The 57671-nt window shown below is 72.0% G+C and carries 50 protein-coding genes (1 of these 50 running past the window's edge); 19 read left to right on the top strand and 31 right to left on the bottom strand.

The window, feature by feature from the left end:
- From AB0F40_RS13770 to AB0F40_RS13740, 7 genes are all read right to left on the bottom strand, one after another.
- Positions 1 to 1009, bottom strand: partial view of an AMP-binding protein gene (locus AB0F40_RS13770; protein WP_357468039.1) — the 5' portion only. It extends 518 nt beyond the left edge of the window; only the first 1009 of its 1527 coding nucleotides appear in the window; its start codon is at positions 1007 to 1009; its stop codon lies off the left edge, out of view.
- Between the two features lie 111 nt (positions 1010 to 1120).
- Positions 1121 to 2389 (bottom strand): cytochrome P450, encoded by a 1269-nt coding sequence (locus AB0F40_RS13765; protein WP_357468036.1) that lies wholly within the window; start codon positions 2387 to 2389, stop codon positions 1121 to 1123.
- Between the two features lie 93 nt (positions 2390 to 2482).
- Positions 2483 to 3451: a GTPase Era gene (gene era / locus AB0F40_RS13760; protein ID WP_357468034.1), complete on the bottom strand. Its 969-nt coding sequence runs from the start codon at positions 3449 to 3451 to the stop codon at positions 2483 to 2485.
- Complete coding sequence (locus AB0F40_RS13755; protein WP_357468031.1) at positions 3448 to 4845, bottom strand: hemolysin family protein; 1398 nt, start codon at positions 4843 to 4845, stop codon at positions 3448 to 3450. The genes era and AB0F40_RS13755 overlap by 4 nt, the downstream gene beginning before the upstream one ends.
- A gap of 5 nt (positions 4846 to 4850) precedes the next feature.
- The gene (gene ybeY, locus AB0F40_RS13750) at positions 4851 to 5303 is read right to left on the bottom strand and encodes an rRNA maturation RNase YbeY (RefSeq protein WP_357468029.1); all 453 of its coding nucleotides are present in this window, start codon (positions 5301 to 5303) and stop codon (positions 4851 to 4853) included.
- Positions 5300 to 6364 carry a PhoH family protein gene (locus AB0F40_RS13745; RefSeq protein ID WP_357468025.1) on the bottom strand — a complete coding sequence of 355 codons (1065 nt, stop codon included), beginning with the start codon at positions 6362 to 6364 and terminating at the stop codon, positions 5300 to 5302. Before AB0F40_RS13745 ends, ybeY begins: the two co-directional genes overlap by 4 nt.
- Before the next feature lie 113 nt (positions 6365 to 6477).
- Positions 6478 to 6828, bottom strand: coding sequence for a histidine triad nucleotide-binding protein (locus AB0F40_RS13740; RefSeq protein ID WP_357468023.1), 351 nt, complete (start codon positions 6826 to 6828; stop codon positions 6478 to 6480).
- 243 nt (positions 6829 to 7071) lie between these two features.
- Between AB0F40_RS13740 and AB0F40_RS13735 the strand changes: the two genes are divergently transcribed.
- Entirely contained in the window at positions 7072 to 8466 is a 1395-nt protein-coding gene (locus tag AB0F40_RS13735; protein ID WP_357468020.1) for a helix-hairpin-helix domain-containing protein, read from the top strand.
- A gap of 114 nt (positions 8467 to 8580) precedes the next feature.
- Here AB0F40_RS13735 and AB0F40_RS13730 read toward each other — a convergent pair whose 3' ends face one another.
- Genes AB0F40_RS13730 through hrcA form a run of 3 tightly spaced genes read right to left on the bottom strand, consistent with a single transcriptional unit; the run spans position 8581 to position 11540 of the window.
- Positions 8581 to 9348 carry a 16S rRNA (uracil(1498)-N(3))-methyltransferase gene (locus AB0F40_RS13730; protein ID WP_357468017.1) on the bottom strand — a complete coding sequence of 256 codons (768 nt, stop codon included), beginning with the start codon at positions 9346 to 9348 and terminating at the stop codon, positions 8581 to 8583.
- A 10-nt stretch (positions 9349 to 9358) separates the two neighbouring features.
- Positions 9359 to 10480, bottom strand: a complete 1122-nt coding sequence (gene dnaJ, locus AB0F40_RS13725; RefSeq protein ID WP_357468014.1) for a molecular chaperone DnaJ — start codon at positions 10478 to 10480, stop codon at positions 9359 to 9361.
- A gap of 40 nt (positions 10481 to 10520) precedes the next feature.
- Positions 10521 to 11540, bottom strand: coding sequence for a heat-inducible transcriptional repressor HrcA (gene hrcA / locus AB0F40_RS13720; RefSeq protein ID WP_357468011.1), 1020 nt, complete (start codon positions 11538 to 11540; stop codon positions 10521 to 10523).
- Between the two features lie 348 nt (positions 11541 to 11888).
- Here hrcA and AB0F40_RS13715 point away from each other — a divergent pair, with 348 nt between their 5' ends.
- The 4 genes from AB0F40_RS13715 to AB0F40_RS13700 all read left to right on the top strand — a co-directional run bounded on the left by AB0F40_RS13715 (position 11889) and on the right by AB0F40_RS13700 (position 16544).
- Positions 11889 to 12068 (top strand): hypothetical protein, encoded by a 180-nt coding sequence (locus tag AB0F40_RS13715; RefSeq protein ID WP_357468008.1) that lies wholly within the window; start codon positions 11889 to 11891, stop codon positions 12066 to 12068.
- Positions 12069 to 12167: 99 nt separating this feature from the next.
- On the top strand, positions 12168 to 15053 hold the full coding sequence (locus tag AB0F40_RS13710; RefSeq protein WP_357468005.1) for an AAA family ATPase: 2886 nt from the start codon (positions 12168 to 12170) through the stop codon (positions 15051 to 15053).
- Positions 15054 to 15134: 81 nt separating this feature from the next.
- The gene (locus AB0F40_RS13705; RefSeq protein ID WP_357468002.1) at positions 15135 to 15998 is read left to right on the top strand and encodes a DUF3097 domain-containing protein; all 864 of its coding nucleotides are present in this window, start codon (positions 15135 to 15137) and stop codon (positions 15996 to 15998) included.
- Positions 15999 to 16022: 24 nt separating this feature from the next.
- Positions 16023 to 16544 carry a DUF4870 domain-containing protein gene (locus AB0F40_RS13700; RefSeq protein ID WP_357467999.1) on the top strand — a complete coding sequence of 174 codons (522 nt, stop codon included), beginning with the start codon at positions 16023 to 16025 and terminating at the stop codon, positions 16542 to 16544.
- A gap of 108 nt (positions 16545 to 16652) precedes the next feature.
- Here AB0F40_RS13700 and AB0F40_RS13695 read toward each other — a convergent pair whose 3' ends face one another.
- The 4 genes from AB0F40_RS13695 to lepA form a co-directional block, all read right to left on the bottom strand.
- Positions 16653 to 17525 carry a hypothetical protein gene (locus AB0F40_RS13695; protein WP_357467996.1) on the bottom strand — a complete coding sequence of 291 codons (873 nt, stop codon included), beginning with the start codon at positions 17523 to 17525 and terminating at the stop codon, positions 16653 to 16655.
- A gap of 93 nt (positions 17526 to 17618) precedes the next feature.
- A complete protein-coding gene (locus AB0F40_RS13690) occupies positions 17619 to 18713 on the bottom strand; it encodes a hypothetical protein (protein ID WP_357467993.1) in 1095 nt (364 codons plus the stop codon).
- 129 nt (positions 18714 to 18842) lie between these two features.
- Positions 18843 to 20171 (bottom strand): radical SAM family heme chaperone HemW, encoded by a 1329-nt coding sequence (gene hemW, locus AB0F40_RS13685; protein WP_357467990.1) that lies wholly within the window; start codon positions 20169 to 20171, stop codon positions 18843 to 18845.
- Positions 20172 to 22052 (bottom strand): translation elongation factor 4, encoded by a 1881-nt coding sequence (gene lepA / locus AB0F40_RS13680; RefSeq protein ID WP_357467987.1) that lies wholly within the window; start codon positions 22050 to 22052, stop codon positions 20172 to 20174. It lies immediately after the preceding gene.
- A 121-nt stretch (positions 22053 to 22173) separates the two neighbouring features.
- Between lepA and AB0F40_RS13675 the strand changes: the two genes are divergently transcribed.
- Positions 22174 to 22731, top strand: a complete 558-nt coding sequence (locus AB0F40_RS13675; RefSeq protein WP_357467984.1) for a DJ-1/PfpI/YhbO family deglycase/protease — start codon at positions 22174 to 22176, stop codon at positions 22729 to 22731.
- Positions 22732 to 22793: 62 nt separating this feature from the next.
- Here AB0F40_RS13675 and AB0F40_RS13670 read toward each other — a convergent pair whose 3' ends face one another.
- Positions 22794 to 23819, bottom strand: a complete 1026-nt coding sequence (locus AB0F40_RS13670; protein WP_357467980.1) for a hemolysin family protein — start codon at positions 23817 to 23819, stop codon at positions 22794 to 22796.
- The gene (locus AB0F40_RS13665; RefSeq protein ID WP_357467977.1) at positions 23816 to 25195 is read right to left on the bottom strand and encodes a hemolysin family protein; all 1380 of its coding nucleotides are present in this window, start codon (positions 25193 to 25195) and stop codon (positions 23816 to 23818) included. The genes AB0F40_RS13670 and AB0F40_RS13665 overlap by 4 nt, the downstream gene beginning before the upstream one ends.
- Before the next feature lie 237 nt (positions 25196 to 25432).
- Here AB0F40_RS13665 and AB0F40_RS13660 point away from each other — a divergent pair, with 237 nt between their 5' ends.
- The 4 genes from AB0F40_RS13660 (at position 25433) to AB0F40_RS13645 (ending at position 28258) form a co-directional block, all read left to right on the top strand.
- Complete coding sequence (locus AB0F40_RS13660) at positions 25433 to 26173, top strand: maleylpyruvate isomerase N-terminal domain-containing protein (RefSeq protein ID WP_357467974.1); 741 nt, start codon at positions 25433 to 25435, stop codon at positions 26171 to 26173.
- Positions 26174 to 26321: 148 nt separating this feature from the next.
- Positions 26322 to 27110, top strand: coding sequence for an alpha/beta hydrolase (locus tag AB0F40_RS13655; RefSeq protein WP_357467971.1), 789 nt, complete (start codon positions 26322 to 26324; stop codon positions 27108 to 27110).
- A 99-nt stretch (positions 27111 to 27209) separates the two neighbouring features.
- Positions 27210 to 27641 (top strand): type II toxin-antitoxin system PemK/MazF family toxin, encoded by a 432-nt coding sequence (locus AB0F40_RS13650; protein ID WP_357467968.1) that lies wholly within the window; start codon positions 27210 to 27212, stop codon positions 27639 to 27641.
- Positions 27642 to 27703: 62 nt separating this feature from the next.
- Entirely contained in the window at positions 27704 to 28258 is a 555-nt protein-coding gene (locus AB0F40_RS13645) for a type II toxin-antitoxin system PemK/MazF family toxin (protein ID WP_357467965.1), read from the top strand.
- Between the two features lie 21 nt (positions 28259 to 28279).
- Here the strand turns inward: AB0F40_RS13645 and AB0F40_RS13640 are convergent, their stop codons facing one another.
- Positions 28280 to 29404, bottom strand: coding sequence for an ionic transporter y4hA (locus tag AB0F40_RS13640; protein WP_357467962.1), 1125 nt, complete (start codon positions 29402 to 29404; stop codon positions 28280 to 28282).
- A gap of 234 nt (positions 29405 to 29638) precedes the next feature.
- On the opposite strand from AB0F40_RS13640, the gene rpsT reads away from it, so the two are divergent.
- Complete coding sequence (gene rpsT, locus AB0F40_RS13635; RefSeq protein ID WP_357467959.1) at positions 29639 to 29899, top strand: 30S ribosomal protein S20; 261 nt, start codon at positions 29639 to 29641, stop codon at positions 29897 to 29899.
- A gap of 94 nt (positions 29900 to 29993) precedes the next feature.
- Here rpsT and holA read toward each other — a convergent pair whose 3' ends face one another.
- From holA to AB0F40_RS13605, 6 genes are all read right to left on the bottom strand, one after another.
- Entirely contained in the window at positions 29994 to 31001 is a 1008-nt protein-coding gene (gene holA / locus AB0F40_RS13630) for a DNA polymerase III subunit delta (protein WP_357467955.1), read from the bottom strand.
- Between the two features lie 36 nt (positions 31002 to 31037).
- On the bottom strand, positions 31038 to 31871 hold the full coding sequence (locus AB0F40_RS13625) for a neocarzinostatin apoprotein domain-containing protein (RefSeq protein ID WP_357467952.1): 834 nt from the start codon (positions 31869 to 31871) through the stop codon (positions 31038 to 31040).
- A complete protein-coding gene (locus tag AB0F40_RS13620) occupies positions 31871 to 32560 on the bottom strand; it encodes a hypothetical protein (RefSeq protein ID WP_357467949.1) in 690 nt (229 codons plus the stop codon). The genes AB0F40_RS13625 and AB0F40_RS13620 overlap by 1 nt, the downstream gene beginning before the upstream one ends.
- Positions 32561 to 32574: 14 nt before the next feature.
- Positions 32575 to 33366, bottom strand: coding sequence for a hypothetical protein (locus AB0F40_RS13615; protein WP_357467946.1), 792 nt, complete (start codon positions 33364 to 33366; stop codon positions 32575 to 32577).
- A 165-nt stretch (positions 33367 to 33531) separates the two neighbouring features.
- Positions 33532 to 35928 carry a ComEC/Rec2 family competence protein gene (locus AB0F40_RS13610; RefSeq protein ID WP_357467943.1) on the bottom strand — a complete coding sequence of 799 codons (2397 nt, stop codon included), beginning with the start codon at positions 35926 to 35928 and terminating at the stop codon, positions 33532 to 33534.
- Positions 35925 to 36905, bottom strand: coding sequence for a ComEA family DNA-binding protein (locus AB0F40_RS13605; RefSeq protein WP_357467940.1), 981 nt, complete (start codon positions 36903 to 36905; stop codon positions 35925 to 35927). The genes AB0F40_RS13610 and AB0F40_RS13605 overlap by 4 nt, the downstream gene beginning before the upstream one ends.
- 247 nt (positions 36906 to 37152) lie before the next feature.
- On the opposite strand from AB0F40_RS13605, the gene AB0F40_RS13600 reads away from it, so the two are divergent.
- Entirely contained in the window at positions 37153 to 38031 is an 879-nt protein-coding gene (locus AB0F40_RS13600; protein ID WP_357467937.1) for an alpha/beta fold hydrolase, read from the top strand.
- A gap of 113 nt (positions 38032 to 38144) precedes the next feature.
- Here AB0F40_RS13600 and AB0F40_RS13595 read toward each other — a convergent pair whose 3' ends face one another.
- Entirely contained in the window at positions 38145 to 39026 is an 882-nt protein-coding gene (locus tag AB0F40_RS13595) for a DegV family protein (protein ID WP_357467934.1), read from the bottom strand.
- Between the two features lie 93 nt (positions 39027 to 39119).
- Between AB0F40_RS13595 and AB0F40_RS13590 the strand changes: the two genes are divergently transcribed.
- Both AB0F40_RS13590 and AB0F40_RS13585 read left to right on the top strand, forming a co-directional pair.
- Entirely contained in the window at positions 39120 to 40868 is a 1749-nt protein-coding gene (locus AB0F40_RS13590) for a helicase HerA-like domain-containing protein (protein WP_357467931.1), read from the top strand.
- Between the two features lie 53 nt (positions 40869 to 40921).
- Positions 40922 to 41623, top strand: coding sequence for a DUF3800 domain-containing protein (locus tag AB0F40_RS13585; RefSeq protein WP_357467928.1), 702 nt, complete (start codon positions 40922 to 40924; stop codon positions 41621 to 41623).
- Between the two features lie 134 nt (positions 41624 to 41757).
- On the opposite strand, the gene leuS is transcribed toward AB0F40_RS13585, so the two are convergent.
- The gene (gene leuS / locus AB0F40_RS13580) at positions 41758 to 44697 is read right to left on the bottom strand and encodes a leucine--tRNA ligase (RefSeq protein ID WP_357468060.1); all 2940 of its coding nucleotides are present in this window, start codon (positions 44695 to 44697) and stop codon (positions 41758 to 41760) included.
- Between the two features lie 138 nt (positions 44698 to 44835).
- Between leuS and AB0F40_RS13575 the strand changes: the two genes are divergently transcribed.
- Positions 44836 to 46134, top strand: a complete 1299-nt coding sequence (locus AB0F40_RS13575; RefSeq protein WP_357467925.1) for an alkaline phosphatase family protein — start codon at positions 44836 to 44838, stop codon at positions 46132 to 46134.
- 99 nt (positions 46135 to 46233) lie between these two features.
- Here the strand turns inward: AB0F40_RS13575 and AB0F40_RS13570 are convergent, their stop codons facing one another.
- From AB0F40_RS13570 to AB0F40_RS13555, 4 genes are all read right to left on the bottom strand, one after another.
- Entirely contained in the window at positions 46234 to 46851 is a 618-nt protein-coding gene (locus tag AB0F40_RS13570) for a vitamin K epoxide reductase family protein (protein WP_357467923.1), read from the bottom strand.
- 88 nt (positions 46852 to 46939) lie between these two features.
- Entirely contained in the window at positions 46940 to 48169 is a 1230-nt protein-coding gene (locus tag AB0F40_RS13565) for an MFS transporter (protein ID WP_357467920.1), read from the bottom strand.
- A 5-nt stretch (positions 48170 to 48174) separates the two neighbouring features.
- On the bottom strand, positions 48175 to 48921 hold the full coding sequence (locus AB0F40_RS13560) for a metal-dependent transcriptional regulator (protein WP_357467918.1): 747 nt from the start codon (positions 48919 to 48921) through the stop codon (positions 48175 to 48177).
- A gap of 9 nt (positions 48922 to 48930) precedes the next feature.
- Positions 48931 to 50601, bottom strand: coding sequence for a metallophosphoesterase (locus tag AB0F40_RS13555; protein ID WP_357467915.1), 1671 nt, complete (start codon positions 50599 to 50601; stop codon positions 48931 to 48933).
- Between the two features lie 418 nt (positions 50602 to 51019).
- Between AB0F40_RS13555 and AB0F40_RS13550 the strand changes: the two genes are divergently transcribed.
- Entirely contained in the window at positions 51020 to 51502 is a 483-nt protein-coding gene (locus tag AB0F40_RS13550; protein WP_357467912.1) for an SRPBCC family protein, read from the top strand.
- Between the two features lie 75 nt (positions 51503 to 51577).
- Here the strand turns inward: AB0F40_RS13550 and AB0F40_RS13545 are convergent, their stop codons facing one another.
- The gene (locus AB0F40_RS13545) at positions 51578 to 52441 is read right to left on the bottom strand and encodes a Ku protein (RefSeq protein ID WP_357467909.1); all 864 of its coding nucleotides are present in this window, start codon (positions 52439 to 52441) and stop codon (positions 51578 to 51580) included.
- Positions 52442 to 52510: 69 nt separating this feature from the next.
- Positions 52511 to 52834, bottom strand: a complete 324-nt coding sequence (locus AB0F40_RS13540) for a glutaredoxin family protein (RefSeq protein ID WP_357467906.1) — start codon at positions 52832 to 52834, stop codon at positions 52511 to 52513.
- Positions 52835 to 52935: 101 nt separating this feature from the next.
- On the opposite strand from AB0F40_RS13540, the gene AB0F40_RS13535 reads away from it, so the two are divergent.
- The 3 genes from AB0F40_RS13535 to AB0F40_RS13525 all read left to right on the top strand — a co-directional run bounded on the left by AB0F40_RS13535 (position 52936) and on the right by AB0F40_RS13525 (position 57550).
- On the top strand, positions 52936 to 55428 hold the full coding sequence (locus AB0F40_RS13535; protein WP_357467903.1) for an ATP-dependent DNA ligase: 2493 nt from the start codon (positions 52936 to 52938) through the stop codon (positions 55426 to 55428).
- 134 nt (positions 55429 to 55562) lie between these two features.
- Positions 55563 to 56552, top strand: a complete 990-nt coding sequence (locus AB0F40_RS13530; protein ID WP_357467900.1) for a hypothetical protein — start codon at positions 55563 to 55565, stop codon at positions 56550 to 56552.
- A 74-nt stretch (positions 56553 to 56626) separates the two neighbouring features.
- Positions 56627 to 57550 carry an NADP-dependent oxidoreductase gene (locus AB0F40_RS13525; RefSeq protein WP_357467898.1) on the top strand — a complete coding sequence of 308 codons (924 nt, stop codon included), beginning with the start codon at positions 56627 to 56629 and terminating at the stop codon, positions 57548 to 57550.
- The last annotated feature ends 121 nt before the right edge of the window (positions 57551 to 57671 follow it).

The following is a 57671-nucleotide window of genomic DNA, read 5'->3' as shown; positions in this document are numbered from 1 at the left end:
TCTGGGCGTCCAGCGCGGGCTGGCCGCACGAGCCGAGCAGGGAGGCGTCGCCGTGGTCCGCCGCGTCCAGGACGGTCAGGCACAGCGGCGCCTCGGTCTGGCCGTAGTACTGCGCGAACCGGCGGCCCCACACGTCCATGGCCTGCTCGATCACCGGGCGGGGCATGGGGCTGGCCCCGTAGATCGCGGTGCGCAGCGAGGACACGTCGGCGTTCTGCGCGACACCGGTGCTGAGCAGCATGCCGAGCATCGTGGGCACGAGGTTGATCTCGGTGGCCCGGTAGCGGGCGATCGCGTCGACGTAGCCCTGCGGCTCGAACCCGGGCAGCACCACCGACTCGCCGCCGCGCAGCCAGTACGGCAGCACGAACGTGCCGCTCGCGTGGATCAGGCTGGCCGCGTGCAGCATCACCGAGTCGCGGTCCGGGGTGACGAGGTTCGTCAGGATGTTGGCGACGATCGCGGCGTAGCTGGCCTGGGTGTGCTCGACGGCCTTGAGGGTGCCCGTGGTGCCAGAGGTGTACAGCAGCAGGATCGGGTCCTCTGGCCGGGCGGGCAGGTTCGGGTCCGCCGCGGAGACCTCCTGCATGGCCGCCAGCAGGTCGGTCCCGCCGACGGCGCCCGGCGTGCCCAGGCCGAGCGCCCCGATGCCGTGCGCCGCGGCGAGCTCGCCCGCCCGGTCGGCCAGTGCGGCGTCGTGCACGAGGAGCCGCACGCCGGTCTCGTCGAGCATGCGGCCCTGCTCCGTGGCGGACAGCCGGGCGTTCAGCGGCACCCGGGTCACGCCTGCCTTGAGGCAAGCGAAGTCCATGGCGATGGACCACAGGCCGTTGCCCAGCAGCAGCGCCACGCGGGAGCCGGGCTCCGCACCGTGGGCGTGCAGAACCCGTGCCATGGCGTTCGACGCCTCGTTCACCTGCGCGTACGTCAGCGTGTCGTCGCCGGAGCGGACTGCGGTGCGCGGCCCGAACCGGGCTGCACCGCGGCGGACCAGGTCAACAGTGAGCATGCTTTCCTCCACGGCAGATTATCCGATTCGTACGGTTCGTGACCGTACTAGCGGGCTGCACGAGGGGGAAGGGTGACGACCTGCGCCACACCTCGTCAGCGGCCGCGCGCTCTAGTAGACCTCCGTGCCCGACGACCGTGCGCGCTCGTAGCGGACCGGCAGGGCCTGCGGGTGCCGCACCCAGGGTGACGGGACCCAGGCCAGGTCGTGGTCATCGACCGCGAGCTCCAGGTCCAGCTCGGTCAGCAGCCGGTTGATGGCGACGCGCGCGATGATCCGGGCCTGACGCGACGCCGGGCAGCGGTGCGGCCCGACGCCCCAGGCGAGGTGCGCCCGGTTGCCGACCTCGTCCCACATGTCGCCGGTGTGCACGAGGGGGTCCTGGTTCGCCGCGGCCACTGCCATGATCAGGGCGTCGCCCTTGCGGATCAGCTTCCCGTCGAGCTCCAGGTCCTGCATGGCGTACCGGGGCAGCGGAGGGTTCGCGGCGGGCGCCTCACGCCACAGGACCTCGTCCAGGGCGTCGTCGAGCGCGATCCGGCCGCCGGCCCAGCGCGCCGCGAACCGCTTGTCCGTGAGCAGGAGCCGCAGGGTCAGCGCGATCCACGCGGTGAGGAACTCGCTCGCCGCGATGAGGGGCACGGACATGGAGTCGGCGACCTCGCGGTCGTCGTGAAAGCTCTTGTGCCGCACGAAGCTGGAGGTCAGGTCGGCGCCGCCGTCGGCACGCCGGGCCTGCACGTGGGCCATGAGGTTGCGCCCCATCCGGTTGCGCGCCTCGGCGGCCTCACCCGTGTGGTCCATGATGTGCGCCGAGTCGACCATCATCTGGTCGGCGGTCCGGTAGTCGAAACCGAAGAGCGCGGTGACGGCGAGGAAGCCGACCTTCTTGGACCAGTCGGCGACGAGATCCGCCTCGCCGCTGGGGCCGAAGTCCTCGACCAGCCGCCTGCTGACCTCCTCGACCTGGGCCACGACCGTCTTCTCGGACAGTGCGGCCAGCCCGTCGTCCAGCGGCTCGCGGAGCCGGCGCCGCTTCTCCCCGTCATGGTGGTAGGAGGAGCTGCGCGGCTCCCGCGGCGAGATGCCGAGCAGCGCCGAGCGCTCGGACAGCAGGCCGTCGTAGTGCCAGCGCCAGTTGCGTGGATCCCGGGAGAAGGCCGACTCGTTCCGCGCGATCTCGCAGATCTCGGCGTGCCCCATCACCAGCCACGCCGGCACGCCCGGCTCCATGTCGACGGGCGCGACGACGCCCCATCTCCCCCGCAGGACGTTGTAGATCTCTTGCGAATCCGCACCACCGGTCGTCGCCGACAGGGGGGTGAGCCCACTCAGACGGGTGAGCTCGACGGGCGCCGTCCGGGCAGCCACTCTCTCCATGGCACCATCTCAGCACAGTGTCCGGATTGCCCGTAATCGTGGCTGAGATATGCGGGACGGCCGGGTGTTCCTGTCGCGCAGGTTGCGGTTCGGCTAGAAGCCCAGCCGGCGTAGCTGCTTCGGGTCCCGCTGCCAGTCCTTGGCGACCTTGACGTGCAGGTCGAGGTAGATCCGCTGGCCCAGGAGCTTCTCGATGCCCTGGCGCGCCTCGGTGCCCACGGACCGCAGGCGGGAGCCGCCCCGCCCGATGATGATCGCCTTCTGGGAGTCGCGCTCCACGAACAGGTTGACGCGCACGTCCAGCAACGCCGGCTTCCCCTTCTCCGGGTTGGCAGACCCCTCGCGTTCGACGATCTCCTCGACGACCACCGCGAGGGAGTGCGGCAGCTCGTCGCGCACGCCCTCCAGGGCTGCCTCGCGCACGAGCTCGGCCACCATGACGGCCTCCGGCTCGTCGGTCAGCTCACCGTCCGGGTACAGGTCCGGACCCTCGGGCAGGTGCGAGATGAGCACGGCCTCGAGCTCCTCGACCTGGTAGCCGTCCTTGGCGGACACGGGGACGATGTCGTCCCACTCCCGGTCCACGGACCGCGCCAGCTGGTCGACGGCGACGAGGTGCTCCATGAGGTCGGCGCGCGGCACGAGGTCGGCCTTGGTGACCACGGCGACCACGGGCCTGCCCCGGCGCCCCGTCATGAGCTCGGCCAGCTGGGCCGCGATGTACCGGTCCCCCGGGCCGACCTTCTGGTCGGCCGGCAGGCAGAACGCGATGACGTCGACCTCGGACAGCGTGTCGCGCACCAGGTCGTTGAGCCGCTCGCCCAGCAGGGTCCGCGGGCGGTGCAGGCCCGGCGTGTCGACGAGCACGAGCTGGGCGTCCTCGCGGTGCACGATCCCGCGGATCGTGTGGCGGGTGGTCTGCGGCCGTGCCGACATGATCGCGACCTTCTGCCCCACCAGCGCGTTCGTCAGGGTGGACTTGCCGGCATTGGGACGGCCCACCAGGCAGGCGAAGCCGCTCCGGTGCTCGGCGGTCTGATGCACTGCGGGCTGGTCGCTCACGAGGTCACTTCCTTCTGGTCACGCTTCTGATCACGGTGGTCACGCTGCTCGGGACCGCCGTTGCTGTCATCCGGCTCGGCCGCCGGTTCCGTGCGGTGCACGAGGATCGTCGAGATCTGCTTGCGGCGACCCTCCACCCGCTCCGCCTCCAGGTGCATCCCGGCCACCTCGGCGGAGGAGCCGGCGAGGGGCACCTTGCCCAGCGCCTTGGCGAGCAGACCACCGGCGGTGTCCACGTCGTCGTCGTCCAGGCGCAGGTCGAACAGGTCGCCGAGCTCGTCCACCGGGAGGCGGGCCGGCACGCGGAGCACGCCGTCGCCGAGGTCCTCCACCTCCTGGACGGGCACGGTGTCGTGCTCGTCGGTGAGCTCTCCGACCACCTCCTCGAGGAGGTCCTCGATGGTCACCAGTCCTGCCACGCCACCGTACTCGTCCACGACGAGCGCGATGTGGCTGGCGGAGGCCTGCATCTCGCGCAGGAGGTCGTCGATCGGCTTGGACTCGGGCACGAAGACGGCGTCGCGCGCCACGTCCGACGCGGGACGCTGCGAGGGTTCCCGCACCCGGGACTCGCCGTCGCCCACCGGCCAGTGCACCGCGGCCACCACGTCCTTGAGGTAGGCGACGCCGACGACGTCGTCCACCGACTCCCCGATGACCGGCACGCGCGAGAACCCGGAACGCAGCAACAGCCGCAGCACCCGGTCGAGCGAGGTGTCGGCGGCCACCGACACCATGTCGGTGCGGGGCACCATGACCTCACGCGTGATGGTGCCGCCCAGCTCGATCACCGAGCGGATCAGCTCCCGGTCGGACTCCTCGAACGCGCTGCTCTCCGAGAGGCTCTCCCCCACCCGGTCGGCGATGTCGCGCAGCTCGGCCTCCGTGGGCGGCGACGGGTCGTACCGCGGCACCGAGAACCGGGTCAGCCACGCGACCGCGCGCGAGACCCCGGTCAGCGGGCCCACTAGCGCGAGGAGCACGGCCACCGGCTTGCGGAAGCCGAGCGCGCGCGGCGACACCCGCACGAAGATGACGCCGATGACGACGCCCACCACGAGCGCGATGAGCATGACCGGGAGCTCGTTGGGGACCCCCTCGCCCGGGATCGCCTGCTGGACCAGCAGGGTCCCGGCCGCGATGGCGACCACCTCCGACATGACGCGCACGAGAGCGAAGGACGCCACGATCGCCGTCGGGTCCACGACGAGCGCCTGGGCGCGCCGGATCCGGGCGGCACGCTCGGGCTCGGGCGACTGCCCCAGCTCCGCCTCCGCGAGCGCCTCCGTGAGGGAGGCGCGGGTGACCCGCAGGAGCGCGGCCTCGCCGGCGGAGAGCATGCCCGCCAGCGAGAGGCCGACCAGCATCACCAGGGTCAGGAGCAGGACGATCACGCCGGTCACCGAGTCGCGAGGAAGGTCAGGAGGAGCTTGCGCTGGAGCGTGAACATCTCCTTCTCCTCCTCCGGCTCGGCATGGTCGTAGCCGAGCAGGTGCAGAATCCCGTGCGTCGTCAGGAGCAGGAGCTCCTCGGTCGTGGAGTGGCCTGCGGCCTTGGCCTGCGTGACCGCCACCTCCGGGCACAGCACGATGTCGCCGAGCGTGCCGGCCGGGGTGACGTCACCGTCGCGCCCCGGACGCAGCTCGTCCATCGGGAAGGAGAGGACGTCGGTGGGTCCTGGCTCGTCCATCCACTGCACGTGCAGGTCGGACATGACGGTGGTGTCGACGAAGATGATCGACAGCTCCGACTGCGGGTGCACCCGCATGGCGTCCAGGACGAACCGGCCGAGCGCGGCGAACTCCGCCTCGTCGACCTCGAACCCGGACTCGTTGTTGACCTCGATGCTCACCGGCGCTGCCTCTTGCTCCCCTGGTTGCCGCCCTGACGGTGGTCCTGCGGCTGACGGCCCGGCCGGCGGTCGTCGGTCAGGACGTCCCACCGCGCGTACGCGTCGATGATGTCGCTCACGAGCCGGTGCCGCACGACGTCGGAGGACGTGAGGCGGCAGAACTCCACGTCGTCGACGCCCAGCAGGATGTCCTCGACCACGCGCAGGCCGGAGGTGGTGCCACCGGGCAGGTCGACCTGGGTGGCGTCGCCGGTGATCACCATCTTGGAGCCGAACCCCAGGCGGGTCAGGAACATCTTCATCTGCTCGGTCGAGGTGTTCTGCGCCTCGTCCAGGACGACAAATGCGTCATTTAGGGACCTACCCCTCATATATGCCAGGGGTGCCACCTCGATGGTGCCCGCCTCGATCAGCTTGGGCACCTGCTCGGGGTCGACCATGTCGTGCAGCGCGTCGTACAGGGGGCGCAGGTACGGGTCGATCTTCTCGGACAGCGTGCCGGGCAGGAACCCGAGGCGCTCTCCCGCCTCGACGGCGGGGCGCGTCAGGATGATCCGGTTGACCTGCTTGGCCTGCAGCGCCTGCACGGCCTTGGCCATGGCGAGATAGGTCTTGCCGGTGCCGGCCGGGCCGATGCCGAACGTGACGGTATTGGTGTCGATGGCGTCGACGTAGGCCTTCTGCCCTACCGTCTTGGGCCGGATTGTGCGGCCCCGGCTGGACAGGATGTTGAACGTCAGGACCTCGGCGGGACGCGACGCCGACGCGTCGCTCAGCATCGCCACCGAGCGCTGCACGACCTCGGGGGTGAGCTGGGTGCCCGCCTCGACCACCTCGATCAGCTCGTCGAGCAGCTGGGTGACCAGGGCCACGTCGCCCGCCGGTCCGTGCACAGCGATCTCGTTGCCACGGGCATGGATTTTGACGCCGGGGAAGCCCTCTTCGACGGCCCGCAGCACCGAGTCCCGGCTCCCGAGGAGCGCGACCGTCGGGATGTGGGCCGGAACGACGATCTTGTGCTCGATCCGCGTCTGGGACTGTGTGCTGGGCGAAGTTGTCATGAGCCGGTCCCGCGGGACCGATCCGCTCCTTTGTGCGGTAGGGATGACGACCCCCTCATCCTATCGACCCGCCGGGGTGCCGCCACGGTCTTTCCTGCGTCCCGGTCCAGCCGTCAGGCGAAGCCCGGCAGCTCGCCGCCCGCGAGCAGGTGCGCGTGCACGTGGAACACGGTCTGGCCGGCCTTGGGGCCCGTGTTGAAGATCAGGCGGTGCTGGCCGTCGCCGAGGTCGCTCGCGACGCCGTCGGCGAGCCCGATGACGCCCGCCAGGCCCTCGGGGTCCGACGCGGCGAACGCCGGCAGGTCCGGATAGTGCTCCTTCGGCACCACGAGGACGTGCACAGGCGCCTTGGGCGCGATGTCCCGGAACGCGATCGCGGTGTCCGACGACGCCACGACATCCGCGGGGATGTCCCCCGCCACGATCTTGCAGAAGAGGCAGTCAGGGCTGTCGGTACTCGTCATGTTCCGCAGGTTACCGGGGGTGCCCGACGAGCCGCCCCCGGAGCGGCTGGGCGGCCCGAGCGGGAAGCCGAAAGGTTTTCTGTACCGTGACGTAGTTCGTCATGCCCGGGTGAATGGGATGTGGGAGAGTTTGCGGCGTTCGATGGAGATTGGCGTACTGCGACACCATTCGTCGGTGTCAGCCCCAGCGGATCTCGTCGTCACCCGCACACCACACGCTGCAGTAGTCACCTGGAGGTTCGCGTGGGTTGGTTCATCACCCAATCGCTCGCATTCATCATCATCGCGGCCCTGATCGGCCTCGCCATCGGCATCTGGATCGGCTGGCTCGTCTGGGGCCGCCGCGCCAAGGGCAAGCACATGGCGGAGAAGGCCGAGGCCGCCGCGCGCGCTGACGCCGCCGGCAGGTCGGCGTCGAGCGTCGACACGGAGGCCGACGCCCAGCCCGTGCCCGCTCTCGCTGTCGCCGCCTCGGACACCGGTACCCCGGCCGAGGCCGGGTCCGCCGGGTCCGACGTCACCGAGGCTGAGCCCGCCCGGTCCGACGCCGCCGCCGAGCCCGCGCCCGGACCCGCAGAGTCCGACGTCGCCGCCGAGCCCGCCCGGTCCGAGGCCGCCGCCGAGCCCGCGACCGCAGGGTCCGACGTCGTCGCCGAGGCCGAGGCCGTCGCACGCCGCGCCGCCGAGGCGGACGTCTCCGCCACGGCCGGCTCCGCCGAGGACGCGGAGACGCCGGAGACCGCCGCCGCGAAGGAGACCGCAGCGGCACCCGACGACCTGCGGCGTATCGAGGGCATCGGCCCCAAGATCGCCGCCGCGCTGGTCGCCGCCGGCTACCCGACCTACGCCAGGATCGCCGCCGCGACCGAGGACGAGCTGCGCGCGGCTGTCGCGGGGCAGGGCATCAGGTTCGCACCGTCGGCCGCCAGCTGGGCCGGCCAGGCCCAGTACCTCGTGGACAGCGACGCGAAGGGCCTCGACGAGTACCAGGACTACCTCGTCGGGGGCCAGGAGCGACTCGGGAAGTTCACGGAGAACGTCGACTACGCCGACGTCGACGAGATCGAGGGCGCCGCGGCCAAGGCCGCCGCGATCGCCGCGGACGAGGCGGAGGCGGCGGCCGCCGCGGCCGAACCCGAGGCCGCCGCCGAACCCGAGGCCGCCGCCGAACCCGAGGCCGCCGCCGAACCCGAGCCCGAGCCCGAACCCGAGCCCGAGCCCCAGGACCTGCGCCGCATCGAGGGCATCGGCCCGAAGATCGACGCCACGCTCAAGGCCGCTGGCTACACAACGTACGCGCAGGTGGCGGGAGCGTCCGAGACCGAGCTGCGCGAGGCGCTCGCCGCGGGCGGCATCAAGTTCGCACCCGCAGCCGCGAGCTGGGCCGACCAGGCGCGGTACCTCGCGGACGGCGACGAGGACGGCCTGCAGGAGTACCAGGACTACCTGGTCGGCGGGCAGGACCGCGCCGCGAAGTTCAAGAAGGACGTCGACTACACCGACGTCGACGAGATCGACGGCACCGCCGCCAAGGCGGCCGCCCTCAGCGCGGACGAGGCAAAGACGGCGGCCGACGGCGACACCAAGGCCGCGGGGTCCGAAGCGAAGGCCGGCGCCGAGTTCACGGTGAAGGACTGACCCCGGCAGCCGCACGGGAGTCCGCCTCCAGAATGACCCTGGGTACCGAGTCCGGCCGGATTCGGTACCCAAGGTCATTCTGGAGGCGGACCTGTCCCGGGGCCGTCAGGTCGCTCAGGACCAGCGGTTCAAGCGCTCGCTCAGGAGGGCTATCGCCACCGGGCCCGCCGTGGAGGTGCGCAGGACGTGCGGGCCCAGGCGGGCGGTGACCGCACCCGCCTCGGTCAGCAGCGCCACCTCGCCCTCGGAGATCCCGCCCTCCGGTCCGACGACGACGAGCACCTCGCCGGCGTCGGGCAGCGGCACGGTCGCGAGAGCCGAGGTCGCCTCCTCGTGCAGCACCGCCACGGTCCCGCCCGCCGCGACCACGGAACGGGTCCGGGCGGCGAGCTGCTTGGTGCTCAGCGGCGCCTCGACGTCGGGAATCCGGCACCGGCGGGCCTGCTTGGTCGCGGCCCGCACGGTACTGACCCAGCGCGCCCGCGACTTCGCGGCTCGGTCGCCGCGCCAGACGACGACGGACCGCTCCGCCTGCCAGGGGATGATCGCGTCCGTACCGACCTCGGTGGCCGCCTCGATGGCCATCTCGTCGCGGTCGCCCTTGGCGAGGGCCTGGACGAGCGTCACGACGACGGCGGGCGCCGGCTCGACGTCCACCTGCTCGACCCGCAGGTGCACCTCGGCCCCGGCCACCGACTCGACGACGGTCTGCAGGCGTACCCCGGCGCCGTCGACCACGTCGATCCGTTCCCCGGGGCCACGACGCTGGACCACGCCGGCGTGCCGGCCCTCCGCGCCGTCGAGCACATAGACCGAGCCCGCGGCGTACTCCGACAGCGGATGGGCGGTGGACGCCTCCGCGAGAAAGACTGGCGCGCTCATGGGTGGGCGGTCAGCGCCCGCTGAGCTTGTCACGCAGGCGCGAGAACACGCCGCCGTGGACCGACGCGAGCCGCGACTCGGGACGCTCCTCGCCACGCAGGACCGCGAGCTGCTGCAGGAGCGCCGTCTGCTCCTCGTCGAGGGCCGTCGGTACCTGGACCTCGATGTGCACGTTGAGGTCACCGCGCCCGGTCGAGTGGAGGTGCCCCACACCGAGCCCTTTGATCGTCATGACCTGGCCGGGCTGCGTGCCCGGGCGCAGGTCGATCTCCTGGAGCCCGTCCAGCGTGTCGAGCTCGAGGACGGTGCCGAGGGCGGCCGCCGTCATCGGCACCTGGAGGGTGCAGTGCAGCTCGTCGCCGCGCCGCACGAACGTGTCGTGCGCGCGCTCCCGGATCTCGACGTACAGGTCGCCGGCCGGGCCGCCCCCGGGGCCTACCTCGCCCTGCGCGGAGAGCTTGATGCGGGTTCCGGTGTCGACGCCCGCCGGCACGTTCACCGAGACGGTGCGGCGCGAGCGCACGCGGCCCTCGCCGGAGCAGTCGGTGCACGGCTCGGGGATCACGGTGCCGAAGCCGCCGCAGGCGGAGCACGGCTGGTTCGTCATGACCTGTCCGAGGAACGAGCGGGCCACGCGCTGCACGGAACCACGGCCGTGGCAGACGTCGCAGGTGCGCGCCGAGGTGCCCGGCCGCGCGCCGTCGCCGCCGCAGGTGTTGCACGCCACCGCGGTGTCGACCTGGATCTCGCGCTTGGCTCCGAACACCGCCTCGGCGAGCTCCAGGTCGAGGCGCACGAGCGCGTCGTTGCCGCGCCGGGCGCGGGGCACCGGCCCAGCGGGCTGCCCGCCGCCGAAGAACGTCTCGAAGATGTCCTGGAAACCGAACCCGGCCCCGAACCCGCCGCCCGCGCCGCCGCCTGGCGAGGTGGGATCCACCCCCATGTCGTACTGCTGGCGCTTGTCCGGGTTGGACAGCACCTCGTAGGCGCGCGCCACGTCCTTGAACCGGTCCTCGCCCACGTCGCCTGCCACGTCGGGGTGCAGCTCACGGGCCAGCTTGCGGTATGCCTTCTTGATCTGCTCGGGCGAGGCGTCGCGCGGAACACCGAGAATCTCGTAGTAGTCGGTCACAGGTCTCTCTTTGTGGGGAGGTTTGTGGAAGGTCGGGATGTCAGCTGGGCAGCACTCGGGACAGGTAGCGCGCGACGGCGCGTACCGCGGCGATCGTGCCCGGATAGTCCATCCGGGTGGGGCCGATCGAGCTCAGGATCGCGACGGTGTCGCCGTCGGACGAGCCGTAGCCGGACGTGACCACCGAGGTCTCCGTCAGGCCCGCCAGCCGGTTCTCGTGGCCGATGCTCACGGCCACCCCGGCGTCGTCGGTCATGTCGGTGAGGAGTCCGAGCAGGACCACCTGCTCCTCGAGCGCCTCGAGCACGGGACGCAGGCCCTGTTCGAACCGCATGCTCGACCGGGCCAGGTTGGCCTGACCGGTCAGGACTATGCGTTCCTCGCTCTCCTCGCCGAGCGCGGCGGTCACGACCTCGGCAACGGCCGTGGCCAGCGCCCGGTGCTCGTCCGGCATCGCCTCGGTGACCCGCTCGAAGGCGGTACCGATCTCGGTGAGGCGGTGGCCGGCGGCCGCGGCGTTGAAGCGCGCGCGCAGCTCGCCGAGCGTCCCGTCGTCCATCCCGACCGGTACGTCGAGGAAGCGCTGCTCCACCCGCCCCGTGTCCGTGATGACGACCACGAGGAGCCGCCCCTCGGCTGTGGGCACCAGCTCCAGGTGCCGCAGCCCGGAACGGCGCAGCGACGGATACTGCACGACGGCGACCTGACCCGTCAGCTGGGCGATGAGCCGCCCGGCCCGGGTCACGACGTCGTCCAGGTCGACCGCCTCGGACAGGAACGTCTCGATGGCACGCTTCTGCGGCACGGTCAGCGGCCGCACCTCGGCGAGCTGGTCCACGAACAGGCGGTAGCCCTTGTCCGTGGGGATGCGACCGGCCGAGGTGTGCGGCTGGGCGATGAGCCCGGCCTCCTCGAGCGCCGCCATGTCGTTGCGCACGGTGGCCGGAGAGACGCCGAGCCGGTGCCGTTCGGTGAGTATGCGGGATCCGACGGGCTCCCGTGTCCGGACATAGTCCTCCACGATCGCTCGCAAGACATCGAGCCTGCGTTCTTCGCTCACCGCGCTCACCTCCGTCCCAGGTAGAACGTCCGGGAACGGCACCCGGGTTCCTGCCCGCTCTCCAGCACTCTCGCCAACCGAGTGCCAATCCTACGCGGCACACGCCAGGGGCCAAGTCGCCGACCCGCCAGCGGACCACCAGGTGCGCGTCAGATGCGCAGGTCACCCGGCCGACCCGCCCGGCTGAACCGTTCGCGCCGGGCGTATAGGGCGATGACTTAGACGCGCGGTAGCCACCCCGCGAACCCGCACCGAAAGATGCGGCGACCGCCCGATCCGGAGGGGCTACCTCAGCGACGAACCTGGAATCACTGCCGGCGAGGGACCGGCTTCACCAGGAGGAACACCATGTTCGGCTTCACCGACTACGCCGAGTACCGCAGGAACGAGCAGGACCTCGACCGCCGGGCAGAGCAGTCGCGGGTCGCCCGCGAGCTCGCCGCCCGAGAGCAGGCAGCCGAGCGGCGTGCCACCGAGCGCGCCACCCGCACCCGGCGGACCGACGCCGTCCGCCCGCGTGCCGCCTGAGCCGGCATGCCAGCGGCGACGGTCCGCCGACCGGCGACGCCCGCGGGAACGGAGGCGACCGGCGGAACCACACCAGGACCGGCATGGGACGATGAGCCCATGCCGGTCATCCGTGCGCGACTGGTCGGGCGCACCAACGAGGTCGAGACACTGCGGCAGGCTCTCAAAGCGGTCCGGGCGGGCGCCGGCCGCACCGTCGTGGTCGCCGGCGAAGCGGGCATCGGCAAGACCCGGCTCGTCGACGAGCTGACGTCCGACGCCGACGGCTTCCTCGTCCTGTCCGGACAGTGCGCCGACTCCGGCTCCGGCCCCGTCCCCCACGCCGCCCCGGGCGGCCTCCTCGCCGGGATCGTCGCGACCCACGGGCCGGAGGCCACCGTCGAGGCGGCGGGCCCCGCGGCGGGTGCGCTCTCCGCGGTCGCACCACAGCTCGTCGTCCCCGGCACCGACGCCGGAGCGGACCGCCTGCCCGAGGTGCTCGCCGACCTGCTCGCCCGGACCGCCGCCGGCCGCCCCGTCGTCGCGGTCGTCGAGGACCTGCACTGGTCCGACGACGTCACCCGCGCGCTGGTCGTGCGCCTGGCCCGCGCCGCACCCCCCGGCCTGCTGCTCCTCCTCACCTACCGCAGCGACGACGTCGGCCGTGCCCACCCGCTGCGCACCGTCGTGACGGAGCTCGACCGCGCCAGGCTCGCCACCCGGATCGACCTGCGCCGCCTGGGCCAGGACGAGGTCCGCGAGATGGCGCGGGACCTGCTCACCGGCACGGGCGACGAGCCGGACGACGACCTCGCCGACCTGGCCGAACGCAGCGAGGGCGTCCCCTTCTACGTGGAGGAGCTCGTCGGCTTTCTCGGGACGGACCTGCCCGACTCCCTCCGGGACATCCTCCTGCTGCGCTACTGGAGCCTCGGCCGCGAGGCGCAGGCCCTGTGCCGCGTCGTGTCGGCCGCCGGGTCGCGGGTGTGGCACGACGTGCTCGACGACGTCCTGGCCGACCAGCGACCAGCCGGCTCCGGGTCGGGTGCACACCCCGGCGTCGGGCCGCAGCCGGAGGAACGGGCGCGTGAGGCCATCGACGCCCACGTTCTCGTGGCCACCGACGTCGGGTACGCGTTCCGGCACGCCCTGGTCCAGGAGGCCGTCTACGCGGAGCTGCTGCCCGGCGAGCGCAGGCGCCTGCACGCCGCGTACGCCCGCGCTCTCGAGCGGGCGCTGACCACCCGCGCCCGGTCCGTCGCGAAGCTGTCCCGCATCGCCGACCACTGGTGGCGCGCCGGCATCCTGGACCGGGCGCTCGCTGCTGCCGTCGTCGCGCACGAGGCCGCGACCGCCGCCGCGACGTCCGCCGCCGTGTCCCTGGGGGAACGAGCGCTGGAGCTGTGGGAGCAGGTGCCGGACGCCGAGCGGGTGGCCGGCGTGACGCACCACGAGCTGCTGCGTGCCGTGGCCGAGTCGCTGCGCGGTTCGACCAGGGTGGACCGCGCCCTGGCGGTCGCGCACGAGGCCCTGGCGGAGTGGCCGGACGACGACCCCGTCGGCCAGGCCGCCGTCCTGGCCGACATCGCACTCATCGCCGGGCACGCAGGGTCGGACGAGGGGCCGGACGCCATCGACAGGGCGCTCGCGCTGGTACCGCCCGGCCTGGACGACACGGTGCGGGCGCAGGTGCTGATCCTGCGGGCCCGGCACGCCATGCTCGACGGGCGGCGCGCTGAGTCGGCCGCGGCCGCCACGGAGGCGTACGACGCCGCGACCGCTGTCGGCAGCCCTGAGCTCGCCTCGGTGGCGCTCAACCTGCGCGGGGTGAGCCGGTTCCAGCTCGGCGACCGGGACGGGCTGGCCGAGATCGACCGCGGACGCGAGATCGCCGGCGACACCTGGCAGGGCCTGAGCCGCTACTACATCAACGGCTCGGACGCCCGGCTCACGGAGGGCCTCTGGGACGAGGCCGCGGACATCGCCGCGGAGGGGGTCGTGGCGGCCCGGGAGCACGGGGCCTCCGAGGGGTCACGGGCGATGCTGGAGGGCAACATCGTCGAGGCCATGATCGGGCGTGGTGACTGGGCGGAGGCCGCCCGGTGGTACGAGCGCAAGGTGCCGATGATCCACACCAGCGTGTACGCCGTGTACCTCGGCGAGCGGCGCACGTGGCTGGCGATGTGGCGCGGGCAGGTCGCGTGGGCGCAGGCGGAGGCGCGCCGCAAGGCGGCCACCTGGGAGCGGTTCGGTCGCCTGGAGCTGCAGATCCGGTCCCACGTCGCGGTCACCCGCGCGGAGCTCGCGCTCCTGCGCGACGACCCGGCCGAGGCGCTCCGGCTCGCGTCGGACGCCGTCGACCCCGACGCGCCACGCAGCCCGACCTACGACCTGGAGCCGCTGGCGGTGGCGGCACGGGCGATCGCGGACCTGCGCGCGGCGGGCCAGGAGGTCGACGACGCACCGTACCGGGCCGCCCTGGCCGAGTGCTCCGGATGGCGGACGTACCCGGCGTGGGCGGCGGTCTTCGAGGCCGAGCTCGGCACGGGCGCCTGGACCGCCGTCCTCGACCTGCCCGGACCCGCGTACCTGGTGCCCTACGCGCTGCAGCGGGACGGCGAGCGGTTGCTCGACGCCGGCGACCGGGCCGGGGCCCGGTCCGCGCTGGCCGCTGCGGTCGGTGCGGCGAGGAAGATCGGAGCCGGGTTGCTGGTCGACCAGGCGCAGGGCCTGCTGGAGCGGGCGGGCCTGGCCGGGCGCCCCGCCGACTCCGGCGGTGCGGGGCGCACCGGCCCGGCCGCGACCCCGCCGTCGGACGACGGGCTGGCGGCGCTCACCGCACGGGAGCAGCAGGTGCTCGCGCTCGTCGCGGAAGGCCTGACCAACGGGCAGATCGCCGAGCGGCTGTTCATCTCGGCCAAGACCGCCTCGGTGCATGTCTCGGCGATCCTGCGCAAGCTGAACGTGTCGACCCGCACGGAGGCCGCCCTGCTCGCCGCTCGTTGAGTGCGGGCTATCTGCGGCCCAGGACACTCCGATCGCACAGATATCCAGCACTCAACGGGCTCGGCGATCTAGGGTCGGCGGGTGTTCGACGAACGGTATGGGCCTGATGTGCTGTCCCCCGCGTTTCCTGGCGCGCAGCGGGGGCGGCGGCCTACGTCGCAGCCCATGGCCGCCGAGCCGGGGCTCGTGGTCGAGGAGGTCGAGACCGGCTGGGTCGGCGCCGTCGTGCGGGTCGAGAAGTCGGGCGGCATGCACGTCGTCGTCCTGGAGGACCGCCGCGGGCGCACCCGCACGTTCCCGCTCGGGCCGGGTTTCTGGGTGGAGGGCAAGCCCGTCGTGCTCACCGCACCCGTCCTGAACCGGGCCCCCGCCCGGCCCACGCGCACGGCCTCCGGGTCCGTCGCGGTGCACGGCACCACGGCGCGCGTGGCGCGCGGCAGCCGCATCTGGGTGGAGGGCAAGCACGACGCCGAGCTCGTCGAGAAGGTCTGGGGCGACGACCTGCGCATCGAGGGTGTGGTGGTCGAGATGCTCGACGGGGTGGACCACCTCGCCGAACGCCTCGCCGAGTTCGCGCCCGACGCCGAGCGGCGCGTCGGCGTCCTGGTGGACCACCTGGTCCCCGGCTCGAAGGAGCAGCGGCTGACCGACGACGCCCTGCGTCACGTCCCACGGGGCACCGTGCTGGTGCTGGGTCACCCGTACGTCGACGTGTGGCAGGCCGTGCGCGCCGAGCGGCTCGGGCTGGACCGCTGGCCGGTGATCGACCGGGGCACCGAGTGGAAGCTCGGCATCCTGCGTTCCCTGGGCTGGCCTGCCGAGACGCAGGCCGACGTCGCCCGCGGCTGGCAGCGGATCCTCGGCACCGTGCGCGACTTCCGCGACCTCGATCCGGCACTGTTGGGCCGGGTCGAAGAACTTATCGATTTCGTGACCACGTCGTGAGGCGCAGCCTCTACCGTTAGGGCCATGTCCGAGAACCCACAGCAACCGCAGCCGCCGCAGCAGCCCGGTCCGCCACCGCAGCAGCCCGCGCAGACGCCGTACCAGGATCAGCCTCCGTACCAGGAACAGCAGCCTGGCCAGGGTGCGCCCGGCCAGCCGCAGCCCGGCCCTGCGTACAGCGCCGGGTACGGTCCTGGCGCGCCGTACCAGCCGCAGCCGCTCACCCCGTCGGACGAGCGGATGTGGGGCGTCTTCGCCCAGGTGGGCGCGATCGTGTTCTCGTTCATCCCGCCGCTGGTGATCTGGCTGGTCTTCAAGGACCGGAGCCGGTTCGTGGAGCAGGAGGCCAAGGAGGCGCTGAACTTCACCATCACCGTCATCTTCGCGAACATCGCCCTCACGATCATCACCCTGATCACGTTCGGTTTCGGCTCGTTCCTGTTCCTCGCGCTCATCGGCGCGGTGGTGCTCCAGATCCTCGCGGCCGTGGAGAACGGTAAGGGTGCGCCGTACCGCTACCCGGTCAACATCCGCATCATCAAGTAGTCCGCCCGCCGCCGAGCCCCGCCCGCCGTCGGGCGGTGAGATGACCATGCACCTGCTGCCAGATTCCGAGCGGATCTGGCAGCAGGTGCATGGTCATCTCCGCGGCAGTCAGGATGCCGCTACCGGGCCGCCGGTGAGCCGGCGGTACGCGTAGGCCATCGCCAGCAGGGACAGCGGGAAGGTGATGAACAGGCCGAGCCCGCACAGGAGGGCACCGGCGATGTTGATCCCGAAGAGCGCCAGCTCCAGCAGGAACACCGCACCGAAGTTCTTGCCCACCAGGGAGAACGACGAGGTGAAGGCCGCCCACGCGTTCATGCCCTTGTCGACCACGTTGTGGTACGTGAACACGGCGAAGATCGCCACCGCGATGAGCCCGAGCCCGCACAGGAGGACGCCCACGAAGCTCGCGGCTGCCAGCAGCAGGGCGGCCAGGATGATCATCCCGTAGCTGTTGGCCTTGAAGAGGTTGCCCCAGCTCGCCTTCTCACCGGAGACCTCGCGCAGCGCGGCGTTGACCCCGAGCGCCTGGAGCACGGCGACGATCAGCGATCCGATCGCCTGGAGCAGCGAGCTCGCGCCGGACATGTCGGCCGCCAGCGCCGCCATCGCCTCGGGGTCGGAGGACGCGTTGATCTGCTCCTGGAGGTCGCCGATCGAGCCCGAGTTGAAGACCGCGCTGACGACGAAAGTCAGCAGCACGAACAGCACCCAGAACAGCCAGTTCGCCTTGAACCGGTTCCAGCCGAAGCTCAGCGCCTCCCCGACCCCGAACGGGCTGGACGACTGCGTCCCGTACGGCGCCTCCGGTCCGCCGTAGGCCGGCGGCTGACCCCCGCCGCCGTACGCGGGCGGCTGGACCCCACCACCGTACGCAGGCGGCGGCGGGCCACCCGCGCTCGGCGGCGTGGCCCCGCTCGACGGCGGCGTCGGCCCGTCGGAGCCCGGACCGTACGGGCCCCGTGGTGTGTTCTCGCTCATGTGAAGTTCCCCTTGGCTGGTCAGTGATCCGAAGCCACCTTCACCTCTTCTACGCATCTCCGCATGCGCAATTGCCGAGTTGTTACCCGGCGGTCAGCCGGGGACTGATTCTCCGGTCCAGCGCTGGACGAGATATGCCCCCACCAGCAGCATCGCGGGTGCGACCACCACGAGGCCGAGCCCGCACGTGAAGACCGAGGCGAGGGCCAGCCCGGCGAAGATCCCGAACACCGCGAGCGCGGTGCCGAGGTGCGAGAAGACCAGCCCGACGCCACGGCCGACCGCCCTGCCGAAGCCCACTCCCTCGAGGATCAGGAAGGGCACCGGCAGCAGGAGCAGCGTGACGACGACCTGCACCGCCGCACCGGTCACGGGCACGCTGATGCTGACGAACCCGAGCAGCCCGGTGAGCACGGCGTACGCCAGGAGCCCGCCGAGGCCACGGAGCGCGAAGAAGTCGCGGAAGCGGACCTTGCCGGTGCGCGTCGCGGCGAGCGCTCCGGAGTACAGGAGGGCCTGCAGCAGGAAGCAGACCGCCGTGCCGGCCGCCGCGAGCCCCTTGGCCCTCAACGTCTGGCCGGCGGCCTGCGCGGCGTCGACCGCCGCGGGGTCGGCCGCGTTCATGAAGCCGTCCACGGTGGACGGGCTGAACGCCAGGATGACGGCGAGCTGCGCGAGGCCGAGCAGCAGGCTCATCAGCACCCAGCGGCCCCAGCTCGCGCCGAACGCCCTCCAGCCCCAGCGCCACGCGCCGCCGACCGTCGGCGGACCGGCCGCCTCGGGCCGGTGCTCGGGCCCCGGGACGGCGGAGTACCGTGGGAGCTCCGGCTGGACCGGCGGCGTCTGGTGCTGCCGCGGGTCCACGGGGGCCGACCGCTGCTGCGGTACCTGTGCCGTCTGCGGGCGGCCCTGGAACTGGCCCCACACGCCCGGCTGCGGATCGAGCTGCTCCGGCTGCTGCTGGGGCTGGTAGTCGGGCCGGCCATACGGGTTGGCGGGGCGTCCATAGGGGTCGCGCGGGCCGTACGGGTCGAACGGCTGCGGTTCCCTTGGCTGCTGCTCCTGGCCGTACGCGTCCCGGGCCGGCTCCTGCTGTCCGTGCGGGTTCGCGCCCTGCTGCCGACGGGACTCGGGGGTCTGCCGACGGTGCGGATCCTCAGGGTTCCAGCCGCCGTAGGTGTTGCTCATGCGCGTGCCCCTTGTCAGGCGTGCCGGTGCTGCCTCGTAACGGTGTGAATCGGCACAAGATATCGACGTTTTCGCCCACCGCGCAAACAAACCATTCAGGGCTTCGGCGGGATGTTCAGGTGCTTGTCGTCACGCGGTGAGGTCGCGCACGACGGTGTCGGCCAGCAGGCGGCCGCGGCGGGTGAGCACGGCCCGGGCGGACGTGCTCCCGGCGCCCACCGCCGCGTGGCCGTCGAGCAGCCCGCGCGCCACGAGACCCGCCACCGCGGTGCGGCCCGCCTGCGACAGGACCCCCAGGTCAAGACCCTCGCGCAGCCGTACCCCGAGCATGACCCGCTCGAGGTGCGCCTCCTGGCGGGTGAGCAGCTCGCGTCCCGCACCGGGGCTCTGTCCCGCCTCCAGCCGCGCGGCGTAGGCACGGGGGTGCTTGACGTTCCACCAGCGGACGCCGGCGGGCGTCTCGGTCTCGACACGCGGATCCTGAGCCTGTCGAAGGGCGACCACCGACGCCGGCGCGGACACGTAGCTGTGCGCGCCCGGGCCGACGCCCCACCAGTCGTCGCCGCGCCAGTACCCGATGTTGTGGCGGCACTCGTGCCCGGCACGCGCCCAGTTCGACACCTCGTACCAGCGCAGACCCGCCTCCGTGAGCAGGTCGTCGAGGAGCTCGTACTTGGCGGCCTGGTCGTCGTCGTCGGGCAGCGTGATCTTGCCGCGGCGGACCTGGGCGGCCATCTTGGTGCCGGGCTCGACCACCAGCGCGTACGCGGAGACGTGGTCGACGCCGGTGGCCAGCGCCGTCTCCACGCTGGTGCGCCAGTCGTCGAGGGACTCGCCAGGGGTCCCGTAGATCAGGTCGAGGGACACGTCCAGCCCGGCGTCCCGCGCCCAGCGGACGACGTCGGGGATGCGCAGCGGGTCGTGGGTGCGCTCGAGCGTCGCCAGCACGTGCGGCACCGCCGACTGCATCCCGAAGGAGACGCGGGTGAACCCGGCGTCGGCCAGGACCCGCAGCGACTCGGGCGTCACCGAGTCGGGGTTCGCCTCGGTGGTGACCTCGGCCGCCTGCCCCGACCCGGTCACGGCACCGGCCAGGCCCCAGGTGTCCTTGATGCCACCGAGCACCCGGGCGAGATCCGTCGCCGGCAGCATCGTGGGAGTGCCGCCGCCGAAGAAGACGGTGGAGACCGCGGCGGGCGTGCGCCCGGCGTCGGCCAGCACCTTCGCCGCGAGGTCGACCTCGAGCAGCGCCGTCGTGGCGTACTGCGCCTGGTTCGCGCCGCCGCCCAGCTCGGACGCCGTGTAGGTGTTGAAGTCGCAGTAGCCGCAGCGCACGGTGCAGAACGGGACGTGCACGTAGACCCCGAACGGCTGAACCGCTGGTCGAGCACTCGGGCGTACCCAGGCGGGCAGCCCGCCGTCGTCGGGCACGGGGACGCCGGAAGGAAGTGCGGGCACCTACTTCTTCTTGTCCTTGGGGGCTGCCGCGTCGGAGGAGAGCGCGGCGATGAACGCCTCCTTCGGCACCTCGACGGAGCCGATGTTCTTCATGCGCTTCTTGCCCTCCTTCTGCTTCTCCAGGAGCTTGCGCTTACGACTGATGTCGCCGCCGTAGCACTTGGCGAGCACGTCCTTGCGGATGGCGCGGATGGTCTCGCGGGCGATCACCCGGGCGCCGATGGCGGCCTGGATCGGCACCTCGAACTGCTGGCGCGGGATGAGCTCCTTGAGCTTGGCCGTCATCATGACGCCGTACGAGTACGCCTTGTCGCGGTGCGCGATCGCGCTGAACGCGTCGACGTGCTCGCCCTGGAGCAGGATGTCGACCTTCACGAGGTCGGAGACCTGGTCGCCCGTCGTGTCGTAGTCGAAGGACGCGTATCCACGGGTCTTCGACTTGAGCTGGTCGAAGAAGTCGAAGACGATCTCGGCGAGGGGCAGCTCGTAGCGCAGCTCGACGCGGTCCTCGGACAGGTAGTCCATGCCCTGCAGGTCGCCGCGCTTGCTCTGCGCGAGCTCCATGACGGCCCCGACGAACTCGCTCGGGGTGAGGATCGTCGCCTTGACGACCGGCTCGCGGACGTCCTTGATCTTGCCCCCGGGGAACTCCGACGGGTTCGTCACCACGACCTTGGTGTTGTCCTCCATCGTCACCTCGTAGATGACGTTGGGGGCCGTCGAGATGAGATCGAGGTCGAACTCGCGCTCGAGGCGCTCGCGCACGATCTCGAGGTGCAGCAGGCCGAGGAAGCCCACGCGGAAGCCGAAGCCGAGGGCGACCGACGTCTCCGGCTCGTAGTTGAGCGCGGCGTCGTTGAGCTTGAGCTTGTCCAGGGCGTCGCGCAGCACCGGGTAGTCGGAGCCGTCGATCGGGTACAGGCCCGAGAACACCATGGGCTTGGGGTCGCTGTAACCGCTGAGCGCCTCCGCGGCGGGCTTGGCCGCGTTGGTCACGGTGTCGCCGACCTTGGACTGGCGCACATCCTTCACGCCGGTGATCAGGTAGCCGACCTCACCGACGCCCAGGCCGTTGGTCCGGTTCGGCTCCGGCGAGCTGACGCCGATCTCCAGGAGCTCGTGCGTGGCACGCGTCGACATCATGACGATCTTCTCGCGCGGGTTCAGGTCGCCGTCGATCACCCGCACGTAGGTCACGACGCCGCGGTAGGTGTCGTAGACGGAGTCGAAGATCATGGCGCGGGCCGGGGCGTCCGGGTCGCCGGTCGGGGCCGGCACGCGCTGCACGATGCGGTCGAGCAGCGGCTCCACGCCGACGCCGGTCTTACCGCTGACCTTGAGGACGTCCTCCGGCTCGCAGCCCACCAGCTTCGCGAGCTCCTCGCCGTACTTCTCCGGCTGCGCCGCCGGGAGGTCGATCTTGTTCAGGACCGGGATGATCTCGAGCTCGTTCTCCATGGCGAGGTACAGGTTCGCCAGGGTCTGCGCCTCGATGCCCTGGGCGGCGTCGACGAGCAGCACCGCCCCCTCGCACGCGGCCAGCGACCGGGAGACCTCGTACGTGAAGTCGACGTGGCCAGGGGTGTCGATCATGTTCAGGGCGTGCGGCGTCAGCACGCCCGCGTCGTCGGCCAGAGCCCACGGCATGCGCACGGCCTGCGACTTGATGGTGATGCCGCGCTCGCGCTCGATGTCCATCCGGTCCAGGTACTGCGCGCGCATGGCACGCGAGTCGACCACGCCGGTGAGCTGGAGCATGCGGTCGGCCAGCGTGGACTTGCCGTGGTCGATGTGCGCGATGATGCAGAAGTTGCGGATCAGCTCTGGCGCGGTGGCATTCGGCTGGATGCGCGCCGTGAGCGCAGGACCGGGGATGGGCAAAGCGTTCTCGCTCCGTAGTCAGGGTGGGAAGGCCAGCCACCATTCTCCCACGTCCCGTGCGAGCGGGGCACGGTCGTGCCTACTGTCGTGACGTAGCGAACCCGATCGGAGGAGGAGACCCATGCCGCATCTGACGAGCAGGCAAGTGCTGGCGCTCGTGACCAACTACGGCGTCGAGCAGGACGAGCTCCTCGTACCCATGCGCCACCTGCGGGACCGCGGTGCCGTGGTCACCCTGGCCGCCGTGTCCCGGGACGACGTCCGCACCCTGGTCGGCGACGAGAAGCCCGGCGAGGCCGTGGCGCCGGACACCACCATCGACGAGGTCGACCCGGCCGGGTTCGACCTGCTGCTCGTTCCCGGCGGGACGATCAACGCCGACAGCCTGCGCCTGCACGCCAGGGCCGTCGAGGTGGTCGAGGCGTTCACGTCCTCCGGGCGCCCGGTCGCCGCTATCTGCCACGGTCCGTGGGCGCTCGTGGAGGCGGGACAGGTCGCCGGCGCGACGCTCACCAGCTACCCGTCCCTCGCCACCGACATCCGCAACGCGGGCGGCACCTGGGTCGACGAACCGGTGGTCCGGGACAGCGGTGCCGGGTTCCCGCTCATCACCTCCCGCAACCCCAAGGACCTCGGAAACTTCCTCCCCGAGCTGGACGCGGTCCTGGAAGCCCGTTGAGTGCTGGGTATTTGCTCTGCCGAGCCCACAAGGGCCGCAGATATCCAGCACTCAACGGGGGGTCAGGGGTTAGCCGCCGTCGTGCGGGGGAGGAGCTTGCGGAGGACGTCGGCGAGGGTGACCACGCCGTAGTCGGCGGCGCCTCCCTGCCGGGCCACGATCGCCAGCAGGTTGCCCGTCTCCCGCATGCTCGTCAGGGCGCTGTGCAGCGGCACGTCGGCGGCCAGTTCGAAGACCGGCCGGGTGACGTCCGCGACGGACGCGTCGTCCGCCAGCAGGAGCGTGTCGCGTACGTGCACGACACCGTCCGGCAGGCGGCCGGGTTCCTGCACGAGGATCCGCAGGTGGCCGGAGGCGCGGGACGCCTCCTGCACGTCGGCGGCTGTCGCGCCGTGGCCGACGGCGGCCGGGGTCGTGTGCGCCGCCAGCAGGTCCTCGACCGTGAGACGGCGCAGGTCCAGCGCTCCGGAGAGCTGATCGGAGTAGGCGACGGAGAGTGCCCCGACGCTGGCGGAGTGCTCGACAAGGTGCCGCAGGTCGTCCGGCCCCTGCCCTGACGCGACCTGGTCCGCCGGCTCGACGCCGACGCGCCGCAGGCACCAGTTCGCCGCGCCGTTCAGCGCCACGAGCGCCGGCCGGGTCAGCGTCATGAACGCCCGCATCGGCAGCGCCAGCATCGTGGCGCTGGCCTCCGGGTGCGCGATGGCCCACGACTTGGGCGCCATCTCCCCCACCACCAGGTGCAGGAACGTGACGATGACGAGCGCCAGCACGAAGCCCGCGACGTCGGCGGCCCAGAGGGGCGCGCCCCACGTCTCGAACACCGGCGTCAGCCAGTGGTGCACCGCGGGCTTGGTGATGGCACCGAGCGCCAGGGTGCAGACCGTGATGCCGAGCTGCGAGCCGGCCAGGAGCACCGTGAGCTCGCTCGCGCTGCGCAGCGCGGCCCGGGCGGAGCGGCTCGTGGCGGCCGCGTCCTCCAGGCGGTGGCGCTTGGCCGCGAGCAGCGCGAACTCCACGGCGACGAAGAACGCGCTCAGCGCGATGATGGCAACGGTCGCGGCAACGACCACCCAGGGGTTGCTCATCGGGTCTCCTCGCTCTCGGTCTCGGACGCCACGTCGGCGTCGACGACGGTGACCCGGACGCGGGACGGCACGTGCCGCTCCACCTCGAGCACCTCGATCCTGAGCACCTCTGCCGGGCGCGGCTCCAGCGCGACGAGGTCGGCCGGGTCGGCCGGCAGGGCGACGTCGACGACGGCACCCGCCGTCGGCAGCGCACCGTGCACGGCGATCGCCAGGCCGGCGATCGTCTCGTGGTCCCCCTCCGGCAGGTCACGCTCGACCGCGCGCTCCACCTCGTCCAGGTGGACGTCGCCGGCCATGACCCACACGCCGTCCGACGCCGCGGTCACGGGGTCGATCTCGTCGTCGTGCTCGTCGGTGATCTCACCGACGAGCTCCTCCGCGAGGTCCTCCACGGTGAGCACGCCGGCGAACCCGCCGTACTCGTCGACGACGCACGCCATCTGGTTCCGCGTGGCCGACAGCTCCCGCAGGGCGTCGGGCAGCGCCATCGCCGTGGGCAGCACCAGCGCGGGCCGCAGGAGGTCCGCGACGGTCGCCGCCCCGTGACGCGCCGACAGCAGGTCGGTCAGGTGCACGACGCCGACCACCTCGCCGACGTCGTCGAGCACCGGGTAGCGGGAGTGTCCGCGGGCCATCAGCTCGCGCACCTGGGCGAGCGTGTCGTCGGGCTGGACCACGCCGACCCGGGCCCGCGGGATCATCGCGTGCTCCACGTCCTGCCGCGGGAAGTCGAGGATGCGGTCCAGCAGCACCGAGAGGTCCCCGGGGAGGTCGCCGCTGGCCCGCGAGTCCGCGACGATGTGCTCGAGGTCGCGCACGGTCGCCGAGTGCTCGACGTCGTGCACCGGCTCGATGCGCAGCAGCCGCAGCAGCGCGTTGGACGCGGCGTCGAACACCTTGATGAGCCAGCCGAAGACGGCGAGGTAGACAGTGGTCGAGCGGGCGAGCCACAGAGCCACCGGCTCCGGCCGCGCGATCGCCAGGTTCTTCGGGACGAGCTCGCCGAACAGCATCTGGACCAGCGTCGAGAACACCAGCGCGAGGACGGTGCCGATCGCGACGCCTGTACCGACCGGCACGCCGACGCCGCCAAGGGCCTCGCCGAGCGACTCACCGACGAGCGGCTCGGCGACGTAGCCGACGAGCAGGCCCGTGACGGTGATGCCGAGCTGGGCGCCGGAGAGCATGAAGCTGGTCCGCCGGGTCACGCCGAGCGCACGGCGCGCCCCGGCGTCCCCGGACTCGGAGCGGGCCGCGAGGCGCGCGCGGTCGACCGCCATGTACGCGAACTCCTGCGCGACGAAGTAGCCCGTCACCGCGGTGATCGCCAGGATCACCAGCACCCCCAGCAGGAGGGAGATCACCCAGCTCAACGCCCCCACCCCCGTCCGATGGTCCGACGACGTGCCTGTGGGCGGGGTCTATGACTGGAGTCCATGATCCTTCGCTGGTGGTGGTGCGGTTCGGTGGCGGCCAGAGGGTCTCCGGCCGGACGCCCGCTGGGCATCGCGTGGAGAACGACGGACGTAGCCCAACGGTTCCATGATGTGTGGCGGTCGTCATCCGGAGCGTCGCGCCGGGTGTCGGTGTCGCGCGGTACGTTGCGGCACATGAGCCTCGACCATCTGTCGCTGTTGGCCCGGTTCCAGGGCGACTTCCTCGCCGCCGTACCCCACGCCGACGTCGACGCGCGGGTCCCCGCCTGCGGCGACTGGACGGTACGTGAGCTGGTGGAACACCTCGCCCAGATCCATCACTGGGCCGCAGGCAACGCCCGCGGGGCCAAGGGCGCGCCCCTCGGCTCCGGACCGTTCGACCTTGCGCCGCACTACGCCGCGCAGGCGTCGGAGCTGCGCGCGACCCTCGCGGGACTCCGACCGGACGCTGTCGGGCGGGTCCTGACCCACCCTGCCCCCATGGGCCCCGGCCCGGCGTGGTTCTGGCGCCGCAGGCAGACCCACGAGACGCTCGTGCACCTGCACGACCTGCTGGCCGCGACCGCCGGGGCCGGCTCGACCGGCCTGGCCGGTGCCGAGCCAGAGGTGTGGGCCGACACTGTCGACGAGGTCGTCACAGTGCTCCAGCCCCGGCAGGTGGGCCTCGGGCGCATGGAGCCGGTGCGGCACCCGGTCTCGCTCGTCGCGACCGACGTCGGCGGTACGCCCGTCTGGGTGCTCGGCGCCCCGGGCGGGCGCGCGGACGAGGTGGCGCCGGACGTCGTCGTGTCCGGGACTGCCGAGGGACTCGCGCTGACGCTGTGGCACCGCCTCACGCCCGCTGAGGCGGGGCTCACCGTCGAGGGCGACCGCGCCGACCTCGAGACGGCACTGGCCCAGCCGATCGTGCCGTGACGCCGGTCGGGCGTCACCTGCCCGAGATCGGTCGCTTGCCTCGAGATCGGTCCATCGATGGACCGATCTCGAGGCAACGGACCGATCTCGGCGCGAGAATCCAGCGCCCCGACCGATGAGTTGAGCACCGCCTCGCCGTCGGACGGTCATGACCGACTATGCGAACACCAGCCAGGGCGACCGCGTCGCCTACGACCTGCGCGGCTCCGGACCAGCCGTCGTCTTCGTGACGGGAGCCGGTCCCGACCGGGCCGACGACCCCGTGACCGCGGAGACCGCCGAGCATGTCGCCGATGCCGGGCTGACCGCCGTCACGTTCGACCGGCTCGGGCGCGGAGAGAGCCCCGCCGAGGGCCGCCTCGACCTCGACCGCGAGCTGGCGGCAATCGCCGCGCTGATCGAGGTCGTGGGCGGCCCCGCCGTGCTCGTTGGGCACTCGTCCGGCTGCTCGGTGAGCCTGCGGGCCGCCGACGCCGGGCTGCCGGTCGCCGGCCTCGCCCTCTGGGAGGCGCCCCTGGGCGGCACCGCCGCACAGGCGCAGGCGTGGGCCGACGAGATCGAGCGCCTGCTCGACACCGGCGACCACGAGAACGCGATGCGGCACTACATGAAGGACATGCCGCCCGAGTGGCTCGCTGAGATCGAGGCGTCCCCTGCCTGGCCCAGCATCGCCCGGACCGTCGCCGCCTACCGCGCCGACGCGCAGTCGCTCGCCTGGGCCCAGCGCGCGCTGGAGGAGGGAGCGCTCGACGTCACGGTCCCCGTGCTCGCCATGTACGGGGCGGAGACCTTCCCGGAGATGCCCGTGGCTGCGGCGAGCATCGTGGCCGCGGTGCCGAACGGCACCGAGAAGGAGATGCCGGGCGCCATGCACTCGTGGGCGCCGGAACCGATGGCGACCCAGCTCGCCGAGCTCGCCCGGCGGTGCGCCGGCTAGCCCGCGCCGGGTAACCCGCGCCGGGTAACCCGCGCCGATTCTGCCTGCGTCGGGTAAGTCCTGGATGCGCGCTTCATCCGTTCCGGTACGGTTCCGGGCGTGACCTTCGCATCAGACAGGAACTACCCCGGCGACTACGAGGGTGATGTCCACCCGATCTACAACCCCGAGCTGGACGGCGACCCGGACCCCGGCGAGGTGGTCTGGACCTGGATTCCGTACGAGGAGGACCACAGCCAGGGCAAGGACCGCCCCGTGCTGCTCGTGGGCAAGGACGGGCCCTGGCTGCTCGGCCTCCAGCTGACCAGCCAGGACCACGACCGCGACGCGCTGCAGGAGGCGCGGGCCGGCCGGATCTGGATGGACGTCGGCACCGGCCGCTGGGACAGCACCGGCCGCGACTCGGAGGTGCGGATCAACCGCGTCATCCGCATCGACCCGGACGACGTGCGCCGCGAGGGCGACATCCTCGACGAGGACATGTTCAACGAGGTCGTGAAGTACATGGACCGGGCGCTCGACCTGACCTGAGGCCCGCCGCCCGGCGTCCGCCCGCATCGCTTGCGAGCCGGCGCCGGGCTACCCTGCCCTCCGTGACTCAGAACCCGTGGATCAAGCTGCTCGGTGACGTGGTCGAGGCAGTGGTGCGCACCGCCCTCGACCAGAAGGACCAGCGCCCGAGCGGCGACCGCCCGACCCCTGCTTCGCGGCCCGCGGGCCGGCGCACGTCCAAGGGCCAGGACGTGCCCGACACCGAGGGCTACCCCGGCGACTTCGAGGGCAGCGTCACACCGGTCTACCGCCCCGAGCTGGACGGCGAGCCGGACCCGGGCGAGGTCGTGTGGTCCTGGGTCCCGTATGAAGAAGATCACAGCCAGGGCAAGGACCGGCCGGTGCTCGTGGTCGGCAACGACGGCCCCTGGCTACTCGCGCTCCAGCTCACCAGCCAGGACCACGACCGCGACGCCGCGCAGGAGAGCCGCGCGGGGCGACGCTGGATGGACATCGGGACCGGGGCGTGGGACAGCTCGGGCCGCCCGTCCGAGGTGCGCCTCAACCGCGTGATCCGCATCCACCCGGACGCCGTGCGCCGTGAGGGAGCCATCCTGGACAGGGCAGTCTTCGACCAGGTGGCCGCCGCGCTCTGACCGGCTACGCCGGCTGACCCGCTACGGCTGGACCGACACCACGAGGAACGCGGCGAACAGCACCAGGTGCACGACCCCCTGCAGGGTCTTGGCCCGGCCCGGCGCGATGCTCAGCATCGCGACCACCACCGAGACCGCGAACAGCACCATCTGGACCGGTTCGAGGCCGAGGATGAGCGGCCCGTCCATCCAGATCATCGCGACGGCGATGGTGGGGATGGTCAGGCCGATCGACGCCATCGCGGAGCCGTAGGCAAGATTGAGGCTGGTCTGCACACGGTTGCGCAGAGCGTTGCGGACCGCGGCTATCGACTCGGGCGCGAGCACGAGCAGCGCGATGACGACGCCGACGACGCCGTAGGGCAGGCCTGCCGCCTCGACCCCGTGCTCGATGGTCGGCGAGAGCATCTTCGCCAGGAAGACCACCGAGACCAGGGCGACGAGCAGCAGCGCCACGCTGATCCGGGCCTCCTTGGCGGGAGGCGGATCGGCGTGGTCGTCGCCGTCCGCGTCCCGGATGATGCCGGTGACCCGGCCGAACTTGTCGCTCGTCACGGGCACGAAGAAGTCGCGGTGGCGCACGGTCTGCGTGAACACGAATGCTCCGTACAGCACCAGCGACGCCACCGCCGCGAAGGCCAGCTGGAAGGCGGTGTAGGCGCCGCCGTCCGCCGACGTGGTGAAGCGGGGCAGCACGAGGGTGACCCCGGCCAGCGCGATCACGGTGGTGAGCGCCGACCCGGTGCCCGACGCGTTGAAGCTGACCAGGTGGTGCTTGCTCGCGCCCACCAGCAGGGACAGCCCGACGATCCCGTTGAAGGTGATCATCACGGCGGCGAAGACGGTGTCGCGGGCATAGGTGCTGGACGCGTCGCCGCCGCTGCTCATCAGCATGAGGATCAGCCCTACCTCGATGACGGTCACCGCGACCGCGAGGATGAGGGAGCCGAACGGTTCACCTACTTTGTGCGCCACCACCTCCGCGTGGTGGACCGCCGCGAGCACGGCGCCGACCAAGGCGGCGCCGATGACCGACAGGATGACCGGGTGGTCATGGTTGGTCCATGTGACCACGAGAAGCACCAGGGCTAGAACCGGTACGACCACGGTCCACTGGAAACGTCCTCGCAGTGTCCTGGTACTCATTGTGGAATTCTAAGGTCCCATGTCAGAGGCCCTTTCCGGCGGTCGCGGGCCGCACACCCGGCGTCGCGCACGCAGCCTCGTTCCCTCTGGTAGCCTTGGAGGTCGCGTGTCCGCCCAGGTCGGCGGGCACAGTCACGGTTCCTCTCCACGGGTCCCCACCCCAGTCCCGGAGCTGTGACCGCCCTCTACGACCTATCCGCTCGCCATCAGGCGAACACACCAGGAAGTACACTCGTGGCAAACATCAAGTCCCAGATGAAGCGCATCAAGACGAACGAGAAGGCTCGTCTGCGCAACAAGTCCGTCAAGTCGGAGCTGAAGACCCACGTGCGCAAGGTGCGTGAGGCCATCGCAGCCGGCGACAAGGAGACCGCGACGGTCAGCCTTGCCACCGCGTCGCGCAAGCTCGACAAGGCTGTCGCCAAGGGCGTCATCCACTCGAACCAGGCTGCGAACCGCAAGTCGGCCCTCGCGAAGTCGGTCGCCGCTCTCTGAGCACACTTCGTCGGACGCCGTTCGCCCCTCGGGCGGGCGGCGTCTTTCGTGTGCCCAGGATCATGTGCCCGGGATCGAACGGGTAACGAACGGGTCAGGAACGCCGGGAGCGCGCGATGGTCATGACCGCACGCTCCACCGCGAAGACAGTGTCCCGGGCCTCGCCCTTGACGTCGGCATCAGCCTGCGCGACGGCGGAGATCGCCGCCGCCAGACCCTCCGGCGTCCAGCTCCGCAGGTCCTTCCGGGCGCGGTCCACCTGCCACGGCGCCATGCCCAGGTCTCGTGCCGCGAGCCCTCCGCCCCGCATCGAGGCGACCTTCGCGAGGTTGCGCAGGCGTAGCGCCAGGGCCGCGACGATGGGCACCGGGTCCAGCCCGGTGTCCAGCGCATGCCGGAGGAGCGCGACCGCGCCGCCGGCGTCACCGGCCACCGCGGCGTCGGCGACCCGGAAGCCCGTGGCCTCGACGCGCCCGCCGTAGTACTTGTCCACGGTGGCAGCCGTGATGGTGCCGGTCGTGTCGGCGATCAGCTGCGAGCAGGCCGACGCGAGCTCACGCAGGTCGCTGCCGAGCGCGTCCACCAGGGCGCGTACGGCCTCGGCGTCGGCCCTGCGACGTGCGGCCCTGAACTCCCCCACCACGAACGACGCCTTCTCGGCGTCCTTGGTCACCGGCTCGCACACCATGACGGGCGCGCCCGACTTCGTGACGGTGTCGAGCATCTTCTTGCCGCGCTGTCCGCCGCCGTGCACCACCACGACGGTGGTCTCCTCGTCCGGCGAGGCGACGTACGCGATGAGATCGGCCATCAGGTCCTCGGTGCCGGACTCCGTCGACCGGACCACCACCACCTTGGCCTCCCCGAAGAGGGAGGGGCTCGTCGCGACCAGCAGCTGACCCACGCCGTACGTGGCGCCCTCGAGCTCGACCTTCTCGACCTCGGGATCACGCGCGCGCGCCAGCTCGACGACGCCGTCCACCGCGCGCTCGGTCAGGAGCGGTTCGGCACCGCGCACGAGCACGACCGGGGCGAGCGTCGGCTCGTCCCAGCTGCGGCCGGCGGGCGGTGAGGCGGTACGGCGCTTGGTCGCTGGAGGCACGGACACAGCCTGCCATGCGTCACCGACAGCGGCCGTCTACTCCCAGAGCAGCTCGGCCCTCGCCATCCGTGCGCCGTCGGTCCACGCGTTCGCGACCACGCACGCGTCCGCCACGGCGCAGTCGGCCACACCCCCGCCGACCAGCTCGATCTCGCGCTGGACCGGTAGCCGCGCGACCACGGAGCCCGAGTCATCGGCGACGACGCGCTTGCCGTCGTCGTACAGACAGTTGTCCCCGTCCACCCCGCCGTCCGACGTGGTGGCACACTGCACGATCCGGACTGCCGTGCCCTTGGCGTAGCCGGTGCCCGTCACCGTGACGCGGCCCTTCTCGGCTCCGAGCTTCAGCTCGGACAGCACGATAGCTGGCGCGTCGGGTGGCTCGGCGCCGTCGGGCAGCGGGGCGGCGGCTGCCGCGAGCACGACGTCGGCGAGGTCGGCGACAGCCAGCGCGCAGGGGTCTTCCGTGCAGTCCACCTCGGACACGGCGCCGACGTTGACGAACGCCCTGGCCGGCCGCGTCGCCGAGATCCGTCCGCGCTCGTCGGCGACCACCTGCTCGCTCGTCGACATGTCGCACTCGTCGAGGGCGCTCGCCCCCGCCGTCGTGCCGCCGGTGCACTGGACCAGGTACTGGTTGCCGCCCGAGAAGCCCGTTCCGCGCACCACCCAGGTGCCGTCGGCTGCCCGGACGGTGATGGCCGGATCGTCGGACGGCTCCGTCGCCTCCGGCGTCGAGCTCGCTCTCGGGGCGCCCTGCGCTCCCGCACCCTGCGGAGATCCCGACGGCCCTGGGCTCTCGGGGGCTCCCGTGCACGCCACCAGGGCGAGCACGACAGCGGCGACCGGCACGAACAGCCGCGCGCGCATCACGGGTAGCCCAGGTACTCGTCGACGCTGAGGGCGATCCGCCAGGACCAGCCGCTGCGGTCCCGCATCCACTGCACGCCGCGGTTCCACACGTGGTACTCCATCTCCAGGTAGCAGGCCACCGCGTTGGTCTGGTTCAGCTCGCCCAGGTCGGTCCGGTACCGCCGGGAGTCGTTCGTGCCCGGGCTGCTCGCACCCACGCGCGTCTTCATGATCTGCGCGCACTCCTTGCCGGCCGACGACACGTACAAGACGTGGGTGCCGTACCGGTCCTTCGAGTAGCCGGTCTCGCACGCCTTGTTGATCGCGTTGGAGTGGATCGGCACGTGCAGGTCCGCGCCCGCCCTGTTCGAGTTCGCGATGTTCGACCTGGCCAGGCCGTTCCCCCGAATCACCTTGTAGCCACGTTCCAGCAGGTTCAACCGGGCCGTGCCATGTTGGGCAGCGGCCGATCCCGCTACCCAGCGGGCGTTCACGTTCTCGCTGAACCCGTCGCAGCCCGTGTTCGTATGGCACACCGTGTCGCCGCGGTCGTGGCAAGCCTGGGACAGGTAGATCACCTTGCCGTTCCAGTCGTCGGGCACGTAGGTCACGTCAGCGGCCGCGGTCGGGGCCACGGCCAGCAGCCCGCCACCGGCGAGCGCGAGGGCCGCGAACAGGGACAGGACCCGGCGGAGCGTCGCACGCATCGTCATCATCCCCTTCAGCCCAGCTCGATCGGCAGGTCGGTCGAGGCGCACATGTCCCCGCCCGTCGCGTACGCGAAGGCTAGACAGTCCCCGTCGAGCGTGAACTTCACCGAGTCGATGGCGCCGTTGCTGTGCGCGGTGAACAGCAGCGCCTGCCAGACGTCGCCCGGGGGCACCCCGGTGTCGGCCAGCGCCTGCTCGAACCCGGCCGCGACGTCGACTCTCGCCTCGCCCTTGACGATCCGCACCGTGGTGGGCGGCAGGTCCGCGCCCGGCAGGTGGGACGCGAGCACCTCGTCGACCGCCTTGGCCAGCGTGGTGCTGGACGCGCCCTCCTCGACCGACCGAGCGGTGGACTGGACGCCACCCGCCGGCTCGCAGCCCAGGTAGGGAGTCGTGGAACCGTCGGTGGAACGCGTCGCCTGCGGGGTCTCGGGACAGGGTTCGGCGGCAGGTGGCGGGTCGCCCGCGACGGCCTCGGCGTCGAGCCGTGCGCGCTCCTCCCCCGCCTTGGTGTCCATGCCCTCGACGACGACGGTCCAGCCGTCCAGCACCTCACCCGACTCCTCGAGCCAGGCGCCCGCTGCCTCCGGATCCGCGGCGACGTCGACCCGGACCACCTGTTCTGCCTCCGAGACGTCGGTGACGACGGACTCCGCCAGGAGCTCCTGTCGAAGCTGGAGCTCGGCGGTCGCCTGGTCCCGCCCGACGGCGCTGAGCGCCGCTACCGGAACGAGCAGAGCAGCTGCCGCGGTTATCGCGATGGTCCGGCGATACCGCCGGGCCGTGAGCTTGAGATCAACCACGAAGCCCCCCTGGAACGTGATGACGGAACTCTCCGACACTCCCCACGGTAGAGCCGCGCGCAGGATCCGCAACGTTTCGCGATGTGTGGCGCTGCCGCCCGGGGCGTGGCAGCCTGACCTGGCGGTTCCGGTCCCATCGCACGTCAGTCGGCCGGGACATCGCCGTCAACAGCCCGCCAGGGACACCTCCTGCCCCCGCACCACGAGCGCCACCGTGCCGCACTCGTCGGTCCGGACCACCGCGGCGCCCACGCCCGCATACAGATCGAGAGCCTCGTCGGTCGGATGACCGTAGTCGTTGTCCCTGCCCGACGAGACGAGCGCGACCGCCGGCCGTACCCGCTCCGCCAGGGCGCGCGACTGCACCGCCGAGCCGTGATGGGCCACCTTGACGACGTCAGCAGGGTCCACCAGCGGGACCAGATCCGCCTGGCCCGCGTCCTCCAGGTCGCCGAGCGTCAGCACGTCCAGCCCGGCGGTCCGGGCAGCGAGCACGACGCTCGAGTCGTTGGCCCCCTCGCCGGCCCCCGCCAACAGGACCTCCCACGTCAGCGCACCGGCACTGCCCCGGTCGCCGGCCTGCGCCGTCCGTACCGGCACCCCCGCTGCCGCCAGCGCCGCCTCGGTCGCCGCGGCTTTAGCAGCAGGTTCGGGAACCGGGGACACGAGCGCGGCAGCCACCTCCCGCCCTGCCAGCACCGGCTCGAGGCCACCCACATGGTCCGCGTGGAAGTGACTGAGCACCAGCAGGTCGACCCTAGTGACGCCGAGCTGGTCCAGGCACCGGCCCGCCGCAGGCCCCTTCGGCCCCACGTCGACCACCACCGCCGACGTCGGCCCCGTACGCAGCGCCAGCGCGTCGCCCTGCCCGACGTCGCACGCCACCACCCGCCAGTCCGCCGGCATCCCTGAACGAGCGGCGAGTCGCGGTACTGCCACCACGACCACCAGCGCCACCACCGAACCCGCCGCCACGACTGCGACGAAGCGGGCCCGGCCGAACCGCCGACGCCGCGAGCCGAGCACCTCGCGCAGGCTCGAACGTGCCGCCGCACGCCACGACTCGGGCCAGCCCCGGCGGGGAGCGCGCCGCAGCACCGCCCAGAGCACCACTGCGGTGAGCGCGCCCAGCAGCAGCGCCCCCTGTGGCCCGCCCGGCCAGGGGACCAGCGCGCCTGGGAGCGCGGCGCACCAGTGCGCCACCCCGGCGATCCACCAGGTGGCGGCGCTCGCCGCCCAGGCCACGAGCCCGGCGAGGGTCGGCAGCCCTGGTGCGAGGATCGTCGTGACCAGCCCGAGCACCGTCGCAGGCACCAGCGCCGGTGCGGCGAGCAGGTTCGCGAGCACCGACACCGTGGACACCGTCGGGTCGAGCAGCACCAGCACCGGGCCGCACGCCGCCTGCGCTGCGAGCGGGACCGCCAGGGCGAACGCCGCGGCGTCCCCTGTCCAGGGCGCGAGCCGGGCCGCCAGCGGTGCCGCGAGCAGCACGAGGCCCGCGGTCGCCGCCGCGGAGAGCACGAACCCGAAGGAGCGGGCGAGCCACGGGTCGACGACCAGCAGCCCGACGACCGACGCGGCGAGCGCCGGGACCGACTGCGCCGGCCGCCCGATCGCGACTCCTGTCAGCGCGAACGCCGCCATGACCGCCGCGCGGAGCACCGCGGGCTCCGGACGGACGAGCGCCACGAAGGTGAGGGAGGCGAGCGCGACGAGCGCCACCCTGGCCGGTCTCGGGAGCCGGGCGAGCGAGCAGAGCAGGGTCAGGACGGCGACGACCACGGCGAAGTGGCCGCCCGAGACGGCCGTGATGTGCGTCAGGCCGGTCGCTCTCATCTCCTCGGCCAGGTCTTCCGGGAGACGCGTGGTGTCGCCGATGGCGGCGCCCGGTACCAGCCCGCGCGCCTGCGCGGGCAGCGGGTCGGTCACGTCGAGGAGCGCGGTGCGGTGGGTGTCGAGCACGCGCAGGGCCGACGGCGGGGCGCGGATCTCCCGCGCGCCGTCGGCGGCCAGCCGGGCGGTCTCCGCGGCGCCTGCGTCGGCGGGCCGTAGCGCACCCGACACGGTCACGGTCGCCCCGTACCGCGGCGCTGTGGTCGACAGGACCTGGACGTGTGCTCGGGCCGCCGAAGCGACGCCCCGGGCATCGACCGCACGGGCCGCGAGCACCCAGCGGTGCTGCCCTGTTCCTGGCGGCCCCGGGGCGAACGAGAACAGCTCCGGCTGGGAGACGACGACGCCGGTGAGCGTCGCGCTCACTCGCTGCCCGGCGAGCTCGGCGAGGGGCGCCCGGCCGGCCAGCTGGACGTGCGCGGAAGCCGTGACCGCGAGCACGCAGGCCGCCACGAGCGCCGCGTGCGCGAGGGTTGACCAGGCGGCGCGGCGCGGCAGCGCTGCCGATGTGGATGCCGATGCCGATGCCGTCAAGGTAAGGCAGGCCGCCGCCACGACAGCCGCGGCGATCCACGTCGCCGAGGCGCTCCAGGCGACCCCTGGGCCGGTCAGCAGCCACGCCGCGGCCCAGACGGCCAGGGCCGCCGGGACCATCCGCAGGTCGATCATGGCCCGACCCGCGCGCTCTCCCGGATCTCGTCGAGCGTGGCCGGCCCGATGCCCGGCACGTCCTCCAGCTCGTCGACGCTCGCGAACGGCCCGTTGGTCTCGCGCCACTCGACGATCGCCTGCGCGATCGACGGCCCGACGCCGGGGAGCTCCTCCAGCGCCGACGCGTCCGCCGCGTTGATGTCGACGGTGCCGCCCGCCGCCGACCCTGTGCCGGTGTCCGGCGCGTCGCCGGTGCCGGGTGCGGGGCCAGGCACCGGCTCCCCCGGCCTCGGCACGTACAGCTGCTCGCCGTCGACGACCGCGCGGGCCAGGTTGACGACCGTCAGATCCGCTTTGCCGGTGGCGCCGCCGGCTGCCCGCAGCGCATCGGCCACGCGGGCGCCGTCGGGCACGGTGACCAGACCTGGCTCGGCCACCTGGCCGACGACGTGCACGAGCAGCCCGCCGGCTGCCCCGCTGGGCTCCGGGTCTGCGTCCGGCCCGCCATCGGAATCGGGTGCGGCCGGCGCAGGGGCGCCCGTGGCGGACGTGCTCTCCGGCCCTCCGCCGTGCTGCTGGCCCACGGGCTCGCCGCCCGCGGTGCTCGCGTCCGCTGTCACCCCCGCCAGCGGCTCGACGCCGTCGCCGCGCAGCGACAGCACCGCCACGCCGACGCCGAGCAGGAGCACGGCCACGACGGCGACCACCGCCGTCGTGCCGGTCAGTGCCCATCTGCGAGCTCCTTGCTCGACCCGGGGGTCGGTCGGATGACCGTGCGCCGCCGCGTACGCAGCCGCCACCCCGGAGGCGGACCGCCGGGCGCGGAGCCGGGCCACGAGCTCGTCGGTGTCCGCCCCTGCTCGGTCCCCGGCGACGGGTCGGGTGGGCGCGGGCTGATCGGGCGCGGACGGCAGGTCGGCCCCGTCGCCGGACCCGAGCACCGGGCTGAACGGCCACGGGTCGGGAAGTCGCTGCTGGGCGGTCTCTGGCTGCATGACTCAGGACGCTAGGCGCGCGTCGCACCCTCCGGTGGGCCACGAGTGCTCTGCTGTGCACAGACCGCGAAAGCCGTCTCCTGTGGTCGCGCTCGTCGCCGCACCGGGCCGTGCCGAGGGTCTGTGTGCTCGCACGATGGATTCTCCGACGTGCGCCGATGAGTTCTTCCCCGCACCTTCGTCAGACCTGGCAGTGAGAGCCTGAGCCACCCCGGCCGGGCCGAGGCGCACGATCTGGAGCCACACGATGACCGACAAGAAGACCTTCACCCTCGACGCGCCGAGCGGCGTCCTCACCTATGACGTGCGCGAGGCCGCAGCGCCGACCGACGAGGTCCCCCTGGTGCTGATCGGCCTCCCGATGGGAGCGGAGGGCTTCAGCACGCTCGCCGGGCACTTCACCGACCGGACCGTCGTGACGTACGACCCGCGTGGTGTCGAGCGCAGCACGCGAGACCTGGCCACCGAGACGGAGCTGCCCGGCGTCGCCACCCACGCCGACGACGTGCACCGCATCATCGGCGCGGTGGGCGGCGGACCGGTCGACCTGTTCGCCTCCAGCGGCGGCGCCGTCGTGGCACTGGAGCTCGCCGCGACCCATCCCGCGGACCTCCGGACCGTCGTGGCGCACGAGCCGCCCCTGGCCAGCGTACTCCCCGACCGCGACGCGATGGCCGCCGCCATGACCGGCATGCACGACACCTACCAGGCCAAGGGCTTCGGTGCCGCCATGGCGAAGTTCATCACGGTGCTCATGGCCGAGGGCGAGCTGACCGCGGACCACGCGAAGCAGCCCGACCCCGACCCGGCGGCATTCGGCCTGCCGACCGAGGACGACGGCTCCCGCGACGACCTGATGTTCGGCGTCAACATGCTGGTGCTGCCGCCGTACGAACCGCGCTACGAGACCATCGCGGCGGGCGCTCCGCGAGTGGTGGTGGGTGTCGGCGAAGACACCGGCGAGCAGATGACGGGCCGCGCCGCTCGGGGGGCGGCCGCGCGCCTCGGTACCGAGCCGGTCGTCTTCCCGGGCGGCCACGGCGGGTTCAGCGGCGGCGAGTACGGCCAGCCCGCCGACAAGCCCGTCGAGTTCGCGGCGAAGCTGCGCGAGGTCCTCGCCGGCTGATCCGTACCGGTGGAATGATCGGCAGGACGTCAGATGATCGGTCGCCCGGGCGACCGATCATCTGACGTTCTACCGACCACGGCGAAGATCGGCGAGGATCGGCGACCAGCGGCTCAGTGCGAGTGGTCGCCCAGGTCCGCCACGACGACGGCGAGCGTTCCGGGTCCCACGTGCACGCCCAGCACGGCGCTCAGCGGTGTGACCTCGACCTCCGCCCGTGTACGGGTGTGCAAGCGACCGGCCAGCGCGAGTGCTCGCTCGTACGCACCGAAGTGGTGCACGGCGACCACCGGCCGCTTCGCCTCGGCGACGAAGCCGGCGGCCTGCTCCAGCAGCCGTTCGGCACCGACAGCACGCGTGCGCACCCGCTGGGAGAGCTCCACCACGCCGTCGGACAACCGCAGGATCGGCTTGACCCCCAGGACCGTGCCGAGCGCCGCGGCAGGCCCGGAGAGCCGTCCGCCGCGGCGCAGGTGCTCCAGGGTGTCGACGACGAACACTGCGTTCGCCGTGCCGGCGACCTCGATGGCCCGGGCGGCGACATGGGCGGCGTCGGCCCCGGCTGCGGCGCACTCCGCCGCCGCGCGGGCGGCGAACCCGAGGCCCGCTGCGCCCGTACGCGAGTCCACGGCACGCACCTGCAGCGGCGACCGCGCGGCAGCCGTCCCCGCCGAGCCCACCGTGCCGGACAGGGCGCCGGACAGGTGCACCGAGACGATGGACCGGGCGCCCTCCTCACCGAGGCTGCGGTAGACGGCGGCGAACGCCTCCGGAGGCGGCTGCGAGGTAGTCACCTGCGCGCCGTCGGCAACCAGCTCGGCGAGCCGCTCGGGGGTGATGTCCTCGCCCTCGGCGTAGGCCTCGTCGCCGACCAGGACACGCAGGGGCACCACGACCGGACCGCCCGCCAGACCGGCGGGCAAGCAGGCGGTCGAGTCGGTGACGACCCGCACCTCCTGGGGAGCCGGGCTGGAAGGACGACGTCGGGTGCGCATGACCGCGCCACTCTATCCGCGCGAGGAACCGGACGGCGAAACCGCGGCGGCCTCCCCGCGCGAACCGCCCGAGGCGGACTTAGCATCCGAGACATGCCCGATGCATCGACGCCGGATCTTGCCGCACTGCGCGAGGCGGCCGCCGCAGCCCAGAAGGCTCTCGAGGATGCCGAGCGAACGGCGGCACAAGCCACCGCGCGGGCCACCGCCGCGCCCGAGGCGCCGGGCGGGACACCAGGTGGGACGCCCCCGCAGGGTTACGCGGCCGAGGTGGCAGCCGGCTACTCGGCGGAGGCCACGCTGCCGCTGGGCGCCCTGCTCGAAGGCGAACCCGGCCGGGACCCCGCCCCGAACCCGAAGGTCCAGGTAGGTTTCGCGCTGTCGATGCTGAACCGCCACGGGCTCGTGGCCGGCGCAACGGGAACCGGCAAGACGAAGACTCTGCAGGGTATGGCCGAAGGGCTCTCCCTGGCCGGTGTGCCCGTCTTTCTCGCGGACGTCAAGGGTGACCTGTCCGGGCTCGCGCTCCCCGGCACCGACAGCCCGAAGGTCATGGAGCGCGCGGCGAGCGTCGGGCAGGACTGGACGCCCACCCAGTACCCGGTCGAGTTCTACTCCCTGGGCGGGATCGGCAAGGGAGTACCGATCCGCACCACGGTCACCGACTTCGGGCCGCTGCTGATGTCGAAGGTGCTCGGCCTCAACGAGACGCAGGAGTCCAGCCTCACGCTGATCTTCCACTGGGCCGACAAGAAGGGTCTGGCCCTCCTGGACCTCAAGGACCTGCAGTCGGTGATCGCCCACCTGACCTCCGACGAGGGGAAGGCAGAGCTCAAGGGCATCGGCGGGGTCTCCGCGGCCACGGCCGGCGTCATCCTGCGGGAGATCGTCGGTCTGGAGGGGCAGGGCGCCGACGTGTTCTTCGGTGAGCCGGCGTTCTCGACGTCGGACCTGATAGCCGCCAAGGGCGACCTCGGCGTACTGAGCGTGCTGGAGCTGCCGGCCGTCCAGGACCGGCCGCAGCTGTTCTCGACCTTCCTGATGTGGCTGCTCGCAGACCTGTTCCAGGAACTGCCGGAGGTGGGTGACGCCGACAAGCCGAAGCTCGTGTTCTTCTTCGACGAGGCCCACCTGCTGTTCGCGGACGCCTCGAAGGACTTCCTGCAGCAGGTCGTGCAGACGGTCCGGCTGATCCGGTCCAAGGGCGTCGGCGTCTTCTTCGTCACGCAGTCCCCGAAGGACGTGCCGTCCGACGTCCTGGCGCAGCTCGGCAACCGGGTGCAGCACGCGCTGCGGGCGTTCACGCCCGACGACGCCACGGCGCTCCGTGCCGCCGCCCGCACGTTCCCGAAGTCGCCGTACGACCTGGAGCGGCTGCTGCAGGAGCTGGGCACCGGCGAGGCGGTGGTCACCGTGCTGACCGAACGAGGCGCGCCGTCACCCGTGGCCTGGACTCGCGTCCGGGCACCGCAGGCCGCGATGGAGCCTGCGTCCGCCGGAGAGATCGACCGGGTCGTGGCGGCCTCACCGGGCCAGGCGAAGTACGGCACAGCGGTCGACGCGGAGTCAGCGTTCGAGCTGCTCCAGGCGAAGGCGCAGGAGCAGGCCGCCGGACGCGCCGCTGCCGACGGGGAGACGGCGGCGGCCGGGGACCAGCAGGAGCTCGCCAAGGAGCGCGCCCGGCTCGAGAAGGAGGCCACCACGCGCGAGAAGGCCGAGGCGCGGCACAAGGAGAAGGCGACCCGGGACCGGAACCGTGTGATGGGTTCGCTGGCGAAGACGGCAGGCACGGTCCTGGTCCGCGAGCTGACGCGCTCGCTCTTCGGCACCCGCCGCCGCTGATGGGAACCTCGGTCTCAGCGGGCGCATGCCGGTCGAGCGTGTGAAACTCGGTCGTGCTCTTCGCTTACATAGACGAGACGTCGAATGTTCGGTGCTACAGGACGGTGGGGCTTGTCGTACGCGCCGCCAACGTGCGCGAGTTCGCTGAGCAGCTCGACGTCGTCGTGGCCAGGGCAGCTGATTCGTTCACGGGGATCGACGCCGACGTCGAGCTTCATGGCCATGATCTGTTCGGTGCTACACAGGACTGGGCACCTCTCAAACCGGTGGTGCGAGCTCGCATCTCGATCTACCGGCAAGCACTCGACGTGACCGCGAAGCACGCGGAGGGCATCTGGATCGAAGGGCTGGACCGGAAGGGGTTCCGAGACCGCTATGCCGACCAGCACGACGAACACATCACGGTCCTCCTCCATCTCCTGGAGAAGCTGAACCGATACGCCAACCGTCACGGCGAGGACCTTGTGGTGATCGCTGACGAGCACAGAACCGCGAAGAGTGCTCAAGCCGCGTTGCGCACGGCACGCCGCGAACGCATCTGGGGATATCGAGGCAAGCCACAGCGCATTGCGGACACGGTCTACTTCGTCTCTTCAGCAGGTAGCCGCCTCGTTCAAGCGGCTGGCCTCGTCGCCTTTCTCTATCAGCGGCTGGCGGATGGGGTCGACCGCGACGAGCGCTCGGCCGCTGCGAACAAAGGCCTCTGGTCCGCTCTGGAGAATGTCCCGGTGCACGACCGGCTCTGGGAGCCGTAGACGCACGACAGCCCCCGACTGTGCGGGGGCTGAAGGCAGGGCGCTCAGGATCTCTCCCTCTTGCGCTCTCTCACTATAGGTCTGGAGCCGACCATGGTCCAGAGGGAGGACCGTGGTCGGGAAGGACCGGGCAACTAGGCCGGGACTATGTTGACCAAGTTCGGGGCGCGGACTATGACCTTGCGGACGCCGCGGCCGTCCAGGAACTTGACCACGTTCGGCTCGCCGAGCGCCGCCGCCTCCAGGTCCTCCGCGGAGATGTCCGGGGCGACCTCGAACCGGGCCCGCACCTTGCCCTGGACCTGGACCACGCAGGTCACCGTGTCCTGGACGAGGTACGCGGCGTCGGCCGTCGGGAACGGCGCGTGCGCCAGCGACTCCTCATGACCGAGCCGGGACCACAGCTCCTCCGCGATGTGCGGCGCGACGGGCGCCGTCATCAGGACCAGCGGCTCGACGGCGGCACGCGGAACCGAGTCCAGCCCCGTGAGGTGGTTGTTCAGCGTGATGAGCTTCGCGATCGCCGTGTTGGGCCGCATGCTCTCCATCTCGACGCTGACGTCTGCGATGGTGCGGTGCACGGCCCGCAGGGTGGCGGTGTCGGGCTCGTCGTCGGTCACCGTGAGCTCGCCGGTCTCCTCCGAGACGACGTTGCGCCACAGCCGCTGCAGGAACCGCTGCGAGCCGACGACGTCGCGGGTGTTCCACGGACGTGACTGGTCGAGCGGGCCCATCGACATCTCGTAGACCCGGAACGTGTCGGCGCCGTACGCCTCGTACATCTCGTCGGGCGAGACGACGTTCTTCAGCGACTTGCCGATCTTGCCGTACTCGCGGTTCACGGGCTCGCCGCGCCAGGTGAAACCGGTCTGCTCGTCACCATCGACCTCGGCGGCCGGGACGTACACACCGCGCGCGTCGGTGAACGCGTACGCCTGGATGTACCCCTGGTTGAAGAGCTTGCCGAACGGCTCAAGACTCGACACGAAGCCCAGGTCGAACAGGACCTTGTGCCAGAACCGTGCGTACAGCAGGTGCAGCACCGCGTGCTCCACGCCGCCGACGTACAGGTCGACACCGCCCGCCGGGCCCGACGTCGGGTTGTGCCGCGGGCCCAGCCAGTACTTCTCGAGCTCCGGGTCCACGGCGTGCGCCGTGTCGGTCGGGTCCAGGTAGCGCAGGTAGTACCAGCACGAGCCGGCCCAGTTCGGCATGGTGTTCGTGTCACGGCGGTAGGTCTTCGCGCCGTCGCCGAGGTCGAGCTCGACGTTGACCCAGTCCTCGTTGCGGCCGAGCGGCGCCTCCGGCTCCGAGGCCGCGTCGTCGGGCTCGAACGTGCGCGGCGAGAAGTCGGGCACCTCGGGCAGCTCCACGGGCAGCATCGAGTCCGGCAGCGCCATCGGGCGGTCCTGCTCGTCCCACACCACGGGGAAGGGCTCGCCCCAGTAGCGCTGGCGGGAGAACAGCCAGTCGTTCAGGCGGTAGGTGGTGGTGCCCTCGCCGATGCCCTTGACCTCGAGCCACTCGATGATCCGCGCCTTGGCCTCGGTCACGCCGAGCCCGTCCAGGGAGACCTCGTCGTTCGAGGAGCGGACCGCGACGCCGTCGTCGGTGTAGGCGCCGACGTGCCCCTCCGGGAGGCCACCCTTGGGCTCGACCGTGTGGATCACCGGCAGGTCGTAGGCCTCGGCGAACGCGAAGTCGCGCTCGTCGCCGCCCGGCACGGCCATGATCGCGCCGGTGCCGTAGCCCATGAGCACGTAGTCGGCGGTGAACACCGGGACGGACGTACCCGTCACCGGGTTCACGGCCAGGTGACCCGTGAACACGCCGGTCTTCTTGCCCGCGTCGGCCTGCCGCTCCACGGCGGTCTTCGCGGCGGACTCACGCCGGTAGGCGGCGACGGCCTCGCCCGGCGTCTCGTAGCCACCGGTCCACGCCGGGCGGGTGCCCTCCGGCCAGGCGACAGGCACCTCGTCGAGCAGCGGGTGCTCGGGGGCCACGACCATGAAGGTCGCGCCGAACAGCGTGTCCGGACGCGTCGTGAACACCTCGAGGCTGCCACCCGCACCGGCCGGGTCGTACTCGGCGGTGCCCACCACGTCGAACCGCACGGCGGCTCCGGTGGACCGGCCGATCCAGTTGCGCTGCATCGACTTGACCTTCTCCGGCCAGTCGATGAGCTCCAGGTCGTCGGTCAGGCGGTCCGCGTACGCGGTGATGCGCATCTTCCACTGGCGCAGGTTCTTGGTGAACACCGGGAAGTTGCCGCGCTCGGACCGGCCGTCGCTGGTGACCTCCTCGTTCGCCAGCACGGTACCGAGGCCGGGCGCCCAGTTCACCGGCGAGGAGTCCACGTAGGCCAGCCGCTGCGCGTCCACGACGTCGCGCCGCTGCCCCTCGCTCAGCGCCGCCCAGACGGCGCCGCCCGTGTTGTCCCCCTCGTGGCCGGGTACGGGACGTGCGCCCGACGCCAGCTCGTCGCGCAGCTCGCTGATCCGCCGGGCGCGCCCGCGCCCGCCGTCGGGCCGCTGTGCGTCCTCGTCGTACCAGGACTCGAAGATCTGGAGGAAGATCCACTGGGTCCAGCGGACGTACTCGGGGTCGATCGTGGCGAACGAGCGGCGTGGGTCGTGCGCGAGGCCCGCGCGGCGGAGCTGCCGCTTGTAGGTGACGATGTTGCGCTCGGTGACCAGGCGCGGGTGCTCTCCCGTCTGCACGGCGTACTGCTCGGCAGGCAGGCCGAACGCGTCGAAGCCCATGGTGTGCAGCACGTTGTCGCCGCACATCCGGCGGAACCGGCCGACGACGTCGGTGGCGATGAAGCCCAGCGGGTGACCCACGTGCAGGCCCGCACCCGATGGGTACGGGAACATGTCCATGATGAAGTACGGGTCGCCGCTCGCCGGGCTCCCGCCCGGCCCCGTAAGTCGCCCCTGCGGGTTCGCCGCGTGGAAGGTTCCACGCTCCTCCCAGATGTCCTGCCAGCGCAGCTCGATCTGCTGCGCGAGGGCTGGGGTGTAGCGGAAACGGGGCTCGTCCGAAGACGCGGTGCGCTCGGGGGCGTCGGGCATTGTCACGCGGCTGAGTCTAGCGACTGCGCCTACCCTCGGCTCTCGGTCGTCCACAGGGTGAAGGTTCATCCGACATTCGCCCGCACCTCCCCCGAAATTGTCCGCCCGAGTGCTCGAATTGCCCGCATGATGCCCTCGTTGCGAAAGCTCCTCGCCGCCAGCATCGCCGCCACCGTCGTGTGGACGGCCCCGACCGCAGTAGCCGCGCCGTCACCGACGGACGAGGCCGGCCCCGCCGGCAGAAGCCCAGCCGACCACGTGGTCTTCCTGGCGCTCGACGGGTTCGACGTCGAGTACCTCGACCTGGTCCGTGACGGATCAGCCCCCATGCCGAACCTGCGGCGCCTCCTGCACCGCGGCAGCGTCACGACGTCGACCGGCGTGATGACCTCGATCACCAACCCGTCCTGGTCGTCGGTGGCGACCGGCGCCTGGCCCGAGACCCACCGCAACACGGCCTACTGGTTCAACACCGAGACGAACACGGCGCGCGGCCAGCAGCGCGACCTCGCCGTGCCCACCATCGCGCAGTCGGTCCGCGAGCAGGGCGGCACCGTCTTCTCCGCGCAGTGGTTCATCCTGCAGAACTACGGCGTCACCTACGGCGACCCCGACGGCCTCTACACGCAGCCCGGCGGCGACTGCTCCCGCCGTACCGACGACGCCGTCGCCGTGCTGCGCGGCGAGCCCGTCAGCTCGGGCGGGCAGCTGGTGACCGCGAACGGCATCCCAGAGCTCATGACCGTCTACTGCGACACGCTCGACGCGATAGGGCACGAGGGCGGCGCCGAGGACCCGCGGATCCCCGGCGCCCTGACGGAGATCGACCGCCAGATCGGGCGGATCGTGGCGGCCACGAAGGATGCCGGCACCTACGGCCGCACCGCGTTCGTCATCACGGGCGACCACGGCATGACGACCTTCGACAAGGGCTTCCGCGCCGAGGGGCTCGCCGCGGTCGAGGCCGCCGGCTTCACCCCGCAGGTCCTCACCAGCGGTCAGTCGCCGGCTCCCGGCACGGACGTCGCGATCGTCGTCGGCGGGGTCGCGGACGTACGGATCATCGGCGAACAGGCGGGCGACCCTGCGGCAGTCCGCCGGCTGGAGCGGGCGCTGACGGCGCTCCCCCAGGTGCGGGACGTCTTCGACAAGGCCGACCAGCGGCGCATGCGCATGAGCCCGCACTACGGCGACCTGCTCGTCGAGCCAGAGCCGGGCTGGTCGTTCGGCACGACGCCGGCGGGACCGTCCGGGCGGCACGGCTCGACCACCGAGCTGCGCGTCCCGCTGGTCCTGGCCGGGGCGGGGGTCCGACCGGGTGCGCATCCCCGGGCACCGCGGCACATCGACATCGCGCCGACGATCTCGGCGCTGCTGGGCTACGCGCCGCCGTCGGGCAGCGAGGGCAGGGCGCTGCGCGAGTCGCTGCGCCGCTGACGGCAAGATCCGCTTCGACCACGCCCTCAGGCCTGCCCCGGCAGCCGAGAGCATGCCTAGGGCGTGGTGGAAGCGGACCTCGCGGCAGAACGGCAGACGTCAGAACGACGCGAACAGGTCCGAGCCCACCGCGAGCATCAGCCACGCCACGGCCGCGACGTAGCCGATCACCAGGATGATGGCGTGGTTGCCCACGATCGCGTTCCGCAGGCCCTCGCCGACACGCAGGTCGCCGGACTGCGCGCCTCGCACCACCTGGTACCAGAGCAACGGCCACATGATGGTCCACACGACCATGCAGGCCGGGCACAGGGCGACGATCGCGTAGAAGCTGGTCCACATCAGGAAGAAGATGAGCGCCTGGCCCACCACCGTTCCGGCCAGCAGCGACATCCAGTACCAGCGCGGCAGCCGCGCACCGGTCAGCAGCACGACGCCCGTGGTGATGACGACCGGGAACGCCGCAAGACCCAGATAGGGGTTCGGGAAGCCGAGCAGCGCGCCCTGCCAGGAGTCCATGGCGGCGCTGCACGTGACGAACAGGTTGATGGTGCACGACGCCACCCGGTCGGGATCGATGAACGCCAGGTACTTCTCGACGGCGAGCCACATCGCGGCGCCGAACCCGACCCCGCCCAGCACCACGAGAAGCAGCCCCATGGTCCGGCCGCTGAGAGGTCTGGCCCCCGGCGCGGCGACGTCGTTCTCATCGTTCATCGAGCTCTCCGACGACGTCGTGGTCGCCCCTGTCCCAGTCACCTGCCCCACCCTACCGGCGGAGACTGGGACAATGCTGGATCCTGGGTCACAAAGTTGTCACCGCGGGCTGATGCGCCACCCGCTGCCGCCCGAACGCCAGGATCATGCCGAGGCCCAGCAGGGTGACCCCTACCCCGGCCCAGGCGGGCGCGAGGTAGCCCCAGCCGGCGTCGATGACCACGCCGCCGAGGAAGGCCCCCGCGCCGTTGGCCACGTTGAGCCCCGCGTGGCACAGCGCCGCCCCCAGCGACGACGCGCCGGGCGCCAGGTCCATCAGCCTGGTCTGGAAGGCAAGGCCCAGCATCTGCGAGGTGACGCCGAGCAGGAACAGGGAGGCCAGGGCGGGCACCACCGAGGCGCCGGTCAGGGCGAACAGCGCCAGTGACGCCGCCGTCGCCACGAAGCCGATCAGCACCGCACGCAGCACGCCGCGGTCGGCGAGCCGGCCGCCGATCTGCGTCCCCACCGTCATACCGACGCCGAACAGCGCGAGCACCCACGGCACCGCGCCGCCAGGCAGACCGGTCACGCCGGTCATGGTGGGGGCCACGTAGGTGTAGACGGCGAACATCCCGCCGAACCCGATGGCGCCCGCGGAGAACGCGAACCACAGAGGTGCGTTCCGCAGGGTGGCCAGCTCCGTGCGCACGGAACGTCCTGGGCCGCCGGCAGAGTCCGGCACGAGCCGCCACAGTCCCAGCAGCGTGACGATCCCGAGCGCGCCGATCAGCACGTAGGACGTACGCCACCCGAAGACCTGCCCCACCCAGGTGGACAGGGGCACGCCGATGACGTTCGCGATGGTCAGGCCGGTCATCATCATCGCGACGGCCCGCCCCCGCTGGGCCCGGCCGGCGACGGCGGCCCCCACCGCCGCGCCGACGCCGAAGAACGCACCGTGCGGCAGACCCGCGAAGAACCGCCCCACCACGAGCCAGCCGATGTCCGGCGCCGCCGCGGACAGCACGTTCGCGAGCGTGTAGGCGCCCATGAGCGCGAGCAGCAGCCGCTTGCGCGACATCCGCGCCGCGGCCACGGTCAGCAGCGGCGCCCCGACGACGACGCCGAGCGCGTACGCGGTGATGGTGTGGCCCACCTGCGGGTCCGTCGCGCCGAGGTCCGCACCGACGTCGGGCAGCAGGCCCATCGCGGCGAACTCGGTGGTGCCGATGGTGAAGCCGCCGACCGCGAGCGCGACGAGCGCGGGTGCCGCCCTGCGCATCGAGCGGGCGCCGGCCGTCTCATCGGAGGCAGGCTGTGGTGAGCTGGTCGCCATGGGGTCTACCCCTGCGCCACCCACACGCGGGAGGCCGCCAGCAGGCCGAGATCGGCCACCCGCTCGACCGCACCGGGCAGCCCCCCGGAGGCCTGGACGTCGCCGACCCGCTCCGGCAGGGCTGCGGGGCAGGTCCAGCTCACGGCGACCGTGCCGGCGAACTCGCGCCGCGTCGTGACCTCCACCCGCATGTCCAGGTCCAGGCCGAGCTCCGCGAGATAGCGCAGCGCGTCGGGGTCCGCGTCGGAGATGCGCACGACGGTGCCGACGTCGCCGGCGTGCATGGACGACAACGGCACGGCGTCAGGCCGGACGACCGTTCCGTCGGCGGCCGGGATCGGGTCACCGTGCGGGTCGCGCGAGGGGTTGCCGAGGCGCTCGGCCATGCGCTCGACGAAGACGTCCGAGACGGCGTGCTCCAGCACCTCGGCCTCGTCGTGCACCTCGTCCCAGCCGTACCCGAGCTGGTCCACCAGGAACGTCTCCAGGAGCCGGTGCCTGCGCACCATCGCCAGGGCGAGACGCCGGCCGTCGTCGGTCAGCCGGATCGCACCGTACCGCTCGTGCTCCAGCAGGCCCTGCCCGGAGAGTCGGCGCACCGTCTCCGAGACCGTTGACGCGCCCACCCCGAGCCGGTCGGCAAGATGCTTGGTGGTCACCTTCTCGTCCGACCACTCCTGCGCGGACCACACCGCCTTCAGGTAGTCCTGGGCGACGGGCGTCAGCTCGGCCGGGTCGGTTGCGATGTCCACGCCCCGAGCCTAGTTGCCGGACGGCGGCGGCGACGGCGTCCGCCCGGTGCCGGACATCACACCCTCCGCGGTGTCACCCGGCACCTCGTCGGGCAACGGGAGCGGCGGCGGGATCGGCTTGCGCTCGCTCACCGACGCCTCCCCCTCCGGGGTGACCTCGACCAGCTGCCAGTCCACAAAGCGGCGCCGCTCCGGGTCGAACCGCAGCACCGTCATCTCCGAGGAGTCCCGCAACGGACCCACCGACGTGTTGCCCTTCGACGCGCCACCGGTGCTCGCGTTGACGTACCGCACGCCGTACCCCACGACCTTCGGCCCGATCCGCGTGTGCATGTGCCCGGAGATCTGGAACGGCACGCAGCCGGACTCCAGCGCCGCGTCGCCGACGGCGGGCTGGTGGATCAGCAGCAGGTCCACCCGGTCCTCCGCGGTGTACCCACCGAGGCCGGCCTCCCCCGCCGCCTCGCACGCGACGTCGCGCAGGCGCTCGCCGGCCTCCTCGGGAGTCTCCTCACGGGCGATCACCGTGCCGCTGCCGATCCGCGTCTCCAGCGGGTCCCGGTCGCCGAGGATCCGTACGCCCTCCACCTCGACCACGTCACCGTCGAGCACGATCTGGCCGTTCGCCAACTCCGTCGCCGTGGTCAGGCGGGAGTCGTGGTTGCCGTCCGAGACCACGAACGGGACTCCGTCGGGCACGGCCGACGCGAACGAGTCGACACAGACGGATTCCACGCTCGTACCGTTGATGGTTGTGTCCCCGGCGTTGAGCATGACATCCGGCCCCACCCTCCCGGCGAGGTCCCGGATGAGGGAGCTCATGCCCGTGTTGCAGTGCAGGTCGGAGACCAGGAGGAACGTCACGTAGTCGGTGCTCTCGGGGCTGTCCGACGCCGTGGGGCCCTGCGCGGCCTCCGCGGCCTCCTGCTGGGCGGCCCGCGCGTCCCAGGCTTCGTTCAGCTTCTCCCGCGCTCCGGCGTAGAAGACCTCGTTGGCCTGATAGGTCTCCACCAGCTGGCCGCTGTAGGTGTCGATGACGCCGGCCAGCCGACCGGTGATGCGCGCGCCCTCGAGGGCGGTCCCCTCGAACACCGGCGAGGCGGGCAGCGACGCCCGCTCCTCGGGACCCGCGCTCGAGGTGGCGGTGCTGGCCACGAGCACGGCGACGAGCACGGCGCCCGTGATCTCCCAGGTGCGGGGCACCAGGGCCCGGGCGAGGTCCCGCCGTCGGGCAGTACCCAGCAGTGCCCGCAGGCCGAGGACGGCAGCGCCCAGCACGAGAGCGGCCGCCCCTGTCCCACGGGCCGCGTCCCACACCAGTGCCCACGTCACGGTGCGCACCGTCTGCTGCGGGGTGTCGAAGAACTGGAGATACCCGTCGAGGTCGCCGGAGAGCGCGTCGAAGCTTGCCGTGTCCACGGCGGAGAGGTCCGCGGGGATCTCGTGCACGGTGATGCGCACGCCGAGGTTGAGCGGCAGCGGGGAGTCCGTCACGACGGTGCCGAGCGGGCCGAGGTCGGCGAGCAGCTTGTCGTTGGCAGTGACCCCGTACGTGGCCTCGTGCGGGCCGAGGCTGAGGTCTGCCCTGGCGGTCGTGACGCCGAACGTGAGGCACACGACGGCTGCTGCCACGCCGGCAAGGGTCCAGCGCAGCCAGCGGGGCGGGTTCGGACGGCTCATCGGTCCTACCTTTTCATGGGCGGCGGCCGCTGCGTGCCGCCGCTCCGGGTGGTGGGCTCGGTGGGTCGGGTGGGCTGGGCGCGGGGTGGGGTCGGGCGGTCCGGCGGGTCCGGCGGGTCCGGCGGGGTCGGCGGGGTGGTGGGGTCGGTCGCGCTCGGTCATCCGGCACCGGGTGCGCCGAACCGCAACATAACAACGATCCCGGACGCCGAACCGCAGAGAACACGTCACCAACCGCCCGTTGAGACATGCAACGTTCGGCTCGACCGCCAGGTCCACGCCCAACATGCGGCTCGACGGCCAGTTTCAGACCTAACGTGCGGCTCGACCCAGGCCCGACCCCAGGCTGAGACATCCAACTTGCGGCTCGACGGCCCGGCGGCTCGGCGCTCGGCGCCAGGACCGGCACGATAGCCCGGTGTTCGCCCTCGAGTCGGTCTGGCGCCCGGCCGCACCCGTGGCGCAGGTGTGGCCCCTGCTCGCCGACCCCCGGTTCACCTGGCCGGACTGGTGGCCCGGGCTGACCGCCGCCGCAACCCACTCCGTCGTCGGACCGGACGGTCTGGCCGCACCCGGGACGTGGGCGCACCTCCGCGTCCGCAGCCCGCTCGGGTACGCATTGCGGTTCCGGCTCGACCTGGTGCGCACGACGGCGCCGTCCGACGGCGAGCCCGGCCGTGCAGGCCTGGACGTCTCGGGCGACCTGTCGGGCCGCGCCGACGTGACGGTGTCCGCGACGGCCACCCCCGGCGCCACCGAGGTAACGCTCCTCTGGCAGGTGTCCCCCGTACCTGTCTGGTTCCGCGCCGCTGCCCGAATCAGCCCCGGACCGTTGGCGCGCGCGCACGCACACGTGATGCGGGCGGGCGAACGCGGCCTGGCGGCCCGACTGGCCACGTAGCATCTGGCGGCACGGCTGCCACGAAGCCCCCGCCAGCCCCGAGCCAGCTGCCGCGAGCCGACCGGACGAGGCCGGTCAGCCCGCCTTCTGGGACTTCGACTTCGGCTTCGACTTCGGCTTCGACCGCGACTCGGACTTCGAACCGGACTTCGACTTCGACTCAGCGACGCTGCGCTTGAGCGCCTCCATCAGGTCGACCACCTCAGCGCCCTCGCCCGCTTCCTCGGCCTCCTCGCCGAACGTCGCCGCGGTGTCGACCGTCTCGCCGGCCTCGAGCTTCGCCTCGACGAGCTTGCGCAGCTGTACCTGGTACTCGTCCTCGTAGTCCTCGGGCGTGAAGTCGGCCTCGAAGCTGCTGACCAGCTGGGCCGACATCGTGAGCTCCTTGTCGGAGACCTTCGCCGGCTCGTCGAGTGAGGGGAACGCGGCCTCGCGGACCTCGTCGGCCCACAGCAGGGTCTGCAGCACGAGCACCTCGTCGCGCACGCGCAGCGCGGCCAGCCGGGTGCGCTGCCGGAGCGCGAACTTCACGATGGCCGTGCGTTCGGTCTCCTCCAGCGTGCGACGCAGCAGCACGTACGCCTTCGTCGACTTGGAGTCCGGCTCGAGGTAGTACGTCCGGTCGAACATGATCGGGTCGATCTGATCGCTGGGCACGAACTCCACCACCGAGATCTCGCGGTCCCGCTCGGCCGGGAGATCGGCGAGGTCCTTCTTGGTGAGCACGACCGTGCGCTCACCGTCGTCGTAGGCGCGGTCGATGTGCTCGTACGGCACCACTTCGCCGTCGATCTCGCACACACGCTTGTACCGGATACGTCCACCGTCGGCGTCGTGTACCTGGTGCAGCGACACGTCGTGGTCCTCGGTCGCGCTGTACAGCTTGACCGGAACGTTGACGAGGCCGAAGGTCACGGCGCCCTTCCAGATCGCCCTCATCCTTCTATAGTGCGCCCCAAGCGCACTACATGCCCAGGTTTCGGTGTGGGCCGACGAACCGGGGTGGTGTCAGAGGCCGGCGCGGTCCAGCTTCGCGCAGAGCTCCGCGTTGGTGGGCTCGACCAGCTGCTCGCCGTCGGGGAAGACCAGCACCGGGATGGTCTTTCGCCCGGTCAGCGCCTCGGCCTCGTCCGCACGGGCCGGCTGAGCGGCGAGGTCCACGTAGACGTAGCTGACGCGGCGTACGTCGAGCACCGCCTTGCTGCGGCGGCAGTCCCGGCACCACTCGGCGCCGTAGACGGTGAGCTGCTCAGGCCGGGCGGCCGACGGGGCGACGCCCGCAGTCGCCAGAGGCGCTGCGAACGCGTCGCTCGCGAGGTAGTCCGAAATCACTCGCCGGAGCCTAGCGGAGTTCCCGCCGCGGATACGACCGCCCACCACGTGATCTCGGTGACTCCTGGGCACGAGAACCCGACCGGCGGCACGATGGTGTGATGGCGTCCACGCAGCAGACGGTCATGGTCGACGGACATCGCCTCCGCCTGAGCAATCTCGACAAGGTGCTGTTCCCCGCGTCCGGGACCACCAAGGGCGAGGTCCTGCACTACCTGACACAGGTCGCGCCCGTGCTGCTGCCGCACGCCGCCAACCGCCCCGCGACGCGCAAACGGTGGCCCGACGGCACGGGCGGGCAGATGTTCTTCCAGAAGAACCTCGACGCCTCCACGCCCGACTGGGTCAAGCGCCGGTCGATCCAGCACAGGACGTCGGCCAACGACTACGTGCTGGTCAACGACCTCGCGACGCTGACCTGGCTGGGCCAGACGGCGACCCTCGAGCTGCACACCCCGCAGTGGCAGTTCGGCCGCACGGGCGCGCGCCTCGACCCGGACCGCCTGGTGCTCGACCTCGACCCCGGCCCGGGCGCCGGCCTGCCCGAGTGCGCGCAGGTCGCCCGCTGGGCGCGCGAGATCCTGCAGGGCATGGGCCTGGAGCCGTATCCAGTGACGTCGGGCTCCAAGGGCATCCACCTGTACGCGGCGCTCGGCAAGGCGCAGGACACCCGGCTCGACTCCGACGCCGTCTCCGCCGTCGCGCACGAGCTCGCGCGCTACCTCGAGTCCGAGCATCCCGACCTCGTCGTCAGCGACATGAGCAAGAGCCTGCGGCAGGGCAAGGTGCTGGTCGACTGGTCCCAGAACAACGGCAGCAAGACCACCATCGCGCCCTACTCGCTGCGCGGCCGCGACGAGCCATGGGTCGCCGCGCCCCGAACCTGGGAGGAGCTCGACGACCCGGACCTGGCCCAGCTCACGCCCGACGAGGTCGTCGCCCGCGTCGAGACCGACGGCGATCTCCTCGCCCCGCTCCTGGAGGGTCACCTCTCCGCGCTCGAGCCGACGCCGGAGCGCCTGGCCACCTTCGAGAAGCTCGGCACCTACCGGGCCAAGCGCGACCCCGCCAAGACCCCGGAACCGTTCGGCCCCGACTCCGACGGCGCACGGGCCGCCGGCGAGCCCACATTCGTCATCCAGGAACACCACGCCCGCCGCCTCCACTGGGACTTCCGCCTGGAGCACGACGGCGTGCTCGTCAGCTGGGCGCTCCCCCGCGGCGAACCGACGGACCCCGCGAAGAACCACCTGGCCGTCCAGACCGAGGACCACCCCCTCGAGTACGGGTCCTTCGAGGGCACCATCCCGAGCGGCGAGTACGGCGGCGGCGAGGTCACGATCTGGGACTCCGGCACCTACGAGCTGGAGAAATGGCGCGACGACGAGGTGATCGTCACGCTCCGCTCCGCGGAACGGGGTGCGCGACGCCTCGCCCTGATCCGCACCGGCGGCCGCGACGGCGACGCCGAGAACAACTGGCTGATCCACCTGACGAAGTCCCAACCGGGCTCCCCCAAACCGTTGAGTGCTGGATCTTCGCCCTCCCCCACCGGCCGGACGGGGCGAAGACCCAGCACTCGACCGGGCAAGAGCGAGAAGGTGCGGCGGCCCATGCTCGCCACCAACGCGGCGGCCGGCGAGCTCGTCGAGCCGGAGGGCTGGGTGTTCGAGATGAAGTGGGACGGGTTCCGCACCCTGGCCCACGTCGAGGACACCGAGACCGTGCGCCTGGTCAGCCGCTCCGGCCAGGACCTCACCGTCACCTTCCCCGAGCTGGCAGCGCTCGCGGGCCAGGTCGACCCCGCCCGGCTGCCCGTCGTGCTCGACGGCGAGATCGTCGCCCTCGACCGCGACGGCCGACCCGACTTCCGCCGCCTCCAGCAGCGCGCCAACCTCCGCAAGGAGCGCGACGTCGCACGCGCGCGGGGCCGGGTCCAGGTGGACCTCATGCTCTTCGACGTCCTGGAGGCCGACGGCGAGAGCGTCACCGACCGGAACTACACCGAGCGGCGCGAGCTGCTGGAGTCCCTCCTCACCCCCCGGCCGCCGATCCACCTGCCGCCCGCGTTCGACGGCGACCTCGACTCGGCCATGCGGACCTCACGCACCCTGCGGCTCGAGGGCGTCGTCGCCAAGCGCCGCACCTCCACCTACGCGGAACGGCGCTCGCGGGAGTGGCTGAAGCTCAAGCACAGCGCGATGCAGGAGGTGGTGATCGTGGGCTGGCGCCCGGGCCGGGCGAACACCTCCGTGATGGGTTCCCTCCTCATGGCGGTGCCCGACGACGGTGACGGTCTGCGCTACGTCGGACGGGTCGGTACAGGCTTCACCGAGCGCGAGCGCCGGGAGATCACCACCCGGCTGCAGGGCATGGAGCGCAAGACCCCGGGCGCGTCCGGCATTCCGTCGGACGACGCGTCGGACGCCCGCTGGGTGACGCCCAAGCTGGTAGGCGAGGTGACGTACGCCGACTGGGCGGAGGGTAGCGGCAGCGCGTCCGGCGAGCGGCGGATGCGGCACTCGGTGTGGCGCGGCTGGCGCCCGGACAAGTCGCCGGACGACGTCGTGGTCGAGGTTCCCGGTCAGGGATGACGCCCTGGATCCCCCGATGCTGACGGGCGTTCGGGCATCGGGGCCGGGCGTCGCCGCTTGGCACACTTTTATGGCTTTACTCCCCGTTCGCCGACCGTCGACGTACCGTGTTGTGCGACGGACGGAGGACAGAGATGTTCAGACACCCCCAGCGTCTGGCCGCCCCGACGGCCATCCTTGCCGCGCTCACGCTCGCGGCCGTCCCGGCGACAGCAGTCGCCGCACCCGGAGCGACCCCCAGCAGCTCCCCCACGCAGCAGCTCGCCCACGCCCTGCGTGACCCCTTCCCCCGGATCGAGCTCCCGGACCGGATCGAGCTCCCCGATGCCTTCCAGCCAGAGGGCATCACGACGGCGGGCCTGCTCGCCTGGTTCGGCTCGCGGGCCGACGGCGACATCTATCGCGCCGACCTGCGGACCGGCGAGGGCGAGGTGATCAGCCAGGGGCCAGGCACGCCGTCGGTGGGACTCACCGTCGACACCCGCGGCCGCCTGTTCGTCTCGGGCGGCACCGGCGGCGACGCCCGTGTCGTCGACGGGCGGACCGGCGAGGTCCTCGCGACGTACGACTTCGACGGTGGCTTCGTGAACGACGTCGTCGTGACGAAGCACTACGCCTACTTCACCGACTCCGAGCGCGCAGTGGTCCACCGGCTCCACCTCGGACCGGGCGGGCAGCTCACCGACACGTTCGACGAGCTGACGCTGCACGGCGACTGGGAGCAGGTCGACGGATTCAACGCCAACGGCATCACGACGTCGCCCGACGGCCGGTCGCTGCTCGTCGTGAACTCGACGACCGGTGACCTCTTCCGGGTGGACCCCGCCAACGGGCATGCCTACCGGGTCGACCTCGGCGACGACCAGCTCACCAACGGCGACGGCATGCTCCGGACCGGCCGCACGCTCTACGTCGCGCAGAACACCCGCAACCAGGTGGCGACGGTGCGGCTCGACCGGTCGGCGTCGGAGGGGCGGGTGGTGCAGACGCGGACCAGCGACGACTTCGACACGCCCACCACCATCGCTCGCTTCGCCGGTGCGCTGTACCTGCCGAACGCCAGGTTCACCACGACGCCGGAGGACGACACCGAGTACTGGGTCACGCGCCTGCCGTTGCACTGAGCGACCGGGGCACGTGCTCCAGCCCACCCGGCGGCCGCGGAATACCGGCGTCCGCCGGGCGGGTTGTGGCAGGCATGCGAGCCATCACCTACTCGAAGTTCGGCAGTGCGGACGTCCTCGAGCTCACGGAGCAGCCGGACCCGCACATCGGCCCCGACACCCTGCTGGTCCGGGTCCGGGCCGCCTCGGTCAACCCGGTCGACTGGAAGATCCGCCAGGGCTACCTGGAGGGCCTGATCGACACGGAGCTCCCCGCGATCCCCGGCTGGGACGTCGCGGGCGTCGTCGAGCAGGTCGGCCTGGACACCCCGGAGTTCCAGGTCGGCGACGAGGTGTACGGGTACGTGCGCAAGGACACGGTCAAGGGCGGCACGTTCGCCGAGCTCGTCGCGGCGCCCGTGCGGACGCTGGCCCGCAAGCCGTCGTCCCTGAGCTTCGAGGAGGCGGCGGCGGTACCGCTCGCCGGCCTCACCGCCTACCAGGCGATCCGGCGTGCCGGGGTCACGGAGGGTCAGACGGTGCTGGTGCACGCCGCGGCCGGCGGCGTCGGCGCGTTCGGCGTACAGCTCGCCACGGCACTGGGCGCGCGCGTCATCGGTACCGCGAGCGAGCGCAACCACGAGTTCCTGCGCGGGCTCGGGGCCGAGCCCGTGACCTACGGCGACGGGCTGGCCGACCGCGTCCGCGCGATCGCGCCCGACGGCGTCGACGTCGCCCTCGACTTCGCCGGCGGCGACGCCGTCGCCACCAGCGCGGAGCTCTTGGCCGACGGCGGCACCATCGCCTCGATCGCCGACGCCACCGCGCGCACCGAGCACGGCGGGCACTACGTCTGGGTGCGCCCCTCCACCGAGGACCTCGACGCGCTCACCGCGCTCTTCGACTCCGGCAAGCTGTCGGTCGAGATCGCACAGACCTTCGACCTGGCCGAAGCGGCGGCGGCACACCGGGCCAGCGAGACGGGCCACACCCGCGGCAAGGTGGTCGTGCGCGTCTGACAGGTACCGCGCCGTGGGGGGGGGGGGGGGGGGGGGGGTGGTGGGTGGGTGGGGGGTGGGGGCGAGCGTGTTATAAGAACGCCCCCACAAAGAAATAGGACAACGCTAAAGATAGGAGCAA

Origin of the sequence: Promicromonospora sp. NPDC023987 (assembly GCF_040639055.1) — a bacterium.
GTDB lineage: Bacteria > Actinomycetota > Actinomycetes > Actinomycetales > Cellulomonadaceae > Promicromonospora.
This window is presented reverse-complemented; position numbering and strand designations above follow the sequence as displayed.

Excerpts from the sequence above, each read along its gene's own strand:
- AB0F40_RS13715 (WP_357468008.1), top strand. The coding sequence starts at position 11,889 with ATGTTCGGCTTCACCGACTACGCCGAGTACCGCAGGAACGAGCAGGAC.
- AB0F40_RS13570 (WP_357467923.1), bottom strand. The coding sequence starts at position 46,851 with ATGAACGATGAGAACGACGTCGCCGCGCCGGGGGCCAGACCTCTCAGC.
- AB0F40_RS13620 (WP_357467949.1), bottom strand. The coding sequence starts at position 32,560 with ATGCGTGCGACGCTCCGCCGGGTCCTGTCCCTGTTCGCGGCCCTCGCG.
- AB0F40_RS13655 (WP_357467971.1), top strand. The coding sequence starts at position 26,322 with ATGACCGACTATGCGAACACCAGCCAGGGCGACCGCGTCGCCTACGAC.
- AB0F40_RS13605 (WP_357467940.1), bottom strand. The coding sequence starts at position 36,905 with ATGCAGCCAGAGACCGCCCAGCAGCGACTTCCCGACCCGTGGCCGTTC.
- AB0F40_RS13610 (WP_357467943.1), bottom strand. The coding sequence starts at position 35,928 with ATGATCGACCTGCGGATGGTCCCGGCGGCCCTGGCCGTCTGGGCCGCG.
- AB0F40_RS13765 (WP_357468036.1), bottom strand. The coding sequence starts at position 2,389 with ATGGAGAGAGTGGCTGCCCGGACGGCGCCCGTCGAGCTCACCCGTCTG.
- AB0F40_RS13590 (WP_357467931.1), top strand. The coding sequence starts at position 39,120 with ATGCCCGATGCATCGACGCCGGATCTTGCCGCACTGCGCGAGGCGGCC.
- AB0F40_RS13530 (WP_357467900.1), top strand. The coding sequence starts at position 55,563 with ATGTTCAGACACCCCCAGCGTCTGGCCGCCCCGACGGCCATCCTTGCC.
- AB0F40_RS13740 (WP_357468023.1), bottom strand. The coding sequence starts at position 6,828 with ATGACGAGTACCGACAGCCCTGACTGCCTCTTCTGCAAGATCGTGGCG.
- AB0F40_RS13660 (WP_357467974.1), top strand. The coding sequence starts at position 25,433 with ATGAGCCTCGACCATCTGTCGCTGTTGGCCCGGTTCCAGGGCGACTTC.
- AB0F40_RS13600 (WP_357467937.1), top strand. The coding sequence starts at position 37,153 with ATGACCGACAAGAAGACCTTCACCCTCGACGCGCCGAGCGGCGTCCTC.
- AB0F40_RS13690 (WP_357467993.1), bottom strand. The coding sequence starts at position 18,713 with ATGAGCAACACCTACGGCGGCTGGAACCCTGAGGATCCGCACCGTCGG.
- AB0F40_RS13710 (WP_357468005.1), top strand. The coding sequence starts at position 12,168 with ATGCCGGTCATCCGTGCGCGACTGGTCGGGCGCACCAACGAGGTCGAG.
- AB0F40_RS13670 (WP_357467980.1), bottom strand. The coding sequence starts at position 23,819 with ATGAGCAACCCCTGGGTGGTCGTTGCCGCGACCGTTGCCATCATCGCG.
- AB0F40_RS13535 (WP_357467903.1), top strand. The coding sequence starts at position 52,936 with ATGGCGTCCACGCAGCAGACGGTCATGGTCGACGGACATCGCCTCCGC.
- AB0F40_RS13675 (WP_357467984.1), top strand. The coding sequence starts at position 22,174 with ATGCCGCATCTGACGAGCAGGCAAGTGCTGGCGCTCGTGACCAACTAC.
- AB0F40_RS13625 (WP_357467952.1), bottom strand. The coding sequence starts at position 31,871 with ATGCGCGCGCGGCTGTTCGTGCCGGTCGCCGCTGTCGTGCTCGCCCTG.
- AB0F40_RS13595 (WP_357467934.1), bottom strand. The coding sequence starts at position 39,026 with ATGCGCACCCGACGTCGTCCTTCCAGCCCGGCTCCCCAGGAGGTGCGG.
- AB0F40_RS13525 (WP_357467898.1), top strand. The coding sequence starts at position 56,627 with ATGCGAGCCATCACCTACTCGAAGTTCGGCAGTGCGGACGTCCTCGAG.
- AB0F40_RS13545 (WP_357467909.1), bottom strand. The coding sequence starts at position 52,441 with ATGAGGGCGATCTGGAAGGGCGCCGTGACCTTCGGCCTCGTCAACGTT.
- AB0F40_RS13695 (WP_357467996.1), bottom strand. The coding sequence starts at position 17,525 with ATGAGCGAGAACACACCACGGGGCCCGTACGGTCCGGGCTCCGACGGG.
- leuS (WP_357468060.1), bottom strand. The coding sequence starts at position 44,697 with ATGCCCGACGCCCCCGAGCGCACCGCGTCTTCGGACGAGCCCCGTTTC.
- AB0F40_RS13555 (WP_357467915.1), bottom strand. The coding sequence starts at position 50,601 with ATGAGCCGTCCGAACCCGCCCCGCTGGCTGCGCTGGACCCTTGCCGGC.
- AB0F40_RS13745 (WP_357468025.1), bottom strand. The coding sequence starts at position 6,364 with ATGACAACTTCGCCCAGCACACAGTCCCAGACGCGGATCGAGCACAAG.
- AB0F40_RS13565 (WP_357467920.1), bottom strand. The coding sequence starts at position 48,169 with ATGGCGACCAGCTCACCACAGCCTGCCTCCGATGAGACGGCCGGCGCC.
- AB0F40_RS13700 (WP_357467999.1), top strand. The coding sequence starts at position 16,023 with ATGTCCGAGAACCCACAGCAACCGCAGCCGCCGCAGCAGCCCGGTCCG.
- AB0F40_RS13730 (WP_357468017.1), bottom strand. The coding sequence starts at position 9,348 with ATGAGCGCGCCAGTCTTTCTCGCGGAGGCGTCCACCGCCCATCCGCTG.
- AB0F40_RS13640 (WP_357467962.1), bottom strand. The coding sequence starts at position 29,404 with ATGAGTACCAGGACACTGCGAGGACGTTTCCAGTGGACCGTGGTCGTA.